58 protein-coding genes, 1 pseudogene and 1 riboswitch (1 of these 60 cut by a window edge) are annotated in these 57,671 nt (G+C 42.5%); of the genes and pseudogenes, 14 read left to right on the top strand and 45 right to left on the bottom strand.

Going from position 1 to position 57,671, the window contains the following annotated elements:
• Positions 1–236 precede the first annotated feature (236 nt).
• Together NST85_RS08130 and NST85_RS08125 are read left to right on the top strand one after the other, a co-directional pair.
• On the top strand, positions 237–1,514 hold the full coding sequence (locus tag NST85_RS08130; RefSeq protein ID WP_127192475.1) for a DEAD/DEAH box helicase: 1,278 nt from the start codon (positions 237–239) through the stop codon (positions 1,512–1,514).
• A gap of 219 nt (positions 1,515–1,733) precedes the next feature.
• Positions 1,734–2,339: a DUF2087 domain-containing protein gene (locus NST85_RS08125; protein WP_127192476.1), complete on the top strand. Its 606-nt coding sequence runs from the start codon at positions 1,734–1,736 to the stop codon at positions 2,337–2,339.
• Between the two features lie 11 nt (positions 2,340–2,350).
• Here NST85_RS08125 and NST85_RS08120 read toward each other — a convergent pair whose 3' ends face one another.
• The 6 genes from NST85_RS08120 to NST85_RS08095 form a co-directional block, all read right to left on the bottom strand.
• Positions 2,351–3,451 carry a metal ABC transporter substrate-binding protein gene (locus tag NST85_RS08120; RefSeq protein WP_445671174.1) on the bottom strand — a complete coding sequence of 367 codons (1,101 nt, stop codon included), beginning with the start codon at positions 3,449–3,451 and terminating at the stop codon, positions 2,351–2,353.
• Entirely contained in the window at positions 3,438–4,328 is an 891-nt protein-coding gene (locus NST85_RS08115; RefSeq protein ID WP_127192478.1) for a metal ABC transporter permease, read from the bottom strand. Before NST85_RS08115 ends, NST85_RS08120 begins: the two co-directional genes overlap by 14 nt.
• Positions 4,265–4,981: a metal ABC transporter ATP-binding protein gene (locus tag NST85_RS08110; RefSeq protein WP_127192479.1), complete on the bottom strand. Its 717-nt coding sequence runs from the start codon at positions 4,979–4,981 to the stop codon at positions 4,265–4,267. Before NST85_RS08110 ends, NST85_RS08115 begins: the two co-directional genes overlap by 64 nt.
• 26 nt (positions 4,982–5,007) lie before the next feature.
• On the bottom strand, positions 5,008–5,157 hold the full coding sequence (gene rpmG, locus NST85_RS08105; protein ID WP_127192480.1) for a 50S ribosomal protein L33: 150 nt from the start codon (positions 5,155–5,157) through the stop codon (positions 5,008–5,010).
• 34 nt (positions 5,158–5,191) lie between these two features.
• A complete protein-coding gene (locus tag NST85_RS08100) occupies positions 5,192–6,418 on the bottom strand; it encodes a GTP-binding protein (RefSeq protein WP_341189048.1) in 1,227 nt (408 codons plus the stop codon).
• 136 nt (positions 6,419–6,554) lie between these two features.
• A complete protein-coding gene (locus NST85_RS08095; RefSeq protein WP_341189047.1) occupies positions 6,555–6,965 on the bottom strand; it encodes a NusG domain II-containing protein in 411 nt (136 codons plus the stop codon).
• Positions 6,966–7,170: 205 nt separating this feature from the next.
• On the opposite strand from NST85_RS08095, the gene NST85_RS08090 reads away from it, so the two are divergent.
• A complete protein-coding gene (locus NST85_RS08090; protein ID WP_341189046.1) occupies positions 7,171–7,659 on the top strand; it encodes a flavodoxin domain-containing protein in 489 nt (162 codons plus the stop codon).
• Between the two features lie 120 nt (positions 7,660–7,779).
• On the opposite strand, the gene NST85_RS08085 is transcribed toward NST85_RS08090, so the two are convergent.
• Entirely contained in the window at positions 7,780–9,276 is a 1,497-nt protein-coding gene (locus tag NST85_RS08085; protein ID WP_341189045.1) for a copper amine oxidase N-terminal domain-containing protein, read from the bottom strand.
• Between the two features lie 195 nt (positions 9,277–9,471).
• Here NST85_RS08085 and NST85_RS08080 point away from each other — a divergent pair, with 195 nt between their 5' ends.
• Entirely contained in the window at positions 9,472–10,443 is a 972-nt protein-coding gene (locus NST85_RS08080; protein ID WP_127192485.1) for a 2-hydroxyacid dehydrogenase, read from the top strand.
• A gap of 97 nt (positions 10,444–10,540) precedes the next feature.
• Here NST85_RS08080 and NST85_RS08075 read toward each other — a convergent pair whose 3' ends face one another.
• Both NST85_RS08075 and NST85_RS08070 read right to left on the bottom strand, forming a co-directional pair.
• Positions 10,541–11,113 carry a PadR family transcriptional regulator gene (locus tag NST85_RS08075; protein ID WP_341189044.1) on the bottom strand — a complete coding sequence of 191 codons (573 nt, stop codon included), beginning with the start codon at positions 11,111–11,113 and terminating at the stop codon, positions 10,541–10,543.
• Positions 11,114–11,144: 31 nt separating this feature from the next.
• Positions 11,145–12,662, bottom strand: a complete 1,518-nt coding sequence (locus NST85_RS08070; RefSeq protein ID WP_425464341.1) for an MDR family MFS transporter — start codon at positions 12,660–12,662, stop codon at positions 11,145–11,147.
• Between the two features lie 178 nt (positions 12,663–12,840).
• On the opposite strand from NST85_RS08070, the gene NST85_RS08065 reads away from it, so the two are divergent.
• The gene (locus NST85_RS08065; RefSeq protein WP_341189043.1) at positions 12,841–13,929 is read left to right on the top strand and encodes a M24 family metallopeptidase; all 1,089 of its coding nucleotides are present in this window, start codon (positions 12,841–12,843) and stop codon (positions 13,927–13,929) included.
• 96 nt (positions 13,930–14,025) lie between these two features.
• Here the strand turns inward: NST85_RS08065 and NST85_RS08060 are convergent, their stop codons facing one another.
• Positions 14,026–14,724, bottom strand: coding sequence for a queuosine precursor transporter (locus NST85_RS08060; protein WP_127192488.1), 699 nt, complete (start codon positions 14,722–14,724; stop codon positions 14,026–14,028).
• Between the two features lie 276 nt (positions 14,725–15,000).
• Between NST85_RS08060 and NST85_RS08055 the strand changes: the two genes are divergently transcribed.
• The 3 genes and pseudogenes from NST85_RS08055 to NST85_RS08045 all read left to right on the top strand — a co-directional run bounded on the left by NST85_RS08055 (position 15,001) and on the right by NST85_RS08045 (position 17,845).
• The gene (locus NST85_RS08055) at positions 15,001–16,695 is read left to right on the top strand and encodes a methyl-accepting chemotaxis protein (RefSeq protein WP_127192489.1); all 1,695 of its coding nucleotides are present in this window, start codon (positions 15,001–15,003) and stop codon (positions 16,693–16,695) included.
• 199 nt (positions 16,696–16,894) lie between these two features.
• Positions 16,895–17,170 (top strand): annotated as a pseudogene (locus NST85_RS08050) (IS1595 family transposase); the annotation flags it as partial.
• A gap of 138 nt (positions 17,171–17,308) precedes the next feature.
• The gene (locus NST85_RS08045; protein WP_127192490.1) at positions 17,309–17,845 is read left to right on the top strand and encodes a GNAT family N-acetyltransferase; all 537 of its coding nucleotides are present in this window, start codon (positions 17,309–17,311) and stop codon (positions 17,843–17,845) included.
• A 325-nt stretch (positions 17,846–18,170) separates the two neighbouring features.
• Here the strand turns inward: NST85_RS08045 and NST85_RS08040 are convergent, their stop codons facing one another.
• The 8 genes from NST85_RS08040 to NST85_RS08005 form a co-directional block, all read right to left on the bottom strand.
• The gene (locus tag NST85_RS08040; protein ID WP_341189042.1) at positions 18,171–19,769 is read right to left on the bottom strand and encodes a cobyric acid synthase; all 1,599 of its coding nucleotides are present in this window, start codon (positions 19,767–19,769) and stop codon (positions 18,171–18,173) included.
• 18 nt (positions 19,770–19,787) lie between these two features.
• Positions 19,788–20,594 (bottom strand): adenosylcobinamide-GDP ribazoletransferase, encoded by an 807-nt coding sequence (gene cobS, locus NST85_RS08035; protein WP_341189041.1) that lies wholly within the window; start codon positions 20,592–20,594, stop codon positions 19,788–19,790.
• Positions 20,591–21,166, bottom strand: coding sequence for a bifunctional adenosylcobinamide kinase/adenosylcobinamide-phosphate guanylyltransferase (gene cobU / locus NST85_RS08030; protein ID WP_341189040.1), 576 nt, complete (start codon positions 21,164–21,166; stop codon positions 20,591–20,593). The genes cobS and cobU overlap by 4 nt, the downstream gene beginning before the upstream one ends.
• Positions 21,163–22,254 carry a nicotinate-nucleotide--dimethylbenzimidazole phosphoribosyltransferase gene (cobT, locus tag NST85_RS08025; RefSeq protein WP_341189039.1) on the bottom strand — a complete coding sequence of 364 codons (1,092 nt, stop codon included), beginning with the start codon at positions 22,252–22,254 and terminating at the stop codon, positions 21,163–21,165. Before cobT ends, cobU begins: the two co-directional genes overlap by 4 nt.
• 3 nt (positions 22,255–22,257) lie before the next feature.
• Positions 22,258–23,091 (bottom strand): ABC transporter ATP-binding protein, encoded by an 834-nt coding sequence (locus NST85_RS08020; RefSeq protein ID WP_341189038.1) that lies wholly within the window; start codon positions 23,089–23,091, stop codon positions 22,258–22,260.
• Positions 23,088–24,134, bottom strand: coding sequence for a FecCD family ABC transporter permease (locus tag NST85_RS08015; RefSeq protein ID WP_341189037.1), 1,047 nt, complete (start codon positions 24,132–24,134; stop codon positions 23,088–23,090). Before NST85_RS08015 ends, NST85_RS08020 begins: the two co-directional genes overlap by 4 nt.
• Positions 24,131–25,132, bottom strand: a complete 1,002-nt coding sequence (locus NST85_RS08010) for an ABC transporter substrate-binding protein (RefSeq protein WP_341189036.1) — start codon at positions 25,130–25,132, stop codon at positions 24,131–24,133. The genes NST85_RS08015 and NST85_RS08010 overlap by 4 nt, the downstream gene beginning before the upstream one ends.
• Positions 25,133–25,334: 202 nt before the next feature.
• A riboswitch (cobalamin riboswitch) is annotated at positions 25,335–25,543 on the bottom strand.
• A gap of 100 nt (positions 25,544–25,643) precedes the next feature.
• A complete protein-coding gene (locus NST85_RS08005) occupies positions 25,644–27,203 on the bottom strand; it encodes a methyl-accepting chemotaxis protein (RefSeq protein ID WP_341189035.1) in 1,560 nt (519 codons plus the stop codon).
• Between the two features lie 282 nt (positions 27,204–27,485).
• Here NST85_RS08005 and NST85_RS08000 point away from each other — a divergent pair, with 282 nt between their 5' ends.
• Both NST85_RS08000 and NST85_RS07995 read left to right on the top strand, forming a co-directional pair.
• Positions 27,486–27,809: a transposase gene (locus NST85_RS08000; RefSeq protein WP_127195314.1), complete on the top strand. Its 324-nt coding sequence runs from the start codon at positions 27,486–27,488 to the stop codon at positions 27,807–27,809.
• A complete protein-coding gene (locus NST85_RS07995; RefSeq protein WP_127195315.1) occupies positions 27,800–28,726 on the top strand; it encodes an IS3 family transposase in 927 nt (308 codons plus the stop codon). Before NST85_RS08000 ends, NST85_RS07995 begins: the two co-directional genes overlap by 10 nt.
• Before the next feature lie 290 nt (positions 28,727–29,016).
• On the opposite strand, the gene NST85_RS07990 is transcribed toward NST85_RS07995, so the two are convergent.
• The 6 genes from NST85_RS07990 to NST85_RS07965 all read right to left on the bottom strand — a co-directional run bounded on the left by NST85_RS07990 (position 29,017) and on the right by NST85_RS07965 (position 34,447).
• The gene (locus NST85_RS07990; protein WP_341189034.1) at positions 29,017–29,148 is read right to left on the bottom strand and encodes a hypothetical protein; all 132 of its coding nucleotides are present in this window, start codon (positions 29,146–29,148) and stop codon (positions 29,017–29,019) included.
• 781 nt (positions 29,149–29,929) lie between these two features.
• Positions 29,930–30,808, bottom strand: a complete 879-nt coding sequence (locus NST85_RS07985; protein WP_341189033.1) for a TRM11 family SAM-dependent methyltransferase — start codon at positions 30,806–30,808, stop codon at positions 29,930–29,932.
• Positions 30,809–30,930: 122 nt separating this feature from the next.
• Complete coding sequence (locus NST85_RS07980) at positions 30,931–31,590, bottom strand: histidine phosphatase family protein (RefSeq protein WP_341189032.1); 660 nt, start codon at positions 31,588–31,590, stop codon at positions 30,931–30,933.
• Positions 31,591–31,662: 72 nt separating this feature from the next.
• Positions 31,663–32,628, bottom strand: a complete 966-nt coding sequence (cbiB, locus tag NST85_RS07975) for an adenosylcobinamide-phosphate synthase CbiB (RefSeq protein ID WP_341189031.1) — start codon at positions 32,626–32,628, stop codon at positions 31,663–31,665.
• A complete protein-coding gene (locus NST85_RS07970; RefSeq protein ID WP_341189030.1) occupies positions 32,628–33,356 on the bottom strand; it encodes an adenosylcobinamide amidohydrolase in 729 nt (242 codons plus the stop codon). The genes cbiB and NST85_RS07970 overlap by 1 nt, the downstream gene beginning before the upstream one ends.
• Positions 33,356–34,447 carry a pyridoxal phosphate-dependent aminotransferase gene (locus tag NST85_RS07965; protein ID WP_341189029.1) on the bottom strand — a complete coding sequence of 364 codons (1,092 nt, stop codon included), beginning with the start codon at positions 34,445–34,447 and terminating at the stop codon, positions 33,356–33,358. Before NST85_RS07965 ends, NST85_RS07970 begins: the two co-directional genes overlap by 1 nt.
• Positions 34,448–34,651: 204 nt before the next feature.
• Between NST85_RS07965 and NST85_RS07960 the strand changes: the two genes are divergently transcribed.
• On the top strand, positions 34,652–35,458 hold the full coding sequence (locus NST85_RS07960; RefSeq protein WP_127192501.1) for a PPK2 family polyphosphate kinase: 807 nt from the start codon (positions 34,652–34,654) through the stop codon (positions 35,456–35,458).
• 143 nt (positions 35,459–35,601) lie between these two features.
• Complete coding sequence (locus NST85_RS07955; RefSeq protein ID WP_341189028.1) at positions 35,602–36,606, top strand: lipoate--protein ligase; 1,005 nt, start codon at positions 35,602–35,604, stop codon at positions 36,604–36,606.
• Positions 36,607–37,070: 464 nt separating this feature from the next.
• Here the strand turns inward: NST85_RS07955 and NST85_RS07950 are convergent, their stop codons facing one another.
• Entirely contained in the window at positions 37,071–37,964 is an 894-nt protein-coding gene (locus NST85_RS07950; protein WP_341189027.1) for an AraC family transcriptional regulator, read from the bottom strand.
• A gap of 231 nt (positions 37,965–38,195) precedes the next feature.
• Between NST85_RS07950 and NST85_RS07945 the strand changes: the two genes are divergently transcribed.
• Positions 38,196–39,047, top strand: coding sequence for an aldo/keto reductase (locus NST85_RS07945; protein ID WP_341189026.1), 852 nt, complete (start codon positions 38,196–38,198; stop codon positions 39,045–39,047).
• A 186-nt stretch (positions 39,048–39,233) separates the two neighbouring features.
• Here the strand turns inward: NST85_RS07945 and NST85_RS07940 are convergent, their stop codons facing one another.
• From NST85_RS07940 to NST85_RS07920, 5 genes are all read right to left on the bottom strand, one after another.
• A complete protein-coding gene (locus tag NST85_RS07940; RefSeq protein WP_246054106.1) occupies positions 39,234–39,947 on the bottom strand; it encodes an alpha/beta fold hydrolase in 714 nt (237 codons plus the stop codon).
• A 333-nt stretch (positions 39,948–40,280) separates the two neighbouring features.
• Positions 40,281–41,447, bottom strand: a complete 1,167-nt coding sequence (locus tag NST85_RS07935; protein ID WP_127192506.1) for a purple acid phosphatase family protein — start codon at positions 41,445–41,447, stop codon at positions 40,281–40,283.
• A gap of 32 nt (positions 41,448–41,479) precedes the next feature.
• Positions 41,480–42,022, bottom strand: coding sequence for a GNAT family N-acetyltransferase (locus tag NST85_RS07930; RefSeq protein ID WP_127192507.1), 543 nt, complete (start codon positions 42,020–42,022; stop codon positions 41,480–41,482).
• 20 nt (positions 42,023–42,042) lie between these two features.
• A complete protein-coding gene (locus NST85_RS07925) occupies positions 42,043–42,840 on the bottom strand; it encodes a lipid II flippase Amj family protein (RefSeq protein ID WP_127192508.1) in 798 nt (265 codons plus the stop codon).
• Positions 42,841–42,857: 17 nt separating this feature from the next.
• Entirely contained in the window at positions 42,858–43,832 is a 975-nt protein-coding gene (locus NST85_RS07920; protein ID WP_127192509.1) for a phosphotransferase, read from the bottom strand.
• Between the two features lie 315 nt (positions 43,833–44,147).
• On the opposite strand from NST85_RS07920, the gene NST85_RS07915 reads away from it, so the two are divergent.
• On the top strand, positions 44,148–44,948 hold the full coding sequence (locus NST85_RS07915) for a Cof-type HAD-IIB family hydrolase (protein ID WP_127192527.1): 801 nt from the start codon (positions 44,148–44,150) through the stop codon (positions 44,946–44,948).
• Position 44,949: 1 nt separating this feature from the next.
• Here NST85_RS07915 and NST85_RS07910 read toward each other — a convergent pair whose 3' ends face one another.
• The 15 genes from NST85_RS07910 to NST85_RS07840 form a co-directional block, all read right to left on the bottom strand.
• Positions 44,950–45,102 (bottom strand): hypothetical protein, encoded by a 153-nt coding sequence (locus NST85_RS07910; RefSeq protein ID WP_341189025.1) that lies wholly within the window; start codon positions 45,100–45,102, stop codon positions 44,950–44,952.
• 183 nt (positions 45,103–45,285) lie between these two features.
• Positions 45,286–46,143: an IS3 family transposase gene (locus tag NST85_RS07905; RefSeq protein WP_341191091.1), complete on the bottom strand. Its 858-nt coding sequence runs from the start codon at positions 46,141–46,143 to the stop codon at positions 45,286–45,288.
• 11 nt (positions 46,144–46,154) lie between these two features.
• Positions 46,155–46,472 carry a transposase gene (locus NST85_RS07900; protein ID WP_341189024.1) on the bottom strand — a complete coding sequence of 106 codons (318 nt, stop codon included), beginning with the start codon at positions 46,470–46,472 and terminating at the stop codon, positions 46,155–46,157.
• Positions 46,473–46,722: 250 nt separating this feature from the next.
• On the bottom strand, positions 46,723–47,499 hold the full coding sequence (locus tag NST85_RS07895; protein WP_211350303.1) for an MBL fold metallo-hydrolase: 777 nt from the start codon (positions 47,497–47,499) through the stop codon (positions 46,723–46,725).
• 447 nt (positions 47,500–47,946) lie between these two features.
• Complete coding sequence (locus NST85_RS07890) at positions 47,947–48,327, bottom strand: hypothetical protein (RefSeq protein ID WP_127194948.1); 381 nt, start codon at positions 48,325–48,327, stop codon at positions 47,947–47,949.
• A gap of 120 nt (positions 48,328–48,447) precedes the next feature.
• Positions 48,448–48,588: a hypothetical protein gene (locus NST85_RS07885; protein ID WP_170220303.1), complete on the bottom strand. Its 141-nt coding sequence runs from the start codon at positions 48,586–48,588 to the stop codon at positions 48,448–48,450.
• A gap of 7 nt (positions 48,589–48,595) precedes the next feature.
• Positions 48,596–49,801 (bottom strand): winged helix-turn-helix domain-containing protein, encoded by a 1,206-nt coding sequence (locus tag NST85_RS07880; RefSeq protein WP_127194947.1) that lies wholly within the window; start codon positions 49,799–49,801, stop codon positions 48,596–48,598.
• A 279-nt stretch (positions 49,802–50,080) separates the two neighbouring features.
• Positions 50,081–50,650, bottom strand: coding sequence for a GNAT family N-acetyltransferase (locus tag NST85_RS07875; protein WP_127194946.1), 570 nt, complete (start codon positions 50,648–50,650; stop codon positions 50,081–50,083).
• Positions 50,651–50,720: 70 nt separating this feature from the next.
• Positions 50,721–51,638 carry a helix-turn-helix transcriptional regulator gene (locus NST85_RS07870; protein WP_127194945.1) on the bottom strand — a complete coding sequence of 306 codons (918 nt, stop codon included), beginning with the start codon at positions 51,636–51,638 and terminating at the stop codon, positions 50,721–50,723.
• Between the two features lie 313 nt (positions 51,639–51,951).
• Complete coding sequence (locus NST85_RS07865) at positions 51,952–52,749, bottom strand: tetratricopeptide repeat protein (RefSeq protein WP_341189023.1); 798 nt, start codon at positions 52,747–52,749, stop codon at positions 51,952–51,954.
• Positions 52,750–52,847: 98 nt separating this feature from the next.
• The gene (locus tag NST85_RS07860) at positions 52,848–53,090 is read right to left on the bottom strand and encodes a 3'-5' exonuclease (RefSeq protein ID WP_127194943.1); all 243 of its coding nucleotides are present in this window, start codon (positions 53,088–53,090) and stop codon (positions 52,848–52,850) included.
• A 563-nt stretch (positions 53,091–53,653) separates the two neighbouring features.
• Positions 53,654–54,718 carry a sulfate/molybdate ABC transporter ATP-binding protein gene (locus NST85_RS07855; protein WP_127194942.1) on the bottom strand — a complete coding sequence of 355 codons (1,065 nt, stop codon included), beginning with the start codon at positions 54,716–54,718 and terminating at the stop codon, positions 53,654–53,656.
• A gap of 308 nt (positions 54,719–55,026) precedes the next feature.
• Entirely contained in the window at positions 55,027–55,623 is a 597-nt protein-coding gene (locus NST85_RS07850; protein ID WP_127194941.1) for a TetR/AcrR family transcriptional regulator, read from the bottom strand.
• A gap of 5 nt (positions 55,624–55,628) precedes the next feature.
• Complete coding sequence (locus tag NST85_RS07845; RefSeq protein WP_127194940.1) at positions 55,629–56,261, bottom strand: YigZ family protein; 633 nt, start codon at positions 56,259–56,261, stop codon at positions 55,629–55,631.
• Between the two features lie 104 nt (positions 56,262–56,365).
• On the bottom strand, positions 56,366–57,671 hold the 3' portion of the coding sequence (locus tag NST85_RS07840; protein ID WP_307394315.1) for a glucose-6-phosphate isomerase. It continues 50 nt past the right edge of the window; the window shows 1,306 of its 1,356 coding nt (coding positions 51–1,356); its start codon lies off the right edge, out of view; it ends in the stop codon at positions 56,366–56,368.

Genomic DNA, 57,671 nt, shown 5'->3' with positions numbered 1-57,671 from the left:
ACCATGTTATCTACGTCTGTAGATAGTCAAGCTCCCATTTAATGTCCACTAACTGGAGTCTTGACCAAACATGGTCTTTCTCGCCTTTATATCTCTTGTAAAATGGTTCACTATGTTGGTAATAACTGAAAATATAAACTCCAAGATGCTTTAGATGGTACAATAGAGGAATGCGAGTAGTTGGACGTGGAACAAACTGATTTTTCGCAATACTTTTTTGAGACTAAGGAGACATAATGACATTTAAAGACTTGAATATTATACCGGCAATTTTGAAAGCATTAAGCAATGAAAACTACACTTCACCGACACCTATACAGGAACAAGCAATCCCACCCGTGTTAGCTGGTAGAGACTTACTTGGTTGTGCGCAAACTGGAACAGGGAAAACAGCGGCATTCGCAGTCCCTATCTTACAACTATTAAGCCAACAACAGAGCAATAAAGGCACGAAACGTCAAGTTCGTTCATTGATACTAACACCAACAAGAGAACTAGCCATTCAAATTATCGAAAACTTACAAGCGTATGGCAAATACACCAACTTGCGTAGTTGTGCTGTCTTTGGTGGTGTTTCACAAAACACTCAGGAGCGCGCCCTTAAACAAGGTGCGGATATTGTTGTTGCAACCCCTGGCAGACTTATCGATTTGATGAACCAAAAACTTATCGATCTACAACATGTCAAAATCTTTGTACTAGATGAAGCTGACAGAATGCTAGATATGGGCTTTATTCACGATGTAAAACGTATCATCGCAAAAATGCCTAAGCAAAAACAAACTCTATTCTTCTCAGCAACGATGCCGCCAGAAATTTCTACCATGGTCAAATCCATACTTGTTAATCCGGTAAAGGTAGAGATTACACCGGTCTCTTCAACTGTAGATAAGATCCAACAATCGATGTACTTTGTAGATAAGGGAAACAAGCAGAAACTGCTAATTCATCTTCTGCAAGATAAATCCATCGCTTCAGCTCTTGTATTTACTCGTACAAAGCACGGTGCTGATCGCGTTGTACGCGAACTGACCAAGGCGAATATTGCATCACAGGCGATTCACGGAAATAAATCACAAAATGCCCGTCAAACGGCATTAAGCAATTTCAAAAGTGGTGCAACACGGGTATTAGTAGCAACAGATATCGCTGCACGAGGGATTGATATTGATGAACTTTCGCATGTATTCAACTACGATCTCCCTAATATTCCGGAAACATATGTGCATCGAATCGGACGTACGGGAAGAGCTGGATTAAGTGGAATTGCGATCTCCTTTTGCGAAATTGAAGAAAAGCCATATCTTAAGGATATTGTTAAAGTGATTGGGAAATCCATCCCAGAAGTGAAAGACCATCCATATCCAATGCTGATTATGACTCCTCCACCAAAGGAAGTAACCTCAGTATCAAAGTCGTTCAAACCAGCTCACAAGAAGAAACCAGTGGGGAACCACTCTAATTCTTCTGCAAATAAAAAAACATCCTTCCCTAAAAAGTATGATGCTAGATAAGCAGTACGACTCTTCATCTGGATCTAAAAAATGATGTTAAAAAGCTTTAGCAGAGTGATATTTCTGCTAAAGCTCTTTTTTGTTAGGTCACTGAGACTAGGATGATCACGAAGGACTTCAACACGATAGTTGACAATTATTAACTATGCTATTAGTATCTAATTTAACATATATCAAATTAGAAGCTCATTAAATTAGTTATAAGGAGAGATAAACCTTTTGCAATTAGATAAAATTGTGAATTACCATAAAGCACTGTCCGATCCAACCCGAATTAAAATCTTGATTCTCCTAGCGGGTGGTGAACTTAACGGTCAAGTTTTGGCAGACAAATTATATGTTACACCTGCCACCATTACTCACCATACTGCTAAACTTCGTGAAGCCAGTCTAATCAACGAACGCAGGGAGAAGAATACCGTTTATTTTTCGCTCAATCACTATTTCATTAAGAATACCGCTACTGCAACAGCAGATCTAATTTATAAGGATACCAATACAACCGGAGGGCTTGAGCAAATGAATATCCAACAACAACGTTTGAAAGAATCTGTCAGCAAGAATTTTTTCACATCGGAAGGAAAATTGAAGCACTTGCCCGCACAGCTCAAGAAAAAACTAATCGTGCTGCAACAGCTTGTATCTGCATTAGAACCGAACCATCCATATACTGAGAAAGAGATCAACGAATTCATTAAGCAATACCATGATGATTATGCTACCATTCGTAGAGAATTTATTATGCATCAATACATGATTCGTGATCGTGAAAACTATACGGTAAACCCTCAGGAAATGTGGCCAAAATGGGAGACATTATCTTGAACATCTTTTTTCTATTCGTTCAGAGCGGCTTTTAAACCTTCTAAGTTCTGACGCATAATACTCAAGTAGTCTAAATTGTTGGCTTTGTCTTCATCAGTAAGTCCTTCTATCGGATTAAGTACTGCCGATTGTGCACCAATTTCTTTCGCAATGGTATCTGCCACTTTAGAAGAAACTAGCGTCTCAAAGAAGATGGTCTTCACATGATGTTCTTTCGCAAACTTCACGATTTCCGTTATCTTCTCCGCAGAAGGTTCTTGCTCAGGAGATAAGCCCGCAATCGGAACCTGTGTTAGTCCGTATTCTTTAGCCAAATAACCAAAAGCAGCATGCTGCGTAATGAAATCTTTCCGCTTTGTATTAGATAATCCATCTTTAAATTCCTGATCTAATTGTTCTAGTGCAGCTACATACTCGTCTGCGTTCTTCTTAAACTCATCTTTATGCTCAGGTGCTGCTTCGACAAGCCCTGCTTCGATGTTGCGGACTTCCTTGATCGCCAAAGTTGGGGATAACCATACATGTGGGTCCAGACCACCATGATCATGATGATGACCTTCTTCAGCGTGTTCATGAGCTTCTTCTCCTTCATGTTCATGAGCTTCTTCTCCATTATGATCATGAGCTTCTTCTCCTTCATGATCATGAGCTTCTTCTCCTTCATGTTCATGGACTTCTTCGTCTGAACCTTCCATAATATCCAGACCATGACTCGCTTCGATCTTCACCAGTTTGTCATTGCTCACAGCCGACAGTACCTGATCAATCCAACCTTCCATCCCCGCTCCGTTATAGACGAGAACATCGGACTCTGCTATTTTCTTGAGATCTTGTGGCGTAGGTTCCCAATCATGGGGTTCCATTCCGCCAGGGACTAGAACTTCCACCTCTGCGAGATCGCCAGCAACATTTTTAGTAAATTCATACATCGGGTAGATGCTAACTTGAATCTTTAATTTTTTCGTTTGAACTACCGTTTTATTTCCTGATTCCGTCGAATTAGCGTTATTTACCACAGTATCACTGTTGTTAACTCCCCCACCACAACCAGAGACAATTAAAATCAATCCTAATAAAAATGCTATGAATTTTTGGTTTTTAAATTTCAAAATGAGACTCTCCTTTATTTTGATATTCTTGTTCATTAAGTACTTTTCCCCAGCTAGTACGGGCTCTTCGTTTATGAAGTACAAGTCGTAAACGTTGATATGCAATCCCAACCAGCAGAAAAATCAGCAGAGTTAACGCGATGGTTCCTCCCGGAGGTGTGTTGATATAATAAGAAGCGGTCAATCCGCTGAATATACCCATTAACCCGATAATCACAGCCATAACTATAGCCGCTGTAAATCCTTTTGCTAAACGTAACGCCAATGAGGCAGGAAGAACCATCAAAGAGGATACGAGCAGAACGCCAACAATCGGCATCGCAGCAGCCACCGTCATACCGGTTAATACAGCAAATGAAAACGTTAGGCCTCTGACACGTACTCCACCAATCTGTGCCGTTTCTTCATCAAATGTCAAATTATAAAGTGGCCTTCTTAGGACAAAGAAATAACCAACACCCACAAGTGCAACACAGGCAATCAACCACAATTGTATATCGCTAACAGCCACGATTGACCCAAATAAATATGAACTAAAACTCTTATTCAAATTACTACGAAAGCTCATTAGAACAATGGCAAGAGCTAATCCTGAGGTCATGATAATTGCGACTGGAACCTCACTATAGGTTCTGTAAGTTCGCCTCAATTGTTCAACCAGGATGCCGCCGATCACAGCAACAACAAACCCGTAAACCACTGGATTGAGACCAAGCACGGACCCTAAAGCTACTCCGGCCAATGAGACATGCGAAAGTGTATCTGCCATCAGCGCCTGACGTCTAAGCATCAGATAGACTCCTAGCATCGGTGCAATTATTCCGATACATGCTCCGGCCCAAAACGCACGCTGCATGAACTCGTACTCAAACATTGCCACTCCTCACTTTCCCTTTGTTCCAAAGATATTACGCGGTCAAGATATTGGTTGGATTCTTCCAGGCCATGGGTAACCATAATGACCGTAATTCCGTGTGTTGTTACACAGTGCCTCATTAATTGGTAGAATCCAATTCGGCTCTGCTGGTCCATCCCTGCAGTCGGCTCATCCAGAATCAATACATTCGGCTCTCCAGAAAGAGCTCTAGCGATACAAATCCGCTGCTTCTGTCCCCCTGACAACTCACCGATTCTGCGGTTCCTATATTCCCACATCCCTACTTGCTTAAGACTTTGTTCTACTACAGCTTCTTGCTCTAATGTAAATCGCTTGAACAAACCGAGCCGCGAATAGCAGCCCGATTTGACTAGCTCCAATACATGGCTAGGGAAACCACTGTTAAAAGAAGCAACATTTTGTGGTACATAGCCAATTCGCAGCTTATTTCCATCTAGTGCTTTCTCATTTAATTGCACCGTTCCGCTCCAAGGCTTAAGTAAACCAAGTAACAATTTGAGCATTGTAGTTTTGGCTGCTCCGTTCGGACCAGTAATTCCTACGAACTCTCCACAATGTATATCTAGAGAAACCCCGTTCAGAACAGGAGCTTGCCCATACCCGAAAACTACATTTTTCATAGAAGATAAAATCATACGCGCCCCTCTTTATCCATTCATTCCTATCTAGTTTCCCGATGCATCGTATATCTTCTCAACCGAGGAGAATACTTTTTTAGCTCCAAACGCTCGGGATGATTCCGTTTATTCTTAGTTGTTGTATAGTTTCTATCTCCACATTCCGTACATGCCAATGTTACAACTACCCGCATATTCGTAACCTCCTTCAATGAAATGATTAGTTTGTTAAAGACCTACAACGCTAGAGTTAGGATTAAGCTCATCATCACTGAGCCATGGAAGTGGATTGTTAAAGCTCGCCCAGTCCATATCCATTTCCTCTGCAGTCAAAAGACATAGATCCAACTGATTCTCGATTTCGGATCTATCCATATCGATACCGATAAGAACGACCTCAGTTATCCGATCTCCCCACATGTCATCCCAAGTCTGTAGCACCTCCGGGTCATTTGAGAAAACGTCTTGTTGCTCTTCAGGAGACAACGCTGCCAGCCACCGACCTGCTGGACCGAACTGAATGGAAGGTCCCGCCTGACTAAAGCTCGCAGCCAGGTCAGATTCAACTGAAATCCAGATCAGCCCCTTCGCTCTGACAACTTCCACAGGCCAGTCTGCCATATACTCGGCCAATCGCTCAGGATGGAAAGGTTTTCTGCGCCGATACACGAAGGAACTGATTCCATACTCCTCCGTTTCAGGTGTATGTATCTCTTGCTCCAATTCTTTAATCCATCCAGCCGACATGCTCGCCTTATCAAAATCAAATAGTCCAGTGTTTAAAATTTCTTCTGGTTCAACAATCCCGTTCTGTGCTCTGATAAGCTTGGCTCCAGGTTGTAATTTACGAAGTACACCTTCCAGTTCGTTCAATTCATTTCCCTCTACTAAATCGCATTTATTCAATATCAACACATCACAAGTTTCAATTTGGTCGATCAATAGATCAACCACATCGCGAGTATCTTCTTCCCCCGTTGCTTCCCCTCGCTCCAACAATGTTTCCCCAGAAGAGAAGTCATGCCAGAACCGATAAGCATCTACTACAGTGACCATGCAGTCCAATTTAGCCAGAGATGTCAGGTCAATTCCGCTGTCCACATCCTCATAAGAAAATGTCTGAGCAATCGGGATCGGCTCGCTAATCCCCGTCGATTCGATCAGAATATAATCAAATCTGTCTTCCAATGCTAATTTTTCAACTTCTTTAATCAAGTCGTCTCGAAGAGTACAGCATATGCACCCATTCGACATCTCCACCAGCTTCTCTTCTGTACGCGATAGATTCCCCCCAGCGCTCACCAGATCGGCATCAATATTTATTTCGCTCATGTCATTTACAATAACCGCAACCTTCAACCCTTTACGATTATTGAGAATATGATTTAACAGTGTGGTTTTACCAGACCCTAAATAACCACAGAGCACGGTTACTGGTATTTTCTTTTGACTCAAAAAAGTCGCCCCTTTCTAACATAAAAGTTACTTAATCGTAATTATTACGATTATTAAAGTACAATATAATCCCTCAGATACATTTTGTCAACTTGCGTTGAGTTATTATTATTCAAATGAATAGTCAAACTTACTTTTATCGGACATATGCATCGATCCCATCATCCGTATCTGTTACAGTGGATTCATCACTTACTATTTCTACAAAAATACGGTTAGGAACACAAACAATACTCTCATTTGGCCGTGAAATGAAACCCATAGCCATGGATATCTTCTTTGGACAGTCGGCATATACCATTTGAATTCCGTTGTCGAACACCTTCAATATGTTGTGACCGAACTCTGTTTTGATCTCGATATTGTGCTCCTCTCCTGCAAGAGAAACCTTCTCGTAAAATTTCCCATTTACGGTAATCACCGCATTTAAGCTAGAGGGATCATACACCTGAGTTTTCTCGTTATAATATCTTAGTCCTATCCATATTGAGCCGACCAAAATAATAATAATGATCAACAAAATATCGCCACGCTTCAGTTTGATCATAAATCTCCTTCTGTTGTAATTTTACTTTATATTCGTAATTATTACGATTAATAAATCTTATACTATGAACTTTTGTTGAGTTTGTCAATCCATAACTGTGTGATTCATCCATACGCTTCATCTCTTATGATCAATATCGCTTACAGTAAAGCCCCCTCGATCTATACTTAATAGAAATATATGGATAATAAAAGGGGATATAATAATGAGCACTTTGATATTATATGCAGGGAAATATGGCAGTACCGAAAAGTGCGTGGATACATTAAAGAAAAGCCTAACTGGACCCATTGAAACCATCAATCTTAATCGGGATAGTCCACCCAACCTTTCTCCATATAACAAGGTCATTATTGGCGGCTCGATCTACTTCGGCCAATTTCAAAAAGCGAGCAAACAATTTTGTGTAGATAACTTGGACTTACTTAAACAGAAAAAGATCGGGTTATTTATCTGCTGTGGAAATCCCGAGAATATCAATCAGTACATGGTGGAGGCCTTTCCAGCAGAGTTGCTGGAACATGCAGTAATCAAAGATTGTTTTGGCGGGGAACTAGAGAGGAATAAAATGAAGTTCTTCGATAAATTAATTACTGGAATGATCCTTAAATCAGCGCAAAAAAGTGGTAAACCATCACCCGAGATTCTATGGGATTCGGTCACCCGTTTTTCAGAGAAGATGAATCTCGCATAATTTATAACGCTGTTAAGTTCATCAATCCAAGTGTTACAGTACTTATATTATCTTGTTCATATCAAAAGGACTCCCTCAATGAATCGGGGGAGTCCTTTCGTTGTGGAACCGTATAGTCAATTATTGACGTTCGATCGTAATCCAACCATCTGAATCACTATGCACTTGCGCACCTAGCGACTCAGCGATAAAGCGTAAAGGAATATAAGTTGTTCCATCCTTATGGATAAATGCCGGTTGAGCTAACGTAACGGTATTGTCACCTACTTTAGCCTCCTTCGAACCCACGGTGATCGTAATATTCACACCTGTGATATCGTCAATAATGACGATTTGGTTCGAACCTTTCACCCATTTGACCTCCGCATCCAATTGCTCCGACAAATATCGAAGAGGTACGAACGAAGTATTGTTCTTAGTAATTACGCCGTAATAATCACTTTGTGTATCGATCACGAAGTATTTTTGCGTTACATTTAATTCATTCTTCAACAACTTATAAACCTCTGAGCTTGGTTCAAAGTTCCGTAGAATCTGGCCTGGTGTTATCTCTCCATCTGTTACATCTAGCACTCCAGCTGAAGTATCGATCTTATCAAGCACTACATTTCCATTAATATTCCATGATTCACTTTCACTGTGAATTTTAATAGCTTGGATTGGTAGTTCTTCGGACTGAGGAATGGCAATTTGAAGATCCATCACTTGTTTGCGAATATTCTGAGCACTATCAAAGTACAAGTCAACCTTTAACAAAGTATCTTTGCCCAATACAGTCGCAAGCTCAGGTGTTTCATCAAGCAAAGCGGCCACTTGCGTATCATAGTTAGCCAACAGCTCTGTAAGGCCTTGTTGCACAACTCCAAAGATAGCTGCTACTTCAACTTCTTTGGAATTCAGCAGGGAAAATTCTCCCTCTACTTCAAACTCACTTTCATACAGTGAACTAGTAACGTCGTAAATTACACCGATAATTTCCTTTAAGCCTTGTTCGTCTTTTGACAAATTAGTCAGAAATGGCTTAATCAGACCAAGCAGCTCATCTCCGCTAAGTTCCACATGTAGATTAGTTAGGTTCACCGATTCCCCATTAATTTTCTCCTGCGATTGTTTCACTGCGATCTTAGAAGGGTTCGGGATATGCTTCATAACCAAGCCCATTGCTTGGATCGTAAGTTCTTGTACTTTCTCATTGTATTGCGTCATGTCAGGAATACCGAGATCCGATGTATCCGTAGATATGTAGATTGGCTTCTTAGCGCCTTCCACTTGGACAACAAGACCCGTCTCATCCATCGAGAACTGAATAGGGAGCTTCTTACCTTGGTAACCCACAGATCCTTTGATGGATACAGCACTAGTATCTTTCACTTTAGCGCTATCAATATTTATGGATAATGAATTAATAAGTTCGATGACTTTCTTCTGTTCCATGGTCAAGTTACCTGTGCCTGGAACAACTTCTAGCGATAGGGTCTGCTTTGATTCACTCGATTTCTGCGATAGATTTCCTATCAAAGCCTTGTTGATATCAAGTCCTCCAATTGACGTACATCCCGTAAGCATGACCAGGAGTAGGATTATTGGAATCGAAATCCTTTTTAATCTTTTTTTCACGTTAAAATTTCCCCTTTCGTTACATTACTAATTCCCATTATCTTCATTTGTACTCCTTTTGTAAATAGTGAGTTAAATCACGTCTGTGTTTTGTCTAGATCATTAGATTGATAACAAGTAGCCACTACTCGTAATTTTTTTCTGTTAAAATAAGAATATCAACCTATCATTCCGTTTCAGAAGGGAGCATACATCATGAAACCAACTGTTTATATCGCAAGAAAAGTTCCTACAGAAGTAGAAGATTATATCGGGAAACACTGCAACTATAGTAAGTGGGACCAACCGGGCCCGATTCCTCGTGAAGTTCTGCTTGAGAATTTGAGTAACGCTGAAGGATTGTTGATCTCAGGTGGTAAAATCAATCAGGAGTTACTGGACCACGCCCCTCGTCTACGTGCAGTCAGTACGATTAGTGTTGGTTACAACAATTTTGATCTAGAAGCGATGAAAGCCCGGGGGATTCTGGGCACGAATACTCCTCAAGTCCTGAATGACACAGTTGCAGATTTAATATTTGCACTTATCTTGTCCACCGCTCGCCGCATTCCTGAAATGGATCGGTACGTTAGAGAAGGTAATTGGAAGCGTGGGGATGATGAGAACTTATTTGGAATTGACGTCCATCACAAGACACTGGGTATCATCGGAATGGGTGGAATTGGCGAGGCCGTAGCACACAGAGGAAAATGGGGATTCGGGATGAACATTCTGTATCATAACCGTACTCGGAAACCTGAAGTCGAGGCTACTCTAGAGGCAGAGTATTGCTCGCTACAGGACTTACTACGAAAAAGTGACTTCATCGTGCTGATGACTCCCCTAACTCCAGAAACCCACCATTTAATTGGTGCAGAGGAACTGGCATTAATGAAGCCAACTTCCGTATTTATCAACGCATCTCGTGGGGCAACGGTTGATGAAGAAGCATTAATCAAGGCGCTGCAAACAAATAAAATTTATGGGGCTGGTCTGGATGTATTTGAACGAGAACCCCTTGCTCATGACAACCCGTTGCTGTCTCTGCCAAATGTTATAACCCTACCGCATATTGGTTCCTCCACGGAACAAACTCGGTTTGAAATGGCGATGCTAGCCGCACAGAGCCTGGTCAGTGCACTACAAGGTGAAACTCCTGCGAACTTGGTGAAGGAATTACGTTCCTAGAGTCCATATAACATATAAAATCACTGCTCATTTTAAACAAAAAGTGAACCCGGGATCCTATATAGGTATTCCGGGTTCACTATTATGCTTATTATTTTCACTCATCTTCCTCTAATAAAGGACTGAATTCCATTTCGCCTAAACGACCAGCCTCGGCATCAGCCAGCAATCTCCTTAACCACTTCAGTTCCGTCATAGCATGCTCATATTGCCCTGCCATTAAATGTAATACACTCCTCGGAACTGTACCCTGATGCTCACTATATACTTGATAATATAAATTCACTTGATGTTCGACTTCCTTCACCCGATCTCTTAAAAGTGAAGCAATTTTCACCTGATCTCCTTTGCTGGCAAATGCCAAAGCAATATACATTGGATGATACAAAGGTTCAATATCCTTAAATTTATCAAGTAACAGCTTCTGAAAATATTCTTTCCCCTTGTCCGTGATTTGATATATTGTCTTATCCGGCCGGCTATTACTACTTATAGTTTCCATTGCTACGATATGCTCTTGCTTAGCTAACTGATCCACTGCATAATACAACGAACCGATGCGAAACTTTCCCTTATGATCCAAGAAACGATCTTTCATGCGAATCCGAATCTCATAGGGATGCATATCCTCTTCAAGCAGTAAACCTAATATCGATAATCGAATGGACAAGGCTTCATATCTCCCTTTATAGATGTTTAGATCAATTATGTTGCTTTACAAGCTCACTCGCTTTAGGAGTCATCCGATCCTTAGGCATCACAAGCACAACGACAACAGCCAAAATTGCTGGAATCAGAGCCCACATAAACATATGTGATATTGAATAAGAGAGCGAGTCCGTAATCTTATTCAGAATCTCTGCTGGAATTTTTGCTCTAGTCTCCGGAGTTAATGCCTCGCGAGTATCACCAAAGGACTGTCCAGCTAGTCCCATACCCTTGAAAGCTTCTTCCATCCGATCTGACATCAGATTCCGCTGCAAGATACCAAAGATCGTTATTCCAAGCGTCATACCTAACGAGCGGAGAAAAGAGTTAGTCGACGTAGCCGCACCGCGCTGCCGTATATCAAAATGATGGATTGCAGCCATACTAAGCACCGAGAATGAGAATCCTACACCAAAGCCCGTTAATATACTATACAAAGTCAATAAAATGCGGGATGAATCACCCGTAAGAGTACTTAATGAAAACACACCCGCTACAAAGAAAACGACGGAAATCATCATAATTCCACGATAGGACATTTTGGAAGCAAGTAACCCACCCATCATACTTCCAACAACAGAACCAATCATCATTGGCATTAGAATCAATCCCGAATTGGTCGCTGAGCCACCATATACCCCTTGCACATAAATCGGAATATATACCGTCGCTACTATAAAGACGCTACCATAGAACAGTGCTAATGCATTACTAGCCGCATACAGCCGTTGCTTAAACATTCCGAAGGAGATGATCGGCTCCTTCGCTTGTCTCTCTATCAGTACAAAAGCAATGAATAATGCAGCAAATCCACCGAGCAAACCAAGAATAACCCCCGAATCCCAGGCGAACTTCTCACCGCCCAACTCCAGAGCGAACATGAGACAAACAACTGCTCCAACCAGTGTGAACGCTCCACCCCAATCAATTTGCTGCTTGGCATGAGTCAACGATTCACGATAGAAGAAAATAATAAAGAACAAGGCAATCAAGCCAATCGGTACGTTAATGTAAAATACCCAATGCCAACTAAATGTGTCTGTAATAAATGCACCAAGCAGTGGACCAAAAATGCTAGATGTACCAAATACGGCACCGAGCAATCCCGTCATTTTCCCACGTTTCTCTATAGGAAAAATATCATAAATAATCGTGAAGGCAATTGGCATTAGTGCACCTCCACCAATCCCTTGAATCGCCCGAAATATACTAAGCTGTAGTATACTTCCGGCAAATCCGCACAACACAGAACCTACAAGAAACGTAATGATTCCAAAAATAAAAAACCGCTTCCGTCCGTACATATCGGATAACTTACCGAAGATTGGCGTTCCTGCCATTACAGCCACCATATATGCAGAAGTTACCCATACAAATTGCTCCATTCCACCCAGCTCAGAAACGATGGTTCCCATTGCTGTCGTTACGATCGTATTATCCATTGCTGACATCAGTATGGCCAGCATAAGTCCAATCAATATAAATTTTGTATGATCTTTTTCTTTTGCAATCATCAAGATATTCTCTCTCCTTTTACCCTATTCAAATTTGAATAATACTTTATTTTATTTAAATTTTCAAGAAAAAAACTAAAACCTGCCTTCAATAAAAGGGAGTGAAACTTTCGGTATCCTTTTAATTATCCTATAATGAAGCAATAGTAACTAACTAGAGAGGACGGATTAACATATGAATACAAGATGGAGCGGACTAGAACAGAAAATGAAAGAGGTTGGCATTCAAACATTACTCATTACAGATCCGAAACATGTATATTATTTAACCGGATTTCTGAGCAATCCTCATGAACGGTTTCTCGCTGCTGTACTACAACTTGGTAGTGAGCCTCTGCTTATCGTACCTGCACTAGATGAAGAGGCCGCACGTGCTGCTTCAGATGTACAAGATATTATTACTCACCAAGATACGGACAATCCTTACTTAATTCTGAAGAATCATATGAATGGTTCGCTAGGAACTATCGGATTAGAGAAAGAACATGTATCGATCTCCCGCTATGAGCAGTTGAAGGACGCACTATCTTTTGACAGTTATGTAGTTGATATAGGACCTTGGCTTCGTGACCTTCGTGTCTGTAAATCACCCGAGGAAATTAATAAAATTCGGCATGCTGTCCATCTCATCGAACAAGTACTAGAAGAAGCGCTCCTAAGTGTCAAAGAAGGCATATCGGAGAATGAACTAGTTGCTGAAGTAGAATATCAAATTCGCAAACTTGGAGCAGATGGTCCGTCCTTTGATTCCATGGTGTTATCCGGCGAGAAAACAGCCCTCCCCCATGGTGTGCCTGGTACCCGGCAACTCTCCCGTGGAGATTTGCTCATGTTTGATATAGGGGTGTATGCATCTGGATACGCATCAGATATCACACGAACTTTTGCTTTTGGAGAACTCTCTGAGGAGAAGAGAACCATTTATGAAACGGTACTCGCTGCTAATGAAGCAGCTATCGCTGCTATCAAGCCCGGTGTAACCTACGGTTCTATCGACAAAGCCGCTAGGGATGTTATCGATGAAGCTGGCTACGGTGAATACTTCATACATCGCCTAGGCCACGGGCTTGGTATTGATGTGCACGAGTTCCCTTCGATTCATGGAAATAACGAATACTTACTAACAGAAGGAAATGTATTTACTGTTGAACCCGGAATATACGTGCCAGGCGTGGGTGGTGTACGTATTGAAGACGATGTACTTGTTACTCATGACGGTGTAGACGTACTGACATCATTCCCAAAAAAACTTACTTATTTGTAATATGTAACCCAATAAAAAACCTTCAAGTTCGTATGACTACGAATTTGAAGGTTTTTTATTATTGGCTGAGCCCCATTAATAATTAAATGATATATTTTACGGAGTAGTAACTTCCTTATCATCTTCATGCTGAAAGTTTCGTGCAATGTACAAGAAAGGAGTTCCCGCTGCCGTTAGTATAAATTTAATAACGTAGGTCGTGAATAGAATTTCTAGCCAAACCCTTAAGCTGTATTCACCAGCAAATGCGATCGTACAAAATATAAGCGTGTCCACAAACGAACTGGCCATCGTACTACCATTGTTTCTGATCCACAATTGATGTGGTTTGGGATAGAAACGACGGATCCACGAATACAGTCTAACATCGAGAAACTGGCTGATAAAATAAGCAGTTAAACTCCCGAGTGCCAAGCGTGGCATTAATCCAAATATCGTCTCCATTGACGATTGTGCGATATCACTCTCTTGAGGCTTGAACTGAAGTGCCATCTGCATAAGAATCGTCGTCATAATCAGCGTGAAAAAGCCGAACCAAACCGCTTTCTTCGCCTCTTGTCGTCCGTATTTCTCATTCAACAAATCACTAGTCAAGTACAAGCTGACGTACATCGTATTTCCAAGCGTCATTACGATTCCAAACATCTCAATCGTTTTGACCACCTGAATGTTAGCGATGATTGTTGCTACACCAATCCAGGCGTACAGTCCTTTTTTACCGAAAAATTTGTAGCAGATCAAAAAGAACGTAAAGTTCACAAGCATGAATAGGATACCCCATCCAATATTAAACATAGCAAATTCCTCCTAGTTTTGATTACGCGGGATGGTTACGAACCGCGGCTATTATAACAGCAAAACTTACAATACCACATTCCCGATTCGGATTCCACACAAGTTTATTTTGTAAATCCATGAAACTTATAACATTTGCAATGTAAATATCATATGCAAAACAATCTTTTTCATATAATATAGTTCTATTAAACCATTGGTAAATATATCTACAATCCAACTATGATATTCACAAACAAACAGAGAGATTATTCTAGGGAGAACGGAGAGGATTCTATGTTCAGAATTAAGCATTCTGTGAGTCGCAAATTAATGCGAACTTTTGCGGTAGTTATCGTACTTTCTTCAATTTTGTTTAGCGTCAGCTTTTATTATGTTTCCATGGGTATTATCAACAAAAACGTTCTTCCACAGTTTGATAAAGTATTATTAACCAGCACAAAAGATATATACAAAGGTTTGGATAAAACCCAGACCCTACAATTACTAAGTGGCAAAGAGGATTCACGCTTTATCGTAGAATCATACCTCTCCAAAAATGTAAACGAGTTCCAGTTACATACAGCTTATCTTATTGATTACCATGATAATCAAGCCGTTATATTGGCAACCAATGACAAATCTAATATGAAACCTACCGATGCACTAACGATTCAAGACGCCATGATAAAAGCAACAAAAGGTACAAGTACAGTCAGCATCAGTGAACTTTACTCTGATCAATTCGGATCCCACAAAACTGCATACATCTCAATTCCTGGAAGCTCGATTATACTGGCTGTTGGCATGGACGCCACCTTTATAGAACAAAAGCGTGCTGAAATTTTTTGGATTTGCACTGGCATTACAGCAATTATCATTGTATTTGGTATGGCTTTGGCTTATGTAGACAGTCGACGCATCACAAAACCGCTAACAAAGTTAGCTTCTATTACGGATCAAATGTCTCAAGGTGATTTCCGTCAGACCATTGAGATAAAAGGACATGACGAAGTTGCTCAACTTGCCGGAAGCTTCAACACCATGACCGTGCAACTCAAGGACATGATCTCCACAGTTCTTGACACCTCACACTCTGTGGTTAACGGAGCCGACGAAATGTTCCATTCTGTCCAAACCTTTGAGGATTTAATTGAACGGTCCAATGCCGCAACTAATCAGGTTGAACGCGGAAGCGTTACAATCGCTTCAGCAACAGCTGAAAATGCACGTGCAATGGAAGAAATATCAGATGGAATTCAGCATATCGCTACCTCTTCTGCCATAGTCACCGAGAGAATAGGACAAGCTTCCGAGCAAGCCAATATGGGTAATGAATTAGCCCAAACGGCGATCGATCAGATGAACCTAGTTGAAGGCGCAGCTGGGAAATCTCTACAGCACATATCCATTTTAAATGAACGTTCTGAATCTATTGCTCAAGTTGTTGCTACCATTAGTGAAATTACTAAACAGACTAACATTCTTGCTCTAAATGCTTCTATTGAAGCCGCCCGCGCAGGCGCGCAAGGAAAGGGTTTCGCCGTAGTGGCTGAAGAAGTACGCAAGCTAGCCGAGGAATCACGAGCCGCTACCGATGAAATAAGTGAATATCTAATCAGCATTCAAGAAGAATCCCAAAATTCCGTCTCCGCTATGCAGCACGTAAGTGACGAGATTCAATCCGGGACAGATATCGTAAGAAAAGCAGGACTCGCCTTCGAAGAATTAACAGAGTTAATTCAGAATATAAATTTAACCATCCACACGGTTTCATCAGCAACACAAGAGGTTTCTGCAGGAACGGAAGAAGTAACTGCTTCCGTTGAGGAAGCAGCCACCATAACCGCAAAATCGCTGCAAAATATGAAGGAAATCGCGGAGTATTCAAATCAGCAAATTACAGAGATAGCAGCCCACGCTTCAACCGTCACCACCTTACAAGCAAAGGCTGCTTCGTTGAGTGCGTCGGTGAACAAGTTTAAGATTTAGGTAACCGATGGGTGAAAACCGTAACTTCGAAAGAAATTTGGAATTTCGATCGCTGTTATCCTCAGATTTCTTGAATTTATACCGCTTAGCGGATAAAATCCGAGGATAAAGGCGAACGCTGCCGCTTCTACATCTCCAAATTTCCTCTACGTTACTCCTGCACCCATCTGTTAAGTGAGTGAGTAGTAAATAAGAACCTGAACTCCAACAAATTAAGCGTGGTAAACATAAAGAAGGCATATATCATATACAACATATTAACGCCTTCCATAGCAAATTAAAGAAGTGGATGAATAGGTTTAATGGCGTTGCAACAAAATATCTTGCTAATTATATGTATTGGTTTAAATGGCTTGAAATCTTTAATACCGAGAAAGATACTATAAAGAGCAAAAATTTATTGGTTCAATCCCATACCTCTCATACTGACACAAAATTAAAGGATTTTAGGATTAGAGAAGCAATCTATGTATAATGCGTGTAAAATATATAAAATTATACCTCTACATGTTATATAATAAAGTAAATAGAGAATTGTAGATTTTTGTGGCACAATGGTAAGAAATGTGAAGCGAAGAAAGTTTATATAATATACATGATGAGGAGGATTTTTATGAAGAACCCATATGAAATATGCCCCACTTTTGAAACAGAAAGTTTTATTTTAAGACTCGTTTCAGAAGAAGATTCCGAAGGTCTACTTAAATGTTATTCTGATAGTAAGGCACAAAAAATTTTTAACTCTGATAGGTGTACAGGTGATTTTTGTATTTACACAATTGAGGATATGTTACAATGTACTAAAGCTTGGCTTTGTGCATATTCTCAACAAGAATTTATACGCTTTGCAATTATAGATAAATCACTATCTAAAGCTATTGGAACAGTAGAAATGTTTGGTTATGCTGGTAAATATAAAATTAAAACGGGAATACTCCGAGTTGATGTTTCTTCTGAATACGAAAATGCAGATTACTTAAACGAAATATTTAGTGTTTGTAACGAGAACTTTTTTGATTTGTTTGAGGTTGATATGATTGCAACTAAGGCAATACCTCAAGCTGTTGAAAGGCGGAATACATTATTAAAAATTGACTTCTGTGAAGGCAATGCATATGAAGGAGAGCACTATTTTTTGCGTTCAAAATAAACATAATCTACAGTAAACTTAATACATAATATTCTTAAAATGTGCATTAAGGGAACTTTTAACAAGTTCCCTTAAAAAATTGCATATTATCAACACTGTTCTTAAACATAGCCATTAATAAAAAGACGTACCTCCTTGAATTCCACAGGGAGGTGCGTCTTTTGGTGATAGATCAGACTCCATAGGATCTATTATCAAATGAGTGGTGGAGTAACGAAGAGGAATTGGGAACTAAATAAGCGTATAAATTCAATAAATCTGAGGATAACAGCGATCGGAAGCCCAAACTTTTCTTGTAGTTATGACATTTCACTCATCTGTGTGTTTACTTCCGAACCAGATGAGCTATTTCGTATATCCGTTCCATATCCAAATGCTCACGGACATGTTCAGCCAGACGATCAAACGCCGCTTCCTTGCGCAAGGCGGCCGAGAATGTCTCGCCAAGGGGTTCTAGTCCCTTGCTCATCCGTACGCCGTCGAGCCAAGCTCGGCGCCACTCATCACTGTTGAACAAATCATGAAGATAAGTACCAAAAACCCTTCCGTCAGAGCGTGCCGCTCCCTCAAGTAAATCTTCTCCGCTCGCCCGCTTAATATTAAATAAGTGAGCGACTTCTGCGCCAGGGTCACAAACAGTGTTCCCCGAATGAATCTCGAACCCTTCAACAGGAACTCTTTTGCCCGGTGGATACAACGTAACCGGTTGATTACCTTCCGTAACTCCGTGGACGCGAACTGTCGTTTTCCCCGAAGTAAAGATTGTAGATACCGGAAGCCAGCCAAGCCCCTCGGCCTCCTTGGGACGTCCAGACTCGATCCCTTCTGGATCATGCAACCGAGTACCTAACATTTGATATCCTCCGCAGATGCCCACTAGTTGTATCTGAGAAGATGATTCCATAACCTGTTGGATGGCAACATCTATGCCTCTGTTCCGCAAGAAGTCTAAATCTCCAATCGTGACTTTTGTCCCCGGCAAAATGATAATGTCTGGCGTACCAAGATCAGCTGCCTTGTCTACATAACGTACTGAGACATCCAACTCGGCGGCAAGAGCATCAAAATCGGTGAAATTAGAAATACGAGGATAACGAATAATGACAATGTCCAGATCTCGACCTGTTTGCACTCTCGAATGATGAGAATCAAGGACGACGGAATCCTCGGCCTCTATCTCCAAATCTGACATAAATGGCAGTACGCCAAGCACAGGAATACCCGTCTTCTGCTCCAACCAATCAAGGCCAGGCTGCAGGAGCGAGAGATCCCCTCTAAATTTATTTATTATGAAGCCTTTGACCCGCACTTTTTCCTCGGGATCCAATAATTCAAGCGTGCCGACAAGAAATGCAAACACTCCACCACGATCAATATCAGCAACGAGAATCACGGGTGCATCAGCCCAACCGGCCAAATTCATGTTCACGATATCTCGATGCTTCAGATTAATCTCTGCCGGGCTACCCGCACCTTCCATAACTATAATGTCATTATTTGCACGCAATCTATTCAGTGCATCCATCACTAAAGGTTTGGCCTGGGGCAAGAAATTCTCACGATAACTTACTGCACTGAGATGTTGGAACGGTTTGCCGTGAACTACAATCTGGGAATGCATATCCCCCGTCGGTTTGATCAGAACTGGGTTCATGTCTGTCGTCGCCGGAATACCACAAGCCTCGGCTTGAATGCCCTGGGCACGTCCGATCTCCAGTCCATCTGGGGTTACATAGGAGTTTAAGGCCATATTCTGCGATTTAAATGGTGCCGTTCGTAAGCCATCTTGTTTGAAAATACGGCAAAGCGCAGTTACGATTACACTTTTACCAACATCCGATGCCGTCCCTTGAACCATCAGGACAGCCCCCGCCTGTTTTGAATCGTTACCACTATACTTCCATATCGTTTTCTCTATATCCATTATGTTGTTATGCCTCCATCAGCGAATTATCAGAACGGCCAACAGGAGTAGTACAACCTCTAGACCTTCATTCAACGCACCATAAGTATCACCGGTCAAGCCGCCCAGTTTAGAGCTCATTACTCTGGCCGATAAAGTCCCTACCCCATAAGTCACAAGCGGAAGCAGAACGAAATACAGAACCAATCTCATCCAAGGAACCTCGTTCCAAGCAGTGAAGGAGGCAAGAAACAAGCCCGATGCCGACAATGTTATTGCGAGTATCGTGGACAGAATGATATCCCTCAAGCTCAAGCCGTGAAAACGTCCTGCCAGCCCTTCTCCTTCTCTCGCTATCGGCCATGAACGCATCGCCCAGCCCATGAACCATCGGCTCCATATCGGCGCGACCAATAGCGCCATGAAAGCTGGGAGAGCACCCAGTTCCAATAACGAGGCGATTAGCGACACTTTAAATAAAAGCAGTAAGACGCATGCTAATACACCCATCGCACCAACACGACTATCTTTCATGATCTCAAGCATTTTCTCGCGAGAACGATAACTTAGCAGGGCATCAGCAGAATCCATCCATCCGTCCAAATGTAATCCACCTGTCATCCAGACCCAGAGGATCAACGTAATTACTGCGGCCGGTAACGAGGGTAATGCCCAAGCAGACAGTGTTCCACCTGCCCACACCACTAAACCAATCACCGCTCCAACTAGCGGATAATATTTGACGCTTCGCCGCAACAGCGCTGGGGTGAAATCTAGTTCGATTTTGATTGGAATCCGTGACAAAAATTGAAAAGCGGCCAGAATTGGCCGGCTCTTATCACTCATAGAAGGTACTCCTTACTTTTCAATTCGATAGGGATTCCCACAGTAACAAGAAATACCTGCTGTGAAATACGGGCTAATCGCTGATTCAATACACCCGCTAAATCACGGTACAGGCGGCCCAGCGGATATTCCGGCACAATTCCGTCGCCTACTTCATTCGTCACCATAACTATCGTGCCAGGATAAGCCTTAATCGCAGCTTCCAGTTGTTCCATTTGTTCCATTACAGTAACTCCTGCTTCAGGTCCATCACCCGCTGTGAGCAGGACATTTGATAACCAAAGTGTTAAGCAGTCGACAAGAACAAGCGGAGCTTCACCAGTGACATTTCCACCTAACAGAATAGGATGAGAAGTCAACAATTCAGCTAGCCGAATAGGCTCTTCCAAAGTTGTCCAGTGAAAATCCGTTCCTTTTCTTTGCTCCTTATGCAGTGCAATCCGCTGCTCCATTTCTGTATCGAAGGCCTGAGCTGTAGCGATATATATAGCAGACTTCGCCTGCTTCATACACCAGCGTTCTGCGAACGAGCTTTTACCACTCCGCGCTCCACCCGTAACCATGACAATCATAGTTGGTTTGTCCCAGACTCTGCACTCTCTCCACCAGTAGATATGCCGGCACTCTCAAACGTAGCCATCTCAGCCATGATTCGGCAAGCAGCATCAATAAGATGAAGCGCCAGAACGCCTCCTGTTCCTTCTCCTAAGCGCATATCTAGTTGCAACATAGGGTCCAAACCAAGTTCTTTTAACAAATGAGCATGCCCTTGCTCATGAGAAGTATGAGAGGCAATCATGTAAACCGCAGACTCCGGTGAGAATCGCTGAGCCAATAATGCAGCAGCACTAGAAATAAAGCCGTCGATAACAACCGGACACTGGTGTGCCGCAGCAGCTAAGATTACACCGGTTAATCCGGCAATTTCAAGTCCACCTACTTTGGATAGAACATCGATTGGATCCAGCGAATTTGGAGTGTTACATTCCAGAGCGCGTTCTACGACTAACGCTTTATGTCGAAGAACTTCATCACTGATTCCGGTACCTCGTCCAACACTTTCTAATGGAGAAACACCAATTAAGGCACTCAAAACAGCGGCACTAGCCGTCGTGTTCCCTATGCCCATTTCCCCCGTTACGAAGAGCCGAACTCCTCGGTCATATGCCTCATTAACAATATTTGCACCGATTAACAATGCCGCTTCCGCCTCTTCACGACTCATCGCAGGACCTTTGGCCATATTGGCAGTCCCCATGCGAACCTTACGACTAATAAGATCTGGATGATTCATTTCAGCGTTAACGCCAATATCAACACACAGTACTTCTGCTCCAGCTTGCCGTGAGAGTACATTCACCGCCGCTCCACCAGCGAGAAAGTTCAAGACCATTTGAGGGGTTACTTCAGCTGGAAACGCACTAATTCCTTCTTCACAAACCCCATGATCAGCGGCCATCACAATTACCGAGCGGTGTGGAAATGAAGGTCGCTCGACCCCTGTGATTCCAGCTAGTTTAATAGCTAAAGTCTCAAGTTTCCCTAGACTCCCTGGTGGTTTCGTCAAAGAGTCCAAATGCGCAGCGGCGGCAGTGGCAGCATTGATGTCCAATGGTTTAATGTCACCTAGAATATGTGGAATTGAAATAAATTGACTCATAAATTAACCCCTCTCATTAATTGATAACCTTTTCTCCGTTTTCAACAGCAATTGCGGAGCTCCAACGTCAGGATGGGATACGATATGTGTTTTCACTTCAAACACTGCTTCCATCGTTTCGGAAGACAGGATTTCATCTGGAGTTCCTTCAGCAGCAATCTTCCCCTCTTGTAGCACAAGCAACCGATCACAAAATAGCGAGGCCAAATTCAGATCATGCATAACCGCAACCACCGTTAGACCTTCCTCTCTTTGCCAACTTGAGACAAGCTCCATAAAATGCATCTGATAGCGGATATCCAAATAAGTCGTCGGTTCATCCAGAAGAACGATTTCCGGCTGTTGAGCCATTACTTTTCCAAGTGCGGCTCGTTGCCTTTGCCCACCACTTAACATACTTAGGGGACGATCTTCCAGTTCCTTCAGTTCCAACTTTTCCATTATTTCATGGAGAAGTTTCTCCGCATTCTCGTCGCTCTCTTTACCACGCCAATCTTGAAACGGAAACCTCCCCATTTCGATTACCTCGCGTACCAGGAACGGTACAGGTGGTAACCCATCCTGTTGGAGTACAGCTAATTTGCGTGATAATTCCTTGCGCCGATAGGAAGCGAGTGGCTTGCCATCAAGCACTATTTCTCCTTGATCCGGTTTCTCCACGCCAGATATGAGATTCAAAAGCGTCGTCTTACCACTACCATTAGGTCCGATAATCCCCCAGAATTGACCTGGTTTGACCCTCCAACTCACATCGTTCAACACCGGAAGTCGCCCATAAGATTTAACTATGTCCTTTACATGGATCATGTCCATGTCCAAAGCACTTTGCATACTCATGACATTTCCGCCTCCCTTTGCTTCTTCTTCCGGTACAATAAATAAGCAAAGAAAGGAGCTCCAACAAACGCAGTAACTATACCTAAAGGAATCTCCGTCGGAGCCAATAATGAACGTGCCGCCAGATCACTCCACATCATAAATATACCACCACCAAGCGCAGAGAGTGGAATAATAAGTCGATAATCCGGTCCGGCGATAAGTCTTAACATATGAGGGACTACGAGTCCAACGAATCCGATAACACCGGACACCGAGACTGCCGCAGCTGTTAATAGCGTAGCCACAAGCAATACCCAGAGCTTGGTCCGCTCTACATGAAGTCCAGAATGGGCTGCATGCCGCTCGCCTAGTGCAAGTAAGTTTAGTGACCTGGCTTGGCTCCACAAGAATAGCGCCCCAAGTACTAAATACGGGAAAAGGATGGTCGTATATGACCATCCGCGAAGACTCAGGCTCCCCATCGTCCAATATAAAATTTCATTCACGGTCTTATTCGACATAGCCGTGAGAAAAGATACGATCGCTCCAAGGAACGACTGCATCACTACACCTGATAAAATAAGTCCTTCAATTGGAATCTTTCCGTTCTCGCGCGCCAACCACATTACGACCCATAACGTTACCATTCCTGTTAGAAAGGCAACAACAGGTAGAGAAAACACGCCGATCAAAGAGAACTGCCATCCGAAGAAAATGAGCGTTGCCGCCCCCACAGCGGAACCCGATGATACCCCAAGGGTAAACGGGTCTGCCAACGGATTGCGTAGTACTCCCTGAAAGGCAGCTCCCGCTATAGCAAGTGCCGCTCCAACCAGGAGACCCAAAAGAACACGAGGTAGTCGAACCTGCATGATGATTTGTTCCGAAGCTACATCCCAATCCTTAGTCACGAGTTGACCTATCCAGGGTAATCGATGCAACAAAATTCGAAGTATCTCTCCTAATGGCAAGGATACGGAACCAAATCCAATACAGATAAGTAACGTGACGCCGAGTAGGATCAGGCCAATCGCCCCATATCCCGCCAGCTTTTTACTCATTTATTCATCAATTCCGGATAAATCGCTGTTGCCATCTCAATCAATCCTTGAGTTACACGAGGACCCGGGCGGCTTAATAAATTATCATTAAGGCCAACAACGTGATCTTCTTTAATTGCTTTAATTTGATCCCATCCACTACGGCCTTTAATAATTTCGGCCAATGTCTTGTTATTCTCATCCACAACGCTGCTTGCATACAAAATGACGTCTGGATTTGCTTTAATAATATTCTCTTCATTAATTTCATTCCAACCTGTCAGATCAGAAGCTACATTCACGCCACCGGCTAGTGTAATCATTTCATCCATAAATTCACCTTTACCCACTGTCCAGCCTGGGGAGAATTCAATATAGACTTTACTCCGTTGCTCTGGTGTAAGTGATTTGACCGCCTCAACAACTTGATCACGTTCTTTTTCCATTTGGGAAACTACTTCTTCCCCTTTTGCCTGATGATCGGTAATTTGAGCTACTGCCCGAATATTAGCTATTACTCCATCTAGAGTTTTAGCATTAGATTGATATACTTTGATACCCAAATCGGTAAGGCTCTTCACTGTTGCTTCATCTACTAAATTGCCCGCCAATACCAAATCTGGTTGTGCCGCCACAACAGCTTCTACATTAACCTGCCATCCGCCCATTTTAGGCTTATCCTTAACAGCATCTGGATAATCATCATTATCAGATACCCCAACAACTTGTTCATCTAATCCGAGCGCAAACAATCCCTCAGTCTCAGACGGTGCAAGTGATACAATCTTCTGTGGTGCCGACTCAAAAGTAAATTCTGTACCTTTAGCATCTGTTACAGTTAAAGGGTACGTTGTTTTGAGTTCATCCTGTGTTGGTGCTGGAGTTGCTGTATTCTGCTCCTTTTGCACCTCATTTGTTGCGTTATTACTGTTCGCTGCGTTATTCGTACCACAACCTGCTGTTACAGCAAGCATTAATGCGAGCAACCAAACCGCCCAAATCTTTCTCATGTTCTTCATCTCTTTCTTCCTCCCCTTAATGGTTACTCTAATCTAGCATGAGCGAAGTTCCTTTGTTGATCACCTTATAAATCTTCGTACAAGAAAAAACCCAATCCGCTAGGAATTGGGTTACGTCTACAAGGTCATACCTATGACACCGCAAATACACGGGGCCCAGCATGAATCATCTTAGCAGAACGTTATCCTTTCCTCGAAGGACCGTCTATTACACCCGTGGGCAGGTCTCCTGACTTACCAGGTTGAATGACTAAGCTCGCCTTCCCATTATCCTTCATGGATAACAGTGGCAGAAAAGAGCTTCATCCCTGTTTTACAGTGGCGGGACCGTACCGGATTTGCACCGGCTTCCCTTTTAACCTAAAGTCTGCGATAACCGCTTTCTTCAGGACCTACGGGTATTCATTGGTTCGTGTGTCTATAAAGGCTTTCTTCTCTATAGGATTATAGGGGAAAAGGACAAAAGTTACAATACGAGTATAAATCAATCAGAAATATCTAAAAACACAAACTATACGTTACTTCCAGCGGCAATATTACCTAAGGATAAATCCGCTCCTAGTACACCAACTACCTCACCATCACTTAGAATCGGTACAGAAAGAGTCACACATCGTTGCTTCGTAATTGCAGATATGTATACTTCGGACAACACCGTTTCACCGGCCAAGGATCTTCTGAACCAATCTCTCCCTCTCGCATTAAGCAGACCCGCCTCAGGAATCGATACCACAAACGAACCATCACACCGGTTAGTCCATACAGCTTCCATAACCGTTTCTCTTGCCAATAGTTCCGCAAGTGCTGTTCGATGGACAGGTTCCTCCATCCCAATAAATAGGGGTTGTTTGGCTGCTTGAGATAGTTTGAGAGAATATGTCTGCCTAAGCTCAACTATACCATCCAATACATCTTCACTCGAATCAGAAATGCTATCCAGAGACGACATTAATTCCACGGATGCCTTGTGAAGTCCTACAGCCACGATTTCCAGATTAGCTGTGTGATTTCTTTGCGATTCCATTCGCTCTAAAGCACCTCCCACATGCGTAATGTTGTGATTAAGTGCATCATACACCTCTTCCAACATATTCTCCATATTCCGTGTCAACTCCGCCTGCTCCTGGCTTCGCGGGCCCGTTTCTCCAATGAGGCCATCTATCGCAGTGACCTCCTCAGTAATATAGCGAATATCTTCACCCATCTTCCGCATCAAAGAAGCACCTTGTGTAGCTGAGTCCCTTCCCCCTTGAAGTGAAATCTTCACCCTCTCAACTTCCTCTGCAATACGCTGAAATAAAGGTGCTGAATTACCGATCGCATGACTGCTTTGTTCAGCAAGTTGCCGCATCCGTACTGCAACTACATCAAACCCCTTCCCTTGGTCACCAACCCGAGCAGCTTCAATGGACGCATTCAATGCCAGCAACGCCACCTCCCCAGCAATCCCTTGCATATCCTGGTATAACGCTCCAAGCTTGCGAGTATTCTGTTCCAAATCCTCCATCGGTTTTTCAATCGACTGTTGGGAATCGGCTAGTGCGTGAATTGTGTCGTCAGCTTCTCTAAGAGATTCTGCCATAAGTGATGCCTCAGCCCTTGTCTTCTCACTCCGGGTATGTAGTGTCTTTGCCATCTCTTGAATTTCTGCTGCAGAAGCAGCTACTTCCTCCATGGCTGCAAGACTTTCTTGAACCAACTCTAATGATCGTTCACTACTTTGCTTGAGCTTCATATCCTCCAAAGAAGCGGTATCTGCTAGGCTCTTTAGTTTCTCTATACTTCCATTTACTTCACCGACAGCCGCCTGAACCCGATCCGCCGCTACCAAAGATTCGTTAGCAATGGTATTCCAATTCGTTGTTGTTGAGGCGCCCTGCAGCATGACTGTTGATTCAGTTCCCTGTTTAAGTCCTGTTAGCAAAAGTAGACCAAGGGTTAGGAAGGTTAAAAGTGCCATTACAATGATATACCAGGATGCGCCCTGCCACAGCACTCCAATAACCATAATTAGTGCGATTCCTGTTCCAAACATGGAGATACTTCTTGCACTCGAACGGAGTTGATTCATCTTCACCACTCCAATATGTTAGTTTACCTAACATTATAGTGCGATTAACACCATTTTCACAGCAAAAATATCATATTTTCGATAAAAGTAATTGATGATATTTGCTGTTTGAGTTATACATTACATCACATGTAATATATTTGGTTGCTCTGAGTGCTTTGAGATGAAGGCATCAGGGGGTATTCTGACATCATTCTAACGGAACCAGCCTATATAGCCCCCTAATCCAATTGGACACTCCAATCCACCTCATATACACTAAAATGAGTAAGGAGTAAATCGATGAAAAGACGATTCAGGTGCCCTGTTGAAACGAAGAAGGAGCTAGTGGTTGAAGTGCTTGCCGGTTACCGAGTAGAGATGGTAGCCCGGAAGCACGGAATGTCTCCTAAAACGTTAAGCAACTGGGTCCGCCAATATCAGGATGAGGTGGACGACCTTATGAAAAAGAAGCAAATCGATGCCGAGAAACTGAAACAGAATGCAGCCAGTTACGAAGATTTGCAGAAGAAATATGACAGTGCCATGAAGCTGTTGGGAGAAAAAGAACTCGAAAACAACATCCTTCGTGACTTGGTAAAAAAAAAGTATCCCGATTGGAAGTAGCAACACACTGGATTGAACAGGGATATCCTATTCAAAGAGTACTACGTCTGTGTGGAATCCCTCGTTCAACCTACTACTATCGTCTGCAACATCCTGAACACCAACAACCTGTCAGTAGCGGCCGGCCTATTCCGGGTTACTCATTTGACAAGGATGGAAAACAGGTGGTAGATGCTCGTATTAGAGGGTACCTCAGACGCCTTATCCAAGGGCCAAATTCAGCGTTCGGCTACCGAAAGCTAACTACGTTGTTGCGGCGAAAATATAAATTAATCATTAACAAAAAGAAAGTATACCGTTTATGCAAAGAAATGGGCATCCTTCATCCGCAGCGTGAACTGACAAATCCTGTACCCAAAAGGCTTGCAAATAACCGAGTTGTGGATGGACCTAACCAGTTATGGCAGATGGACATTAAGTACGGTTACGTAGCCGGTAAACGTCAGCATTTCTACCTGGCAAGCATTATTGACGTGTTTGATCGGAACATTGTCGCCCATCATCGCGGAAAGGTTTGCAGCACGCAGGACATCTTACGTACGGTACAGAAGGCGCTTCTAAAGCGGCGAATACACGAACAAGAACACAAGTTGGTCATACGGACCGATAATGGGCCACAGTTTATTAGTAAAGCTTTCTATACTTTTTGCGAACAAACTGGCATAGAGCACGAACGGATCCCCAACCAAACACCAAACAAAAACGCGTTTATTGAGTCGTATCACAGCATCATAGAGCGAGAATGTTACCAACGCAATTGTTTTGAAAATTACGAAGAAGCCTTTGCAGAAGTAGATCGATTCATTCGGTACTACAATACGGAACGGATCCATGGCAGTCTCAAGGATTGGCCACCCAAGGAATACTTACGTTTGATGACCATGGGGTTGATTCCCCCACAAAAAATTGCGCTATGATGAGATTTCTTAAGAATGATGTGGAAAGTGTCCAAATTTAGGGGGTTGAACCGTGGTAGCCATTATTTTGAGTTTAGAAGATCATAAAAAATTCTAACGGAACTGAAAGACCTTATTTCATCCAAATGATGCTCGAATGCATGATTTAGGATGAAATAACGTCTCCTCGTTCCGTTACAATCCAGAACAGTGGAATAAACCGCAAATAAGGTCGCTGAGTTCCGTTACAGCGATTCGCAATCATCTTCGTTGAAGCTATTTCAAGACAATCAACAACAATAAATTCACTTCTAGTTGTTCCGGACAGTCAAAAATTGCATACCTAGAGTGGCTAGAACATCCTCTCCATCGATCACATGCTTTAGCGGAGGGGGCCATCCCTTGTTTAGATACCGCTTAGCTTTGGCATCGACTTGCTCCAAATTGGTAACTTCAGCCGCCGATCACCTGCTTGATTTCACGAAAGGTGCACATACTGTTAGTCGAGAACTTGTGTGAGCGGACACTGAGTCCGTTATTTGCTGAAAATACCCCTGTTTTGTGATCTATGCGGACACTGGTTCCGCTATTCGCTCAAATATCTCTGATTATGATGTAATGAGGACGAATAACGGATCTCAGGTCCGCAGAACTCAAAAAAGGCCCGAAAAAGGCATAATAGCGGATCCTATGTCCTCTCACCTTGAATCTCAGCTTACAGATTCAACTTAACGGCATATCTCAATCTCACATTCTTAGTTTCTTGGTTTCTTGGTTTCTAGTTCGGTACAGTTCATCATCTTCTCAACTCTTCGTCCTCACATTCTCTCACCCAGCAACTAGAATAGACTCTTAGATGTTACCCTTTCAGCGATTGATCTCCCCTTTTTCAGATATAGGAGTCTTAGGAAATCATACCTTTGCTTGATTAGGTTATTTTTGCTATGCCCCTAACTCCGATCCATCCAATCTAACTGCACTTTCTGCAATTAAATGAATCAACCGTTCAAAACAACTAATTTAACTGTAGAAAATGAATCTGCCTCTACTGTAGATTCATTACTCCTATATAAAAAAAACACTAACAAACAGGCCAACCAGAGGCTTCTGGCTGACCTATTAACTCAAAGCTAACCATTTGGGTGGTCAACTCCATCTTGATATTACCGCTCCATCCTATGATGTTACTGCTCACCCTTTTGATGTCTCAGCACCATATGATGGTTATCCATTACATAACCACACATTACGGACGAAGGTTCCTTTTGTGATCGTGCACCGATCTGTAACGCTCAAACCTGCCTGAGAAATGTCACTATCTAGCGCCTCGGATGACACGATCACTGACCGCTCACTAAAGCGCCGCAGACTCGTCAACATCTTAATCCGTTCCGACTCCGGGAGTACAGAACATAGGTTATAAGGCATGTCCAATATGGCAGCGTCAAAATATTGTTCCACTTCGTTCATATCTCCGATACTCACGAGAGCTGAATCATCGTATCCGAAATGCCGTAGATTGATTCGAGCACCCTTAATCGCGAGCGGATTGATATCCTGGCCAATCATATCTATCCCCATCGATAAAGCCTCAATCAATACATTACCCATCCCGCAACAAGGATCTATTGCCCTTATACCTTTCGGCCGGGGCACTGCAATATTGACTAAAGCCCTGGCCACAGGGGTACTCAGTCCTGTTGAATAGTTTTGCGGCTTATCTTTATGCTTTAGCCAAATGGCCTCCGACGAATAACATATCCCAAAATACCAGCGTCCTTCACTCGAGAGCAAGCCATAAGTGACATCTGGATGTCGCATTTCTGCTTTACCAGTGATATTCATTCCAACTTGTCTTTCCAAGTTACGCTGTTCATCATAGCTAATTTTATCCCCATGTTTGATATACAGCACTTTAAAGGTCGCTGCGCCTAACTCAAGTGAATTCACCGCAGAAGTAATCTCCTCTAGAGATTCACCTGTGAACAATACATCGATCCTCATCGAGATGAAGGGGCTACGGCTGGGGTCTATTTTTACACTTGTTTCTACAAAGGAATCATACGGTGCTCCACTCTTTCCGAACAGGGCTCGTAGTTCCATTTGACACAAGTCTCGTTCGTTCTCATGGCATGCATAGGTATAGATATAGCTATGTTCACATTCCAAGGTCAATCACAATCCAATCTTCAATATTGTAATACTAGGGTAGTATATAGCGAGATTCATTTTGGCTTTTGTAGCTGTATCCTGTGCCTTAATATGCCGCCTATAGGCACCTTCGTATCCCAAAACCCTAATCCTGGCTGGAGGATGGAAGATAACATAGAAATAACTCCACCGTGTGTAACGATAAGAACAACAGGGTTCTGTTCCGCAGCCACTAATGAGTAAGAGAGCAGCATAAGTTCCCTATACACACTCGTAACCCTATCTCGGAACTGATCCCAAGACTCTCCACCAGGCGGTGTAACTTCTTGAGGGTTATCAATCCATGATCGATATAGAGGATCTTCCTTGAGCATGTCATAGGTCTGCCCTTCCCACTCTCCAAAGTTCAATTCTCGCAGCCTGTCATCACAAATGGCAACTTGCTGTAAGTCAGGACGAACATAAGCCAATGTATCTCGGCAACGACTTAAATCGCTGCAATATATGGCAGAGAAGGAGACCCCAGCGATTTCTTTACCCAGTAGCTCTAGACCAGACGCCGCACCCGAAAGCAACTTCTGATCGTTATGCCCCTGATAACGCCGCTCCACATTCCATGGGGTTAATCCATGGCGGACGATCCACCATTCCACATGTAAATTCGTTTCATTTTGTGTATCGTTAATTGATAATTTCTTGTGGGATTCACTATTTTTGTTGAGTTCATCAAACAAATTTACCACCCCTTCTTGCTCTTACCTATTGTTCACTTTAACTCAATACCATCTCCAGTAAGTAGTTCTCCATCACACCCAAATCATGCCGTTGATTCCGATCCAAATTGACGTACCTATCAGAACAAAAACGCCCGATACCAGAAACATGAGCTTTGCTGTCCGCGGAATATCCTCAGGCTCCAGCTCACGTTTTTTGTCACCCATATACGCGCGGAACGACGTCACACCATGGTAAGAGTTCTCACCACCAAGTCGTATACCTAACGATCCTGCTACAGCAGACTCTGGATATCCACTATTGGGACTAGGGTGAGCTGAGGCATCACGTCGCACAGCACTCCATGCTCCCTTCGGATCGAGTCTAAGACACCATGAAGCTGCGATTAGCAAAAGGGCTGTTAGACGCGCAGGGATATAATTTGCAATGTCATCCAGCCGAGCGGAAGCCCAACCGAGATGAATATATTTATCGTTCTTGTAGCCAACCATCGAATCGAGCGTATTTACCGCTCGATAAGCCATGGCTAGCGGGGCGCCGCCAATTAACGCGAAGAATAACGGCGACACCACGGCGTCGACGATGTTCTCCGCCACCGTTTCCACTGCGCCGCGGACGACTTCCGGCGGTTGCAGGTCGGCTGTATCGCGGCCGACGATCATGGAGAGCGAGCGGCGCGCAGCCGGGAGATCTCCGCGGCGTAGATGGCCGCACACTTCCATGCCGGCGTCCCGCAACCCTTTCGCGGCGATTGTCGTCGCGATGAAGGCAGCCTCGGCGACGGCGGCCAGCCATGGATTGACCATGGCCAGCAGGCGCAGCGCGGCCCAGGTCAAGGCAAAGCTGCCGCCAACGACCAGTAGCGGCAGCAACAGCCCCGCCACGCGGTAGCGGCGGGGCTGCACCAGGCGGCGAATCGCCACCTCGATCGCGCTAATCGCCTTCCCCATCCCAACCACGGGATGAGGAAGCCAGCGCGGATCGCCAACCAGCCGGTCCAGCGCATACGCGGCCGGCAAGATCCACCACGCCGCCATCAGCGGCGCTCCTCCGCTGCAACGCGCAGCGATTCGCTCACGGCGGCGTACACCAACCGCCCCACCGCGCCGCCGATATCCGTCGCGGTCCCCGCATAAGCGTGCACAAGCGGCCAATGCGCTGACTGGCTTACACCTAACACGACCGAATCGGTCGTTGTTCCTGTAGCCGTCAGCCCATTCTCAGCGTCCAGTACGCCCAGATCGCTCAGTGCCGCTGCCTTCGCCTCCGTTGCCGTAATGATCGCGTTAACCATCGCCGCTGGCGTCATTTTCCCATCTACAACCAACATCAAATTGATCGTTCCCGGCGTCCATGAGGCTGGAAACGTCGTCCGTTTCACCCCTGCCCGGGCACCGTTCGATACACCTGCAGTCGCGCAGCAGAAGACAGCAAAATCATCCGTACGCTCTTCTGCCACTGCAGCGTGGCGAAGCTGAACCGCCGTAAGTAAACCGGCCGTTTCTGTCTGTGGATATTTCCACTCCTGTAACAACAGCGATATATCTCGTTCAGGATCATCACAACGGTAGAATCGATCTACATAAATGTTGGCCACTCTTCGTATCGGTTTCATGCCACCACCAAACACCGCGCTACTTAGCCCCTCCATCATGGATGGTGCCTCCAGCAGCAAATGTCGCTCCCCTTGAATAAGCTTTAGCCCAGGCCAGCTTGTAGATTCGTAGATGTCTCCTTCTTTTCCATGTAAAAATGGTGTTGTCACTATAATGCCCCTCCCACTACCCGTTCCATTTCTGTGAGCAGTTTGCAATTGTCATCATTCCCCTTAACCGCAATGCGGATATCCCTATCACTTAGCCCCGGATACATTGCACAACTCCGCACCAATATTCCACGCCGACCAAGTGCCTCCTGCATACCCTTTGCACTCCACCCCTGCGGCAAACGTACCAGCAGAAAATTCCCCTCACTCGGCCACGTCATACAGCCTAGACGACTCAGTCGATCCCGCAAAAACTCTCGTTGCTGCGCAACTAGAGCAATCGTCGCCGCTTCATACTCCTCACTCGCAGACAAACAATATTCACCAGCTATCAAAGCTAACAAGTTTACACTCCAAGTCACCTGCTTATCTCGCATCATCGCAGCCAACTGAGGATGAGCCATCGCATACCCCAGTCTTAGACCTGGTATCGCATAAAACTTCGTCATCGACCGAATCAGAATCAAATACCTGTAACGTTCAAGTTCCGACAGAAGCGATTGCCGGTTTGTATCCGGAATAAAGTCAATAAATGCCTCATCCAACACCACATAGGTTTTATGTCGTTCCCCTGCTTCAGCAAACAATCGCAGTTCATCTAGTCCATACTGCACACCGTTCGGATTGTTTGGCTGTCCGATAAACACAAGATCACTCTCTCCAATCAGACGTTCTACATCCGCTGGCTCAGCTTTAAAAGCTCTCTCTTCTGTACCAAAGACACTCCTCACCTCTGCCCCGAACTGCTTAGATAACGTCGCATATTCAGAGAAACAAGGCTCAACGATACCAACTACTTTCGGAGATAAGGCAAGCAAGGCAAGCGCCATGTTTTCCGCTGCCCCGTTTCCTATAACAATAGTCTCTTTATCGACGTTATTCTTCTTCGCTAGTAATAAAGTCAGTGTTCTGTGTCCCGGATCTGGGTAAGAAACAACACCAGGCAAGGCATCCCTGAGTCTGTCTAGCAGTCCAGGCGGTGGACCCAACGGATTAATATTGGCACTGAAATCTATAAATTCTCCCGGCGCTATGCCGTACCTAAGGGAGGCTGTCTCTAGATCGCCCCCATGACCATACACTTCCAGCATGTTTTCAAACCTCTCTTTATGGTTACATGTCGTTATAAATCTTCATAACTAGCCGACTAGAATCAATGCCCTCATTATGCAGTTTATGGGCTCCTTTCGTCAATCTCTGGGCTTTTATCTCATCTACCATAATTTAGGATGCCATATCTTCTTTTTAGAGTTACACTATATGAAAATACGATTCTATAGGAGGCCAAATCTCACATGCCAAAACCATTCGCACTGCCTGTTAAGCAAAAGGTTGATCTGAGCACTATCGATCCAAAGAATACGGGTACATTTCTGAACAAAGAAGAAGTGGAAGAAGAAACTATCAAGCTGAAGGAAGAGTTTCAGGAGTTACAGGAGAAACTTAATGCGGGTAAGAATGAGGCTGTTCTTTTTGTGTTTCAAGGCATGGATTGCAGCGGTAAAGACGGGGTAATCAAACATGTTTTCTCTGGACTTAATCCTGCGGGTGTCTCCTCTTATAGTTTCAAAACACCAACCGAAGAAGAATCACTGCATGATTTCCTCTGGAGAGCTCACAGTAAAGTTCCTGCTCTTGGTCATATCACTACTTTTAATCGATCCTATTACGAGGATGTACTTATTACACGGGTACATGAGTTGATCTCTGATAAAGAAGCCAAAAGCCGCTTCAAACACATTAACCATTTTGAGTCTCTTTTAGAGAATAACCATGTAAAGGTAGTTAAAATATTTTTGCACATTTCAAAAGAGTTCCAGTTAGAAAAGCTAAAAAGTCGGATCGAAGATCCCGCAAAGAACTGGAAGTTTGATCCCGCCGATTTAATGGAACGTAAGTCTTGGAAGAAATATAGAAATTACTATGAAGAATTGCTTGAAAAATGCAGCAGCGCATCCCCATGGCATGTTGTCCCTGCAGATCATAGATGGTATCGCGACTATGCCGTTCTAAGCATTGCAGTGGAGTCATTAAGAAAATTAAATTTGAAAGATCCTGAACCCATTCCTGAGTTAATGACCCTCCTTGATGAAATTAAGTAATCATAGTTCTCTCATCATATCTCCCTTTTCCTTTGGTTTTGTGTGCAATTGGTTTACAATGTAAAAGTAGCTCGGATGCATTAATTATACAATTAGTAAACCAGTTACTATACCACTTAACCTATATCGGAGGAGCGATACTCATGTTATTTATCGATAATCAGGGGATTACCGATCCGTCAATTAATTTGGCAATCGAAGAATTTGCACTTAAGCACCTTCCGATGGACGACGACAGTTACTTGCTGTTCTATATTAACGCACCGTCCATTATTATCGGCAAACATCAGAACACCATCGAAGAGATCAATACTGAATACTGCAAAGAAAACGGAGTTCAAGTCGTACGTCGTCTCTCCGGCGGTGGCGCGGTCTATCATGACCTCGGTAATCTGAATTTTAGCTTCATTACCAAAGATGATGGACAATCCTTCCACAACTTCCGCAAGTTTACCCAGCCTGTAGTTGAAGCACTTCATTCATTAGGTGTGAATGCCGAGATGACGGGTCGCAATGATTTACAGGTCGGGGAACAGAAAATATCAGGTAACGCACAGTTCGCAACACGGGGCCGGATGTTTAGCCATGGCACACTGATGTTCAACTTGAATTTGGACAACGTTGCTGCCTCATTACAAGTCAATCCTGAGAAATTCAAATCAAAGAGCACCAAATCTGTGCGTAGCCGTGTCGCGAATATCGTTGATTTTCTGGATAAAAAAATGACGATTGAAGAGTTCCGATCCGAACTCCTTCGCCATATATTCGGGATGGATGCAGAATCCGTACCACAGTATAAATTAACCGATGCCGATTGGAAGAAGATTCACGAAATTTCCGAAGAACACTATAAGAACTGGGATTGGAACTACGGATTGTCCCCAGAATCAAACGTCAAGCATTCCAAGAAATTCCCGGTCGGAATCATCGACCTACGCATGAACATCAAAGACGGACAGATCCAAGATATTAAAATTTACGGCGATTTCTTCGGTGTAGGAGACGTAGCAGATATCGAGAATAAACTAAGAGGTATTCGTTACGAAGAAAGTGTAGTTCGCGATGCACTAGCCGATATCGATGTGAAGCATTATTTCGGGAACTTGGAAAAGGACGAGTTTATTGGGCTTGTTTTCTTGGAGGAATAGCGGGGGATTGAACTACTGATAGTGATGGAGCTACGATAACAAAATGTTCTTACGATCGCTGTTGTCCCCAAATTTCTCGATTGAACTTTTACAAAGTTGAAATTTGGGGACAAAGGCGAACGCTCCGCTTCTTCAGAATCATTTCGCTCTCGTAGCTAGTATCACTTTTAATATTTCAACTTATAAGAGGTAGAAGTCTGAAGACAAAGGCGAACCTAGCATGCTTCCAAGCTAGCTTTTCCAAGAAACTATAAAGTTCTTCAGAACCATCCCGATATCTACTGGAATTTAGAAGTTATACAGCAATTACATAATTGTCAGACGGAAATAGAGTGATAGACTGTCCTAGATTGTTGCCGTTTAATATCGGAAGTCACCTGGACGATATCCTGGTGTTATTTCCAAGACAAAGGACCCGCCAAGGCGGGTCCTTTTCACTTCCGTCCCCCCGTTATCTGAACCTTTTATGCTCTAAGACGCTTTATATCTTGTCTAGGCGGAAAACCAAACATTCGGGAATACTCACGGCTGAATTGCGAAGGGCTTTCATAGCCTACTCGAAATGCCACATCAGTGGCATCTGCTGACTCAGTTAACAATAGCCTACGGGCTTCCTGAAGTCTCAGTTGTTTTTGGAACTGAATAGGACTCATTGCTGTTACTTCTTTAAAGTACCGATGAAACGAAGAAACACTCATATTCGCTATTTCGGCAAGCTCCCGGGTCCGCAAAGAACTAGCATAGTTATTCATGATATGTTCAATAACATCTTTAATTTGATGAGTTGAACTTCCTTCCATTACAATATGCTCCAATGCAATTCCATTCTGACCTTGCAGCACCCGATAAAGAATCTCTTTTATAATTAGTGGAGCAAGTACTGGAATATCTTTAGGCTTATCTAACAAACGAGCTAACCTGAGAACCGTATCCATTAAAGAAGACTCCATCTGGCAAACAAACATAGCTCGCTTAGGATTTTCTTTAGAGTAAACTCGAACTTCAGAATCCTGTAAAACCTCTAATATTTGACTCGGTGTAAATTCAAGTTTGAAACCTAAATAAGGAATATCGGGAGTGGCTTCGGTGACTTGGGCGGTAACTGGCAGGTGTACGGATGCAATTAGGTAATCGGCAGGACTGTACCTAAAACGCTCCTGCGCCAACCATACCTCCTTCGCCCCTTGAACAACCATACATAAGGACGGTTTATACACTCCATGTCTTGGTACAGACGCATTCGAGTCACGCATGAAAAATAAGGACGGAATAGCAGTTTGGTGAACACCGTCTTTTTCTGAATAACACTCAATGATTTTTACGAGCTCATTCTGCTGATTAGTGATTATTTCAGACATTTGATCCTCTCTTTCGTCAATCTTTTATAGTCTGATTATAGTCCATATTCATTCGATACATAAGTGGTAGTGAGAGGATTAGGCAAACATCTGGCATGAATGGGATAACGGTCGATTTGTCCTCTGGTGCATAATAAGAATGTAAAACGCGACGGCGGATTGAGCCTGTCACGGATGTAATGGATAGCATTCAGTCGATTTAATCATACTTTTAAGAACAGGAGGATTTATATGCAAAAAGTAATTTTGAACAATGGTGTTGAGATGCCTATACTCGGTTTTGGTGTTTTTCAGATTGCTGATCCAAATGAATGTGAACAAAGCGTTTATGACGCTATTATGGCAGGTTATCGTCTGATTGATACCGCTGCCTCTTATCAAAATGAAGAAGCAGTTGGTAGAGCAATTAAACGGAGTGGTGTGGCAAGAGAGGAATTATTTATCACTACGAAGCTCTGGGTTCAGGATGCTGGTTATGAGCGCACAAAGAAAGCATATGAAAAATCATTGAACAGATTACAACTTGATTATTTGGATTTGTATTTAATTCATCAGCCATTTGGAGATGTACATGGCTCTTGGCGCGCTATGGAAGAGTTGTATCATGAAGGAAAGGTCCGTGCAATCGGCGTTAGTAACTTCCAGCCGGATCGTCTAATCGATTTGATTATTCATAATGAAGTAACTCCTGCCGTAAACCAGGTCGAAACGCACCCCTTCAACCAGCAAATCTTAAGTGCAAAATTTATGAAAGAAAACAATGTTCAGATCGAGTCTTGGGCGCCTTTTGCAGAAGGAAAAAATAACTTGTTCGAGAATGAGATACTGATACCTATTGCTGAAAAGTATAATAAATCCGTTGCCCAGGTAGTTTTACGGTGGTTGACACAAAGAGAAATCGTTGTGATTCCGAAGTCTGTTCGTAAAGAAAGAATTATCGAAAACTTCAATATCTTTGATTTTGAATTAAGCCCAGAGGATATGGAATCGATTACTACGTTGGATACGAAACAGAGTCTGTTCTTTTCACATAACGATCCTGAAATGGTGAAATGGATTAGTACTCGTAAACTTGATATCTAATAATCGTTATTTTGGAAGGCCACTGGTAGGTTCTGTTTATGTGATAAAAAAGTACTTAAAGAGGCATCCTGCAAAGGATGCCCTTTTTTTAATACCTCTTATTTCCTTTTCGATTAATACACGAATCTTGGTGCATTATAGATCGATCTTGCTCTAGCCTCACAAAAAAAACACTTCTACAGCACGTCAGTCCCGGCTCGCCTCATAAATCTTCTGCGCCACCATCTCCGGCCTTGTGCGAGTATCCGTAAAGTGGTCCCCATCGCCGACGATAAGGCGGAACTGGCCGAGTCGAGTGGACATATGCGGATTCCAGCCAAATCCCTCTCCTTGTGGTAATGCATTGTCTTGGAGAAAATATACATAACCTTTCGGTATAGACAACTCATAGAAGACTTTAAGATCTAGCTTCTCGAAAAGCGGTCTGGCCGGTTCCGGAATAACACTTGTATACATCCATCTGGCTTCCTCGAATGTAGCCGTATTGACGAATAAATCCCGAAACAGTGGAAACGGAAGCATGATCGTATCATCCTTCGAGGCGGCTCTAAGTTGCTCGAAACCTTGTCTCGTTTGGGGCGGTAACTCGTCGGCAAGAGATTCGCCATCATTCAGAACGAACGCATCCCAGAAGACGAGGCGCTTGATGCGATCCGGTACCTGTTCTGCAACCTTTTGGATGACCGTTCCGCCAAAGCTGTGCCCGACGAGAATGAAGTTGTGTAGATTCAGTTTCGTTATAAAATCAACAACGGACTTCGTGATCATCGCATGCGTGACATTTTTGTTCGGATCTTTGCCGTGTCCGGCGTATTCCGGCGTATAAACGGTATGCCCTTGACTGAACAGCGCCGCCGCTACGCCGTCCCAGAAGTGAGCGTCAGCCCAAGAGCCATGCACAAGCACGAAGGTAAGCCGTTGCTGCGAGGGTATACGGTATCTTTCATTCGATTCGCTGGGCATAAACCTATAATCGGGATATGGGAATTGATGAATTTCTTGGGGATAAGGAAACATGTACAAGTCATCCTCTCAAAATAACATATGTTATCAGCTTATGCCCATTGCGTTTGAGAGGTTACCACACTTTGTTTAGCTTATTACTTCTGGCCGCTAGTGTAAGAATAATTCTACAACTGTTCCTTAGCTTGGAATTGCTAAAATCAGGGTAAACGATATGGCTGAAAATAGAGCTGCGAAAAATATGGTCATAGGTCCGGCATTCGATCGAGACTAAAAGTAGGACTTGCTACCATCCGAATCCTTCCTCAAAGTAAATTTATCAAATAGTCTGCCCTCTTCGTCAATTGCCCGTAGTTCCAAATGATCCACGGTTACAATAACCTGTAAAAAATGCGGCACCGCCAATGACTGCGATGTATGCCATTCTCGCTTTGGTAATAGCCATTCTGGCATAGCACCTGCACCTCCAGCCACAATGTAGGTAATCCCGCCTTGGAAATCTACTTTACCAGCACGAAGTGGGTGACTACGTTCGTATACGATAGTGTGCGAATTAAATACTAGATCTACACCATACTGCTCAAACAAGGGACATAGTTGTCGCAAATCTTCTACTTGATACCCCCCTGATACAAAAGGCGGATAATGAAAAAAGACGATTTTCCACTTCGCAGATGTCGATTGTAGATCATGGATCAAGAAATCATATTGTTCATTTCCCGGACTCATTTCTCCCGCACTGAGTGGGTAATCTTCAGACTTTATAAAATCTGTGCTGTCCAGACAAATGAAATGAACATCGCCATAATCAAATGAATAATAATTTTTGGGTGGGGAAAAGTCAAAAAATTCATAATACCACGAAGCATTATTCTCATGATTGCCGAGGCAACTGTAGAATGGCGTAGTTGTTAAAAAGTCAGCCCCCGGGCCAAAGAAGTATTTCTCCCAATCCTCATAATTGTCTCCATTATCAACAATATCACCAACAAATAAAGTAAGATCAGGTCGATATCTTTGCATCTGTTTGAAAATATTTATATTCGTCAGGCCATCTGATGGATCAAAGCTGCTATATCCTCCGGTTTCACCCGTCACCGTAAAGGAGAATGGCTCTCCTCTTCGTACTGCCGTTTTAAATGGATAGGGACCTGATTGGACCTCTCCCTTCGCATTTGCCGAGTGAATAGTATAAAAGTACATCGTTCCGGGCTCAAGTCCTGTTACTGTAAGTTGGTGGATCGTAGAACGCTCCTCATTGGAGACAGACGCGATAACGACCTCCGGTTTCTTGTAGTTCCCTTGATGTCCACTGTGTATTCTCTCCGCCAACAATATCTCGACACTTGAAGAAGCCAAATCAGAAGTCTCCCACATCATCGTCATGGAGTCTTCGGTGGGTCGTTGTAAATAGGGTCCTTTCGATAGAAATAGCATGATTTCCCCTCACTTTGAACTAAGATTATCCGCTATTTGTAGAACATATTACTCTCCCACTCTTCACGCAAAAGTCCCATTCGGATGGAATCGTAATATACTCCATTATAATAACGGCATTTTCTAAGTCTGGCCTCCATGGTCATTCCCAGCTTTTCTCCCACTGCAATCATCCTTACATTCCCTGACCAAGTTGTAAAACCCACCCTTACCAAGGGTAACGTGTTGAATAAATGATTAGTCCATAACTTAAGCGCTCTAGTACCAAAGCCACCACTCCAATAGTGTGGATCAAGGATGCCAATCCCCATTTCAAGCCAATTAGAAAGTTTATGTTCCCAATAGTAATTAACCTTTCCGATGACTTTCCCATGGGCTTCAATGACCCAATCATCTTCCTGATCAATAACGTTATCCCTCAGCAGATAATCATCCCAAGAAATCCGTTTATGTTCATAATAAGGTGCATCCCATTTCTTCCATTCCGGTGATTCATCGCTATAGATTAGTTCCCAAAGTGACCTTAAATCCTCTTTCTTTGCAGGTCTAATCGTCAACTCTTTGTCTTTATACATCTACTCGCCCCTTAGCTTAACTATAAAATAGAAACCATCCAAATAATGAAATGCGCAGCTGGTACCAACAATATTTGTGCAAGCACCGTACCTACTAACCGCGAGATCATGAGTAACCCAAAAACCTTATTAAGTGCAGTAATCTCTTGTTCTCCTCTAAGTACTTTGTCCGTGATCAAACCAATTTGCGGATCAATCAGTATAGTTAGTAAAATCGTCGCCACCCCATTGATTAATCCCGAGGATTGCAATGCAGTCGTCGCATATTCTGTTGTAAATGTCGAAGCCAGTAAGGCTGCTAACACACCTATAGTATAAATGGCGGTCACAACACAATTAAGAATCACTAACCTTTTTGGTATGCCTCCAATTCGCAATCGTGACAGCATCGATAACTTGGGCTTGCGCAAATGATGTCTTGCGTTACTCACTTTTTGAATAGAAACGGAAGTACGGATCATTTGAGGTATGGACCCGGATACTTCTAAATGTGCTATCACCCTAGAAAAAAGTACAACAGCAGAAGGAAATAACAATAATGCCACTATGGTCCCCATTGTTGACGCACCAATAATAACTCTTAAGTGACCTACTAAATCAAAGCCCACATTTTGCTTTGCAAAGTCTATGATTTTCCCAGTTAGTAGACCCTGAACCATATTTGCCGTTCTTGAAACCAAGAGAATGATCCCTGTTAACGATAAGGCAACGGCTAATTTCCCTAAACGAACTCCTGCTAAGCGAAGTGAATATGTAAGTGTCTCTGAGAGGTGAATAATGAAGGTAAACAAAGCAACAAATATGACTTGTTCCAGCAACAAACTCACCCCATTGTTTATAAATTCCCTACAACCACCGGGAGTTGTTCATCATTTTGGGATAACCAAATCATTTCCTCAGCGAATCTTGACTGCACTACATTATGATCATCCATATCCGCGGTAATCCACCATTCAGACTCCATATACCATAACATTCTTAAGGAGTTTACTAATCTACCCGAGTGATAATTATGTTCCATACGATATCCATCTAAAAAGGCAGAAACAAAATCCGTACGCAAATCACCATTATACAATGCCCACGACATGATAGCTCTGGCAACATCTAATTCTGGGTAATCAAAGTTTAACCTGTCAAAATCTAGTACAGCAGACACCTTATTTTCATAGAACAAAAGGTTATCTACCCACAAGTCACGGTGAGACCATCCGGTTAAAGTTGTATCCAAAAAATCGATATCTAAAGTTTCAGTTAATTTCAACTGCAGTTCAATACGGCTTTGTAGATGAGTCATATCATTGTTTGTTGCCTCCTCCATAACATGATGCCAATGAGATATTCGCTCTTCGCGACTCGGGGGTACAAATTGGGGGGTAATATCATCTCCTAGAGCGGTATCATTCAAGATCCGATGCATCTTCCCCGTAATCAAACCAAGTTCATACATTTGTAGTTTGTTGATATCTTGAGGTTTAACTCTATTTCCAGGATAAAACTGCATGATAATAAATTTCTCATCATCTAAACCATGCAGGACCTCTCCATCTCTAGTTAAAAGTTCTGGGCAAGGAACTCCGAAATCATGTAACCTTTGTTGTTGTTCCAAGGCTCTAGTTAATACATGAACATCCTTATACCTTTTGGCATGGTAGATCTTGAGTAAGAATTCCCCGCGGTCTGTTATGAGTCTCCACTTTAAATTTAGCCATCCCAATGAAACGGGAGTCCATGAGTGCAGCTCAAACCCATATAATTGCTGGGAGTTCCTCTGTAATTCTAATAAAATGGGGTGAATATCTTGGTTCATGTTTTCACCTCTATTTAACAAATATTATAAGTAGGTTCATGGGTAATATTACCACATGGGGGTGCGTTTCGAAATCATAAATTCTATGTCAAGCCTTGATTTAACCCAGTCTCCACATTCCTCCAGAACTCCACTGTTGTATCCATTTTTAACAAGCACTTATCTTTAGATAGAGCTTTTAAATTGAAATCTGCGCTCTGTACGGTACAATAGATATAGAAATTATAAAGAGACAAGTAGGAACGGCTTCAACCTTGTAAGGTGCTACCCGTTTCTGCGAGAGTGTTCTATAACCATCACGGAGGAGAGAACTATATGTATAAACTGATTGCCATCGATATCGACGACACCTTGATTAACGACGACAAAAAAGTGACCCCAGCCACACAGAAGGCACTTGAAGAAGCCGTAGCAGCGGGCGTTGTCGTCACATTAGCCACAGGTCGTGCTTATGCTTCGGCCCATGTGCTTGCTCGCCAAACTGGACTGAATGTCCCGATTATTACTTATCAGGGCGCACTGATAAAGAACCTGCTGGATGAGCAAGTATTATACGAACGATATGTACCAACTGAGGCCGCGGACAAGCTTTTTAAATATTGCATTGAACATGACCTTCATTTGCAGACTTACATTGATGACAAGTTATACGCACGTGAAGAAAATCAAAAGTTAATTGATTACACCAACCTAAACGGGACCAAATACTATGTTGAGCCTGACTTTGCCAAATTGGTCGCTCAACCTACACCGAAGATGCTTATCATCGATGAACCGGACTATTTAGATGAGATTGCCCCTGTACTCCGTGAACTGCTCGGCGACAGTGTGCATATCACCAAATCTAAACCAAACTTCCTAGAGTTCATGCATCATGAAGGAACCAAAGGCCATGCCCTGAAATTCCTCGCTAACCACTTCGGCTGCGATCTTTCCAACACGATTGCGATCGGTGACTCTTGGAATGATCACGAAATGCTCGAAGCAGCAGGTCTTGGTGTTGCTATGGGTAATGCCATCCCAGCATTGAAAGAAATCGCCGACTTCGTAACTGCCAGCAATAATGATGACGGTGTTAAGCTCGTCATTGATAAATTTGTGTTTAACCGGGAATAAATCAAAAAGGAGGCCAACCAGTAATCTCTGGTTGACCTGTAATAATACCAAAAGCTGTCCCACCCTTAGTTAGTATGTACTGTGGAGGGACAGTTTCTTTTTTCCGTTTGGGAACGATCTGATCAGAGTAAACCAAAGTGTTGGCAGTAATCAATAGTGTTATTAAAAATATACTAACAGGAATTCCTCCCGTTAATCGGACTAGAACTTACATTGGCGGATAATAACTGGAATTCCTCCAGCTATATGACACGTAACAGAGATGAGAAACAATAATTCTTTGAAACAACTGGAGTTATGGACCTCTGTCAAAAAAGTGGACACTACCTTAAGCGAATTAAGCAGATTTCTTCTGAAACTGTGCAGCAAAACGAATCGGTGACAAGTATCCGAGAGCACCGTGAATTCGCTTGCGATTGTAAAAAAACTCAATATATCGAAACAACTCGTCTTTGGCTTGTTGTTTGGTCCTAAACCTTCTGCAATAAACGAGTTCCTTCTTTAGGATGCTATGAAACGATTCAATACAAGCATTGTCGTAGCAATTTCCCTTGCGACTCATGCTAGAGATCATGTTGTAGTTCTTAAGCAATTCACGGTATTCTGTGGATGCGTACTGTGCTCCACGATCAGAATGGTGAATGAGACCTTCCTCAGGCTTCTTGGCTGCGTAGGCATCCTTTAACGCCTCAAGGACTAATTCAGTTGTCATACGGTCAGCCAGTCGCCACCCCACAATCTCACGAGTGCACAAGTCCAGAACGCTTGCAAGGTATAACCGACCCTCTCTGCACGGAATGTAGGTAATATCTGTGACCCACACCTTGCTGGGCTCCGTACTTTGAAACTGTTGGTTCAGGATGTTGGGTGCAATGGCCATATCATGATTAGAATCGGTAGTTTGTACTTTGTACTTCCGTGAAACACAAGAACGTAAACCGAGTTCTTTCATATATACACCTACCGTTCGTTCCGTCACGTTATACCCGTCTTTGTTCAGTAAAAATGTGATCTTTGGTGCACCATAACGCTCTTCTGAGTCACTGAAATGGTAGCGGATCCGCTCTAACACTTGGTTTTTCCGCAACTCTTGTTGGCTTATCTCATGGTTTCTCCATTTGTAATAACCGCTCCGGGAAACGTTAAGTACATCGCACATCTTCTCCAATCGAAACTCGGAGCGGCTATTCTCGATGAACTGAAATCTCAGTTCTTTGGTTTGCTGAAGATGTGCACTGCTTTTTTTACAATCGATAGCTCTTCTTCTACATCCGCAATCCGACGTTCTCGTTCTTGTAGCACTTGTTCCTTTTCTTTCAGCAACTGTTCAAGCTCCCGAACTCGCTCCATGTTTGCGATAGGTTCATTTTTAAATTCGCGGTACTTAGCCTTCCAGGCATGTAAGGTCTTCGCTGAAATATCTAATTCAAGAGCCATATCCTCCATCGACTTCGTCTGCTCCTGAAGGTACTTGACCGTTTCTTTCTTAAATTCTTCGTTATACCGTTTCCGTTGTTCACCCATGTAAGCACCTCCTGATAGATTCATTATCGAATTCTCTTATCGAGGTGTCCACTTTTTATTCTAGTTCTATTATTCCAGTTAAGTAGATCAAAATAGGGTTTCCTTTATCATTTAACTGGAGGAATTCCTGATAAATCTAGAAAACTGACCTTGACGATGCCTCATCGTCACCCGAAGATAACGCCACCCATAAACTTCACTCATATACTCCACCAATATACTTCACTCATACACTTCTACAAACTATATCTCACTTTTTCAAGAGAATCTTCTGCCCCGTTTTAGCAAACCCGACATTTGCAGGTAATCCATAATCACGACTTAGATCAATATCATGAGACATGTGAGTAAAGATCGTATGTTTAGGCTTCACTTCATCCAGTAGTTCTAGCGCCTCCGTGACATCATACACCGACCTCGTATGAAACTCGGCATGCTCTTTGTAGAAACTTGTTCCGAGTACAAGCAGATCAAGCCCTTCAAGCGGGATTTTCTGTTCCTCAGGCAAGCCAATCGAATCTGAACAATACGCCCAAATATATCCTTCCTTCTCCAAACGATATGCGTAGGAGTAACCATTCTTACCATGGAACACTTTCCAGCCCTGAACGTTCCAACCAGCTAAAGTAACACCTTCATCCACGCTATGAACATCTAAATTTCCAGTAAGCCAAGGATACTGTCGGTTAATTATATCCAGCACCTCCTGCGGTGCGTACAATTGTCCCCGCCGCCCCAACCAGCGACAGGCGTCTGCCCACTCTGGCAATCCTCCGATATGATCAAAGTGAGCGTGTGTAATCAGAATATGCTCTACAAACCGCAGTTCCTGACTCTCCATCCCACTACGCCAATCAGGACCACAGTCGATCAGGAACCCACCTTTTTCACCATCTAAAGACACAACAGAACGAAACCGTCGATTCACTCCACCACTTCTTGCCTCCCCGCAGACTTCACAGTCACAATAAACGCGCGGAACCCCCATCGCATCGCCAGTTCCCCAGAATGTTATTATGTCGTTCACTACTTAACCCCCGTTATTCATTCTGTTGTGATCTCTCTATAGTAAAGCAGTTAATATTAAGTAACCTTGCCGTAGTGTTATCGTATGATAAGAACATGCATCCTAAAAAACCAAGAACTTGTACCCATTTCCTATTAGCTTAACAAAAAAGGTTGATATTCAACAAGATCAACCCATAATTTTTTAACTTATTAATTTTTAAATCATTCGGGTATAAACCATCGGCATCTCCGATGTTTGCCATGGAGTGGCTTGTTTATGAACTAACCGTTACATCGCGGCCGCTTCATGGCCCTTCTAGCGGAAGTCCGCCTACTTGCTTTGGCGCTGCCACCCTGATCATGGGTCTGATTTGACAACTCCAGCTTTGGCATCTGTTCCTCGCCGCAGGGCTACAACTATTCAAAGGGCAAATGTGCACCAGCTAACATTGTATATCAACTTCCACTAAATTCTAACTTCTACTGCTCCTTTACTAATATCAATTTCTTCACAGATTGGCGTTGAATCTAACTTCAATATCTCTAGCTCATTTAAGTAACCATCAACAACATGTAATTGGAATAATATTGGAGATAAATCCCCTCCTAATTCGACCACCATTTCCACGGGAACTCTTCTATTACAAATATACTTGTCTAAATTGAACGGAACTCTTAAATCAACCGTTTTACACCCACAATCACACACGCTAACTACCCTTGCCTGATTTATTTGAGTAGTCAGAATATCATTATCTGGTAAATGTTTTATCATTTTAATTATTGAGGACTTTTCAAATCTATTAAGCCCTCTAGGTTGTTCTAATCTCCTCTTTAAGTTACTCATTTTGCCACCTCTACCTTACGGGAGTATAAGTACCAACATTTGCATTACCATTCCCTCGGTTAAACGGGCGATATTCTACCGATACACCATTTACAACGACTGTTTGATAAGGTAACTGTCCTACTGGTGCATATCAAGTCCACGGTTAACTACATCCCTTGCAATTGCTTGCTCCACTTGTTGTGAACTCATGCCCAAATCTCTCCGACCACCATGTCCGAAGGTTACAGTAATGTTACCAACTTGAATAGTATTTTTCATTAGCTTATCAAATTATCTTATTCAAGCTCTCCTCAGTAACTCCATCAGCTTGTAGGTATCTACTAAAGGCATACAATTCCTTTTTTACAGCTGATTTCAGTTCTTCAGAGATCGCAATACCATCTTCCCACCACCAGTTTTTAATAGCAAATGGATTGTTGCCTCTATGAATTTCCGGCTCAAATCTTGCTACTATTTGATCTCCATATAGCACAGGAAGCACGTAATAACCAAACTTGCGTTTCTCTACCGGAACGTACACTTCCCAAGTGTACCTAAAGTTAAAAATTTCTTCGGTCATTTTCCGATCCCAAATAAGATTATCCAATGGAGCTAATATGCGCACTACCTTTTCCCTTGGTTCATGTGTTTTACTTAAAATCGCAAAGTCCTCATGTCTTATATAGAAGATGTCGTCTATTCCTTCAATTGAGATCATTACAAGCTTATTATCTTCTACTAGCTCTGACAGGATATTAGCTCTTAGTTCTTTGTTAGAGAGAAAATATCCGAGCCAGCCCCCTCCATTTCGCCCCCATAGTAATCCGGTACTTCCTACTCTCCTTTTAAAATACCACTTCAAAAATTCCCGTTCATTTTTAAAGGGGTCAGCACAATGTAGCAGTTCGTGAGGTAAGAGCCTTTCTATTAAATCATAAACCTTTTGTGTGTTATTTTTTCTGAAGACACCTAACTCACCGCAATTAAACATAAAATCCATTGCGACTCCAGACATTTTTCTATGTCCCCATTGACCGATCCCTACCCCTCCCGATTCCAGTTGTATAGATTGAAGCGGTCCTTTATTAAGTATTAGATCTCGAATAACATCTACAAGAGTTAGAGCATCAAGAGACTCCCTTCTTTGTAAAGTCCACCTTAATTCTTCTTCCTTTGCTGCTCTTATTCGATGAAAATAAGGCCAGTCTGAAGTAGAGTAAATAGACATCATTTTATCCCAACCGTCAACCAGTGATCGTTCCTTATATAACAGATTCTCGAAATAGGCCGGAGAGTATTCTCTTATCCGAGCTTGAAGTACGAGGTCAGCATTTCGTCCAACTACATTTAGCGGGTCGTACTGTATACATCCTACCCTTTTTATGTATTCCACAATTCCCTGCTCACCAGAAAATACATTTGTGTTATCTAGACCGTGGTATGTAACTAGAAATCTCCTTGCTTCCGAATTTGAAATTCTTATAGTTTTCATAATGCACCTCTTAAATTTTATTAGATGGAATAATTGGATTATCATTTTCTTTTGACTCAACACCAAAATCAGTGCTTGAAAAGATGTAATACGTAGATCAATTACCGCTACGCGGACGGATTATCCTTTCGATCGCTGTTGCCTCCAAATTTGTTTGATTATATCGCTATAGCGGTAAAAATTTGGAGGCAAAGGCGACCGCTCCGCTTCTTCAGGACATTTCCGTCCTCTTCACTATGATCTAAATATACTTCTTCAATTAAAAGCACTGATTTCGGTTTAGAGCCTTTCTTTTAAGTAGTAATCTTGATATGGAATTATGCTTTTATCTGGTACTTCAGAAAACTTACAGTTCTTTAAGGCTATAACTCGTTCAGTATCTATTTTCTCAGCCTTAGTTAAAATACGCTCTATAGCAAAATCATCAAAAAAATGATTGGTTACCATATTCAATATTTCACTGAATGTACTCTCATTTTCACAAGATGATATCATGTCAATTCTCAATATACCGATTTTGCATTCACCATCCAAGAATCTGGTAGTATTCGGAATAGGGGCAATCTCAATAGTTCCAATCACCTTATTGGTTGGTTTGTTTGTTATACTCCATCTGATAAAAAATTTTTCCTTGAATACTTTATTCCAACTTCTAATAGCTCCCAGCACAGGCTCTATTCCATGGATGTTCCAAACTCCTCCACAATTATCATTGTTCATATGACTTTTTGTGATTGGATCGGTATAGCATTCAAACAAATCTGCCGCGTCCTCTTCTTTAACTAGTGTAAAAAGCATAAATTCCGTTTCATATACTGGGCATGTTTCAAAAGGATTTACTCTTAGCAATATACTTCCTCCTAATGAGTTGATGCTTATATTTTATAAAAGTAATGGTGACAACTGTATGTCGTAATTTCTAGTAAATTTCTACGATTTCTCTCGCCTTTTGTAATATCCGCTGTTTTAATTCTTCAGGCTCTAACACAACAACTTTATTACCAAGGGACAAAATAGTTCCGAACCACAAATGTTCATTCTGTATTACATTCAATTTCATTATAAAATCTCCATTTACATACTCTTTCTCTATACTCCCGTTCAGATACTCCATTACAAATACTTTAACTTCAGCTTTGCATCTTATTTTGCAAGTTAGGTATTTACGATTATCATTGGCTTCGTATCTTGCCATTAATACATCTGCACTCTCATGTTCTTTTGAAATGTGCTTGTCTATAACATAGGTATTATTCATTCGCACTAATTTATAAAGCCTGTAATCTTGTTTTTCGATACAAAAGGCGAATAAATACCAAGCATACCACTTGTATGTCAGCAAAATTGGATCCACTTCTAGTTGACTAGTCCAATTTTCTGCATTGGTGTAGTCAAATGAAATCATCTTTTTTCTTGAAATAGCACTCTCAATAAGCTGTATTCTCTTATCTGTATCTATACCTTCGCGAAGCACACCAAAGTCCAAAGATATATTGTTTGTAAGAGATTTGTTGCTTGAGACTGACACTATTTTCTCTAGAGTCTTCTCTATGTTTGGATTACCGTAGGCAGTGATCAATCCCTTGAGTGCTGTCAGTATGTATGAATAGTCAGTGTCATTGGCAAGCTGTCTCTCCATTTTAAAACTATTCAATATACCATAACCACCATCTGTACCATAAAACGAAACGATAGGAATCCCCGACATATTTAATGTTTCAATATCCCTCTGTATTGTTCTATGTGATACCTCGAACTTTTCAGCTAATGTCCGTGCGCTAACCTTTTCCCTATTTAAAAGAAATATCACTATTCCAAGCAACCGTTCAATTTTCAAAATGTTTCACCTCAAGAAATCATTTTTATATAATTGCTAATATTCCGATGTTTAATCGACATCACATTTTCAACATACCTAATGTGTGTTCTTATGTAAATAAATATTATAGAGTTAGACTTCCTGTATTCCTTCATTCTACTTATGTAACTATATAAAAACGCTACTGACAACGGTATGTCAGCAGCGCTTCTTTTTTTGTCACGAGTCACTATTAATCAAGACTAAAATATTGGTCACCAACAACACAGCTGTTGATAATTAATTTATATTCGCAACTGGCGGTACAATTTCTTGTTTTGAGCAAGGAACATTAATCTTCAGTGGTATCTCTCGAAAGATTAACCTTTCCAAGTGATACTTGGAGTTTCTCATAAAACCTTTTTGCGGTATCATTGTCGGGTTCTAAGTTCAGTAACTTATTTGTCCATTCAAGCGCAATTTCATAATTTCTAATTTTAGCATTATGATACATAATATCAATCATGCACTCCGTTTCATTCGGACTAATTTTGTGAGCCAACATAAATGACTCGAGTGCTAGCTTGAAATTGTTCATACTTGACAGCACAAGGCCTTTATTCCTAACCGCGTCATAACAACTTTCGTCCAACAAATAGGTATTATCAAAATGTTTGAGTGCCAACTCGTACTTTGATAATCTGAAGTAACACATTCCCAAATTTAAATGAGTCTCTGACTGTTTATCATTTATTTTTAATGACTGGATATAATAGCTTTCAGCTTGTTCAAATTCATCGATTTCAAAATAATAGAGACCTAAATAATATAAAGCATCTTCACTCTGATCATTTATTTCTAGTGCTTTATTGAAGTGCTTTATTGCTTTTTTAAACTCTCCCATCTTAAGATAGACTCTACCCAAATTGAATACGGGTCTCTCCCATTTTGGACTAGAATTGATAAGCTCTTTAAAACATTTAATTGCATTAAAAAAATCCCCAAGTGCTAAATGACAACACCCAATATAATTTCTGCAATCTGAAGACGGTTGATGGGCCATTTCAATTTCAAATAGAAATAGTGCTTTTGAGTAATTTCCACTAACATACTCTTCCTCACCTTGATCATAATAGCTATTTACATCCAACAGATACACACCTTCTTACTCTTAATATACATTTCATGATCGATCACCACACTTGTCTTTTTCTTTTGGTCAAAATAATTTGGAATACAACAAGAACTTTAAGTTTTAAACCAACCGTATCCTAGATCAACTATTTGAGCATCTTTATACTTAATTCCTCTAGTCTCAAGAAATGTAGTTAGATCTTGAAATCTATCCAAACTAACATCTTCATCTAGCCATGATGCATCACATTCATCGCATATATATATAATTATCTTCAGGTCTTCTACTTTATGCTTACCTATCAATCCATTCCCATCGCATCTCGGACAAACAACCTTACCATTATACAACTCCATATTTCCCCTCCTACCTAAGCATCTTGGGTAAGCTGTAACTATCCCATTAGTTCCAAGTGTAACTACTATACGAATTGCTGTCCGCATTACGAGATATAAATTGTATATTTATTACATTATCGATCGAATGGACCAGATAATTAATCTTGACGCATACACCTTATTTTAAAAAAACAGGGATTTCTTCGGTAGCATCATTCTTCTATTTAACTCTTCGATTTATAAGTACCCACGCAAAAAAAGGAGTGTTCCAAGTTAATAGGAACACCCCTTACTATAAACCCCCATCAAAGTGTGGTGAACAGTAGAGCGGAGCAAAACGTTATGTGATTAACGTCGATCTATTGGAGGTGATATAGCGGAGAGGGCGAAATGATTCTGAAGAAGCGCAGCGTTCACCTTTGTCCCCGAATTTCCACCTTGTAAAAAGTTCAATAAAGAAATTCGGGGACAACAGTGATCGTAAGAACATTTCGGTATCATAGCCTTATCACAACCAAGACAGCGATCGAAAGATCAAACGGTTTGCATAGCTGACTCTTGTTCACCACACTTTTCTCACTCTAAATGATCACACTCAAAGGATCCCGCTTCAAAGGATTTTCCAGAATCCAATTGCTCTTATCATTAAATAGATAAGCCCGATGCACCAGTACACGAACTTCCTGACCGGTCTGTAGGGTCTCCTTCTCAAGCGAACGGAATGTCGTGAGCGTGTATCCTCCCACCTCTACTTCAACCAGCCACTCGCTGCCACGGAAATGCATATGCTTCACTTTACCAGGTGTGGTAGCTGACAGAAGTGTGAATTCATGCTCTGTCCCCACTTCGATATATTCGGGGCGAATGAGTGCACGGGTTCCAGGCCCCCCTGACTCCTCTTCAAAGCCCTTGAGATCGGATGCTTTCTCTACAAGTGTTGATTGTCCGATGAACGAAGCCACAAAAGGAGTATTTGGATTCTTATAAATATCCCACGGGGTTCCTTTTTGCTCCAATCGCCCTTGATTAATGATCATAATCTCATCCGCAACTTCAATCGCTTCTTCTTGATCATGCGTGACGAAGATAGACGTAATCCCAACACGTTCAATCAACTCTCGTAACCAGGAGCGAAGCTCATGACGGATCTTGGCATCAATCGCCGCAAACGGTTCATCAAGTAGGAGCAACTGAGGTTGTGGCGCTAACGCCCGAGCAAAGGCAACCCGCTGACGTTGTCCTCCAGACAACTGATGTGGATAACGTAGTTCGAAACCACTTAAGCCCGTCAACTCGACAAGTTCCATGACCCGCTCTTTTATCTGTGCCTTGGATATCTTCTTCACTTGAAGACCAAATGCAATATTATCATAAACCGTCATGTGTTTGAAAAGAGCGTAACTTTGGAATACAAAGCCGATGCCGCGGTCCTGAGGTGGAAGTCCACCTACACTTTGCCCATGAAACAAAATCTCACCCGCATCGGGCTGTTCCAATCCAGCTAGCATGCGAAGAATTGACGTCTTGCCCCCGCCACTCGGACCGAGTAAGCCGATCAATTGACCTTTCTCAATCCCAAAACTCACGTTATTTACCGCGTGAAAATCACCAAAATGCTTATCCAAATTTCGTACTTCCACATGCATCACAGGCCCACCCTTTCGTCGATCCCGAGTTCGGGTTTCATAGCTTCAATTCCCTTGGTTACATAGCAATAAATTATTCATATGAAAATACTTGGTTTTAGCTTCTGGAATAACTTTACCAAACCCTGCCTTTAACGTCAATCCAAACCTGCAACAATTATAGGAAAATATTGTATTACATAATGTTAAGAGGCGTGAATTTCCCGCAGGAGATCCACGCCTCTTCGTTACTCCATTAAAGTAACGTTCTAATGGGGTACAGCTATACTAATGTAAATCGGTAAAGTGTGGATTTACAACAAACCGCTTTATGACGTCAGAGAGTAGTTTCTTTGACTTAGCATTTTGACATGCGCAATCGCAGCGGGCATGATATCTTCAAACGTCAAGCGATCCTGAATATAAAAAGAAATGAAACCATGCATACCTAAAAACATACTGAGCGGAAAAGATGGGTTGCTTTCCAGCGGATGACATTCTTGCTTCAAAAACTGACGTGCGATAAAGTCGAACATATCGAAGCATTTAGCTTGTTCGTTGCGGCAGTAAGAGAGTATTTCCTCATCCCGAAGCATGAACATAATCTCGTATTGGTATGGATGATCCAGACCAAACTTAATAAATTCCAGCATCAGTTGTTCGACCTTTGTTAAACCCTCTGAGGGAGCATCTTTGGTAACCTGCTGACAAAGTTGAGATAAATGATCGAAGTCCTGCACCACAATTGCATAGAACAATTCCGCTTTTTCCTTGAAATGATAATATAGAGAACCGTGGCTATAACCCAAATGCTGCCCGATACTCCTCATGGAAATTCCGCGATATCCTTTCGTGATGAATAAATGTCTGGCGGCATCCATAATCCTTTCCCTCGATAACTCCTTCTCCACTGCTCTTCTTGCCATAGGCGTTATTCCCCTTTAATTAAGTAAAGCTTCTCACCTTCCGTCAGTACAGCCTGCCCTTGCGTCACATCAATCATCCGGTCCTTGAAGGCTTCCGCCTCCCCATCATAAGGCAAACACAACAACGTTACCTTATCAGCGAACGTCGTCTCTCCTGTACGAACTCCTTCGGTTCTGAGCTCGTTCTCTACTTTGCCATGCCAGGTATAGTCTAGTTCTACAAAAACTTCGCGATGCAGCACCCACTCTATGACTTCCCCTGCTTCAATCGCTGCGACCGCACCATCAGTATACGCACGGATTAAGCCACCTGCCCCGAGCATGATACCACCAAAATATCTTGTCACGACAATCGCTACATTCTTGAGTCCTTGGTTCTTGATTACTTCTAGAATTGGTTTGCCAGCCGTTCCACTAGGTTCCCCGTCATCGGATTGCTTCTGAATTTCGTCCCGTTCCCCGATCATATATGCCGAACAGTTATGGGTCGCATTCCAGTGTTTCTTCTTGATGTCCTCAATAAAAGAAACAGCTTCCTCCTCGCTCTTCACCGGCATAATGTATCCGATGAATCTCGATTTCTTGATGACTATTTCCTTGCTACCAGCTGAGCGTACGCTTTTGTAAGATTCTAACATATGATCTCATCCTTATAAATGTGCCAAGAAGCAGTTCATCCGGTATACCGGTCTGAACTGCTTCCATGGCGCTTATATCTCCCCTGGAGGAAAGAGCTTGCTTATTATTCAGTAAGTCTGGATTCCAGTTCTGCTTTTTCTTTCTCGAAGCCTGGTTTGCCAAGTAAAGCAAACATATTCTTCTTGTAAGCTTCAACACCTGGTTGATCGAACGGATTAACACCCATGAGGTAACCGCTGATTCCACAAGCTTTTTCAAAGAAGTATACCAGATATCCGAAAGAATGAGGAGTTAAGTCCTGCACATTAACAACCAAGTTAGGTACTTGACCATCAGTATGTGCTAGCAATGTACCTTGGAAAGCCTTCTTGTTAACAAAATCAAGTGTCTTACCAGCTAAGAAATTCAATCCATCTAGATCAGCTGGATCGGATTCAATCGTAATATGGCTTGGTACTTCAGTAACTTGGATTACTGTTTCAAAGATATTCCGGTTACCTTCTTGAATGAACTGTCCCATCGAGTGTAGATCCGTTGAGAAGTCTACGGCTGCTGGGAAAATCCCTTTATAATCTTTCCCTTCACTTTCACCGAATAGCTGTTTCCACCATTCAGATACATAGTGCAGAGAAGGTTCATAGTTCACGAGGATTTCTGTTGCTTTACCTTTACGATACAACGCATTACGCACGGCTGCATATTGATAACTAGCGTTCTCAGCGACATTTGGATTGCTATATTCTTTAGCTGCCTCAGCTGCACCCTGCATCATTTCTTCAATGTTGATACCAGCTGTTGCGATCGGCAGAAGGCCTACAGGAGTAAGTACCGAGTAACGTCCACCTACGTCATCTGGAATAATAAAGGTTTCGTAACCTTCTTCGTTAGACAACTTCTTAAGTGCACCTTTCTCACGATCCGTTGTTGCATAGATCCGTTTGCGTGCTTCTTCTTTACCATACTTCTTCTCGAGTTCCGCACGGAAAATACGGAAAGCGATAGCAGGCTCCGTCGTTGTTCCCGATTTGGAAATAACGTTGATGGAGAAATCTTTACCTTCAATCAGATCAAGCAAGTGATTAACATAAGTTGAGCTGATGTTATTACCTGCGAAATAAATTTCCGGAGTTTTGCGCTTATCCTTAGGAAGGACATTATAGAAAGAATGAGACAACGATTCAATCGCTGCACGTGCACCGAGGTAAGATCCACCAATACCGATAACAATCAGTACGTCAGAATCATTTTGAATCTTGGTAGCTGCTTGCTGAATACGCGCAAATTCTTCTTTGTCATATGCAGTAGGAAGGTCAATCCATCCTAGATATTCCGAACCCGTCCCAGTACCGTTATGTAGCTGTTCATGAGCGATCCGAATTGATTCTGCAAGATAATCCACTTCGTGCTGG

The sequence above is a fragment of the Paenibacillus sp. FSL K6-2524 genome, from assembly GCF_038005525.1.
Lineage (GTDB): Bacteria > Bacillota > Bacilli > Paenibacillales > Paenibacillaceae > Fontibacillus > Fontibacillus anaericanus.
This window is presented reverse-complemented; position numbering and strand designations above follow the sequence as displayed.

What these genes read in the sequence shown, in the direction of transcription:
- NST85_RS07885 (WP_170220303.1), bottom strand. Translation starts at nt 48,588, where the DNA reads ATGAAAAATACTATTCAAGTTGGTAACATTACTGTAACCTTCGGACAT.
- NST85_RS07890 (WP_127194948.1), bottom strand. Translation starts at nt 48,327, where the DNA reads ATGAGTAACTTAAAGAGGAGATTAGAACAACCTAGAGGGCTTAATAGA.
- NST85_RS08060 (WP_127192488.1), bottom strand. Translation starts at nt 14,724, where the DNA reads ATGTTTAATATTGGATGGGGTATCCTATTCATGCTTGTGAACTTTACG.
- NST85_RS07960 (WP_127192501.1), top strand. Translation starts at nt 34,652, where the DNA reads ATGCCAAAACCATTCGCACTGCCTGTTAAGCAAAAGGTTGATCTGAGC.
- cobU (WP_341189040.1), bottom strand. Translation starts at nt 21,166, where the DNA reads ATGATTGTCATGGTTACGGGTGGAGCGCGGAGTGGTAAAAGCTCGTTC.
- NST85_RS08020 (WP_341189038.1), bottom strand. Translation starts at nt 23,091, where the DNA reads ATGAGTATGCAAAGTGCTTTGGACATGGACATGATCCATGTAAAGGAC.
- NST85_RS07915 (WP_127192527.1), top strand. Translation starts at nt 44,148, where the DNA reads ATGTATAAACTGATTGCCATCGATATCGACGACACCTTGATTAACGAC.
- NST85_RS08055 (WP_127192489.1), top strand. Translation starts at nt 15,001, where the DNA reads ATGTTCAGAATTAAGCATTCTGTGAGTCGCAAATTAATGCGAACTTTT.
- NST85_RS07860 (WP_127194943.1), bottom strand. Translation starts at nt 53,090, where the DNA reads ATGGAGTTGTATAATGGTAAGGTTGTTTGTCCGAGATGCGATGGGAAT.
- cobS (WP_341189041.1), bottom strand. Translation starts at nt 20,594, where the DNA reads ATGAGTGATAAGAGCCGGCCAATTCTGGCCGCTTTTCAATTTTTGTCA.
- NST85_RS08095 (WP_341189047.1), bottom strand. Translation starts at nt 6,965, where the DNA reads ATGATCAAACTGAAGCGTGGCGATATTTTGTTGATCATTATTATTATT.
- NST85_RS07945 (WP_341189026.1), top strand. Translation starts at nt 38,196, where the DNA reads ATGCAAAAAGTAATTTTGAACAATGGTGTTGAGATGCCTATACTCGGT.
- NST85_RS08015 (WP_341189037.1), bottom strand. Translation starts at nt 24,134, where the DNA reads ATGAGTAAAAAGCTGGCGGGATATGGGGCGATTGGCCTGATCCTACTC.
- NST85_RS07985 (WP_341189033.1), bottom strand. Translation starts at nt 30,808, where the DNA reads ATGGAACTACGAGCCCTGTTCGGAAAGAGTGGAGCACCGTATGATTCC.
- rpmG (WP_127192480.1), bottom strand. Translation starts at nt 5,157, where the DNA reads ATGCGGGTAGTTGTAACATTGGCATGTACGGAATGTGGAGATAGAAAC.
- NST85_RS07950 (WP_341189027.1), bottom strand. Translation starts at nt 37,964, where the DNA reads ATGTCTGAAATAATCACTAATCAGCAGAATGAGCTCGTAAAAATCATT.
- NST85_RS08010 (WP_341189036.1), bottom strand. Translation starts at nt 25,132, where the DNA reads ATGAAGAACATGAGAAAGATTTGGGCGGTTTGGTTGCTCGCATTAATG.
- NST85_RS07955 (WP_341189028.1), top strand. Translation starts at nt 35,602, where the DNA reads ATGTTATTTATCGATAATCAGGGGATTACCGATCCGTCAATTAATTTG.
- cobT (WP_341189039.1), bottom strand. Translation starts at nt 22,254, where the DNA reads ATGAGTCAATTTATTTCAATTCCACATATTCTAGGTGACATTAAACCA.
- NST85_RS07930 (WP_127192507.1), bottom strand. Translation starts at nt 42,022, where the DNA reads ATGTATAAAGACAAAGAGTTGACGATTAGACCTGCAAAGAAAGAGGAT.
- NST85_RS08110 (WP_127192479.1), bottom strand. Translation starts at nt 4,981, where the DNA reads ATGATTTTATCTTCTATGAAAAATGTAGTTTTCGGGTATGGGCAAGCT.
- NST85_RS07965 (WP_341189029.1), bottom strand. Translation starts at nt 34,447, where the DNA reads ATGCTGGAAGTGTATGGTCATGGGGGCGATCTAGAGACAGCCTCCCTT.
- NST85_RS07935 (WP_127192506.1), bottom strand. Translation starts at nt 41,447, where the DNA reads ATGCTATTTCTATCGAAAGGACCCTATTTACAACGACCCACCGAAGAC.
- NST85_RS07845 (WP_127194940.1), bottom strand. Translation starts at nt 56,261, where the DNA reads ATGTTAGAATCTTACAAAAGCGTACGCTCAGCTGGTAGCAAGGAAATA.
- NST85_RS07850 (WP_127194941.1), bottom strand. Translation starts at nt 55,623, where the DNA reads ATGGCAAGAAGAGCAGTGGAGAAGGAGTTATCGAGGGAAAGGATTATG.
- NST85_RS08080 (WP_127192485.1), top strand. Translation starts at nt 9,472, where the DNA reads ATGAAACCAACTGTTTATATCGCAAGAAAAGTTCCTACAGAAGTAGAA.
- NST85_RS08065 (WP_341189043.1), top strand. Translation starts at nt 12,841, where the DNA reads ATGAATACAAGATGGAGCGGACTAGAACAGAAAATGAAAGAGGTTGGC.
- NST85_RS07920 (WP_127192509.1), bottom strand. Translation starts at nt 43,832, where the DNA reads ATGAACCAAGATATTCACCCCATTTTATTAGAATTACAGAGGAACTCC.
- NST85_RS08090 (WP_341189046.1), top strand. Translation starts at nt 7,171, where the DNA reads ATGAGCACTTTGATATTATATGCAGGGAAATATGGCAGTACCGAAAAG.
- NST85_RS08005 (WP_341189035.1), bottom strand. Translation starts at nt 27,203, where the DNA reads ATGAATCAACTCCGTTCGAGTGCAAGAAGTATCTCCATGTTTGGAACA.
- NST85_RS08040 (WP_341189042.1), bottom strand. Translation starts at nt 19,769, where the DNA reads ATGGATATAGAGAAAACGATATGGAAGTATAGTGGTAACGATTCAAAA.
- NST85_RS08045 (WP_127192490.1), top strand. Translation starts at nt 17,309, where the DNA reads ATGAAGAACCCATATGAAATATGCCCCACTTTTGAAACAGAAAGTTTT.
- NST85_RS07900 (WP_341189024.1), bottom strand. Translation starts at nt 46,472, where the DNA reads ATGGGTGAACAACGGAAACGGTATAACGAAGAATTTAAGAAAGAAACG.
- NST85_RS07855 (WP_127194942.1), bottom strand. Translation starts at nt 54,718, where the DNA reads ATGCATGTGGAAGTACGAAATTTGGATAAGCATTTTGGTGATTTTCAC.
- NST85_RS07880 (WP_127194947.1), bottom strand. Translation starts at nt 49,801, where the DNA reads ATGAAAACTATAAGAATTTCAAATTCGGAAGCAAGGAGATTTCTAGTT.
- NST85_RS08130 (WP_127192475.1), top strand. Translation starts at nt 237, where the DNA reads ATGACATTTAAAGACTTGAATATTATACCGGCAATTTTGAAAGCATTA.
- NST85_RS08000 (WP_127195314.1), top strand. Translation starts at nt 27,486, where the DNA reads ATGAAAAGACGATTCAGGTGCCCTGTTGAAACGAAGAAGGAGCTAGTG.
- cbiB (WP_341189031.1), bottom strand. Translation starts at nt 32,628, where the DNA reads ATGGCGGCGTGGTGGATCTTGCCGGCCGCGTATGCGCTGGACCGGCTG.